The sequence below is a fragment of the Gluconacetobacter azotocaptans genome, from assembly GCF_014174355.1.
In the GTDB taxonomy this organism is placed as follows: Bacteria; Pseudomonadota; Alphaproteobacteria; order Acetobacterales; family Acetobacteraceae; genus Gluconacetobacter; species Gluconacetobacter azotocaptans.
In genome coordinates this window covers 1-57,671 of the sequence record NZ_JABEQF010000009.1, presented here as the reverse complement: position 1 = coordinate 57,671, position 57,671 = coordinate 1, and the positions used below count along the sequence as shown (strand labels likewise).

Annotated in this window: 47 protein-coding genes and 2 pseudogenes (1 of these 49 running past the window's edge); 21 read left to right on the top strand and 28 right to left on the bottom strand. The window is 61.2% G+C overall.

The genetic code is table 11. From position 1 onward, the window contains the following. The 4 genes from HLH34_RS12630 to HLH34_RS12615 form a co-directional block, all read left to right on the top strand. Window positions 1–533, top strand: partial view of a haloacid dehalogenase type II gene (locus HLH34_RS12630; protein ID WP_183119942.1) — the 3' portion only. It extends 196 nt beyond the left edge of the window; the window shows 533 of its 729 coding nt (coding positions 197–729); its start codon lies off the left edge, out of view; it ends in the stop codon at window positions 531–533. Between the two features lie 153 nt (window positions 534–686). Continuing rightward, window positions 687–2,072 (top strand): MFS transporter, encoded by a 1,386-nt coding sequence (locus tag HLH34_RS12625; protein ID WP_183119941.1) that lies wholly within the window; start codon window positions 687–689, stop codon window positions 2,070–2,072. A gap of 46 nt (window positions 2,073–2,118) precedes the next feature. Continuing rightward, window positions 2,119–3,681, top strand: a complete 1,563-nt coding sequence (locus HLH34_RS12620; RefSeq protein WP_183119940.1) for an amidohydrolase family protein — start codon at window positions 2,119–2,121, stop codon at window positions 3,679–3,681. Between the two features lie 8 nt (window positions 3,682–3,689). Continuing rightward, window positions 3,690–4,670 carry a CobW family GTP-binding protein gene (locus tag HLH34_RS12615; protein WP_183119939.1) on the top strand — a complete coding sequence of 327 codons (981 nt, stop codon included), beginning with the start codon at window positions 3,690–3,692 and terminating at the stop codon, window positions 4,668–4,670. Between the two features lie 112 nt (window positions 4,671–4,782). On the opposite strand, the gene HLH34_RS12610 is transcribed toward HLH34_RS12615, so the two are convergent. Genes HLH34_RS12610 through HLH34_RS12600 form a run of 3 tightly spaced genes read right to left on the bottom strand, consistent with a single transcriptional unit; the run spans window position 4,783 to window position 8,370 of the window. Beyond that, window positions 4,783–5,493 (bottom strand): SDR family NAD(P)-dependent oxidoreductase, encoded by a 711-nt coding sequence (locus HLH34_RS12610; protein WP_183119938.1) that lies wholly within the window; start codon window positions 5,491–5,493, stop codon window positions 4,783–4,785. A 3-nt stretch (window positions 5,494–5,496) separates the two neighbouring features. Continuing rightward, window positions 5,497–7,050, bottom strand: coding sequence for a hydantoinase B/oxoprolinase family protein (locus HLH34_RS12605; RefSeq protein ID WP_183119937.1), 1,554 nt, complete (start codon window positions 7,048–7,050; stop codon window positions 5,497–5,499). A 27-nt stretch (window positions 7,051–7,077) separates the two neighbouring features. Continuing rightward, on the bottom strand, window positions 7,078–8,370 hold the full coding sequence (locus HLH34_RS12600; protein WP_183119936.1) for an NAD(P)/FAD-dependent oxidoreductase: 1,293 nt from the start codon (window positions 8,368–8,370) through the stop codon (window positions 7,078–7,080). 176 nt (window positions 8,371–8,546) lie between these two features. Between HLH34_RS12600 and HLH34_RS12595 the strand changes: the two genes are divergently transcribed. The 8 genes from HLH34_RS12595 (at window position 8,547) to glnT (ending at window position 18,649) form a co-directional block, all read left to right on the top strand. Then, window positions 8,547–10,607, top strand: coding sequence for a hydantoinase/oxoprolinase family protein (locus HLH34_RS12595; RefSeq protein WP_183119935.1), 2,061 nt, complete (start codon window positions 8,547–8,549; stop codon window positions 10,605–10,607). Between the two features lie 275 nt (window positions 10,608–10,882). Further along, window positions 10,883–11,869: a LysR family transcriptional regulator gene (locus HLH34_RS12590; RefSeq protein WP_183119934.1), complete on the top strand. Its 987-nt coding sequence runs from the start codon at window positions 10,883–10,885 to the stop codon at window positions 11,867–11,869. A gap of 196 nt (window positions 11,870–12,065) precedes the next feature. Then, entirely contained in the window at window positions 12,066–13,295 is a 1,230-nt protein-coding gene (locus HLH34_RS12585) for an MFS transporter (RefSeq protein ID WP_183119933.1), read from the top strand. An 8-nt stretch (window positions 13,296–13,303) separates the two neighbouring features. Beyond that, complete coding sequence (locus HLH34_RS12580; protein WP_183119932.1) at window positions 13,304–14,077, top strand: IclR family transcriptional regulator; 774 nt, start codon at window positions 13,304–13,306, stop codon at window positions 14,075–14,077. A 261-nt stretch (window positions 14,078–14,338) separates the two neighbouring features. Beyond that, the gene (locus tag HLH34_RS12575) at window positions 14,339–15,238 is read left to right on the top strand and encodes a class II glutamine amidotransferase (RefSeq protein WP_183119931.1); all 900 of its coding nucleotides are present in this window, start codon (window positions 14,339–14,341) and stop codon (window positions 15,236–15,238) included. Then, on the top strand, window positions 15,235–15,909 hold the full coding sequence (locus HLH34_RS12570) for a GltB/FmdC/FwdC-like GXGXG domain-containing protein (protein ID WP_183119930.1): 675 nt from the start codon (window positions 15,235–15,237) through the stop codon (window positions 15,907–15,909). The genes HLH34_RS12575 and HLH34_RS12570 overlap by 4 nt, the downstream gene beginning before the upstream one ends. 7 nt (window positions 15,910–15,916) lie before the next feature. Then, the gene (locus tag HLH34_RS12565) at window positions 15,917–17,254 is read left to right on the top strand and encodes an FMN-binding glutamate synthase family protein (RefSeq protein WP_183119929.1); all 1,338 of its coding nucleotides are present in this window, start codon (window positions 15,917–15,919) and stop codon (window positions 17,252–17,254) included. Window positions 17,255–17,350: 96 nt separating this feature from the next. Continuing rightward, the gene (glnT, locus tag HLH34_RS12560; RefSeq protein WP_183119928.1) at window positions 17,351–18,649 is read left to right on the top strand and encodes a type III glutamate--ammonia ligase; all 1,299 of its coding nucleotides are present in this window, start codon (window positions 17,351–17,353) and stop codon (window positions 18,647–18,649) included. Window positions 18,650–18,753: 104 nt separating this feature from the next. On the opposite strand, the pseudogene HLH34_RS12555 reads toward glnT, so the two are convergent. From HLH34_RS12555 to HLH34_RS12535, 6 genes and pseudogenes are all read right to left on the bottom strand, one after another. Next, window positions 18,754–19,850, bottom strand: a pseudogene (locus HLH34_RS12555) (IS3 family transposase). Between the two features lie 294 nt (window positions 19,851–20,144). Further along, on the bottom strand, window positions 20,145–20,615 hold the full coding sequence (locus HLH34_RS19875) for a chromate transporter (RefSeq protein ID WP_264784347.1): 471 nt from the start codon (window positions 20,613–20,615) through the stop codon (window positions 20,145–20,147). Further along, on the bottom strand, window positions 20,582–21,370 hold the full coding sequence (gene chrA / locus HLH34_RS19870) for a chromate efflux transporter (protein WP_240161402.1): 789 nt from the start codon (window positions 21,368–21,370) through the stop codon (window positions 20,582–20,584). Before chrA ends, HLH34_RS19875 begins: the two co-directional genes overlap by 34 nt. A 46-nt stretch (window positions 21,371–21,416) precedes the next feature. Beyond that, window positions 21,417–22,868, bottom strand: coding sequence for a multicopper oxidase family protein (locus HLH34_RS12545; RefSeq protein WP_183119927.1), 1,452 nt, complete (start codon window positions 22,866–22,868; stop codon window positions 21,417–21,419). A 56-nt stretch (window positions 22,869–22,924) separates the two neighbouring features. Further along, entirely contained in the window at window positions 22,925–23,806 is an 882-nt protein-coding gene (locus HLH34_RS12540; RefSeq protein WP_183119926.1) for an iron-containing redox enzyme family protein, read from the bottom strand. Window positions 23,807–23,818: 12 nt separating this feature from the next. Further along, the gene (locus tag HLH34_RS12535; RefSeq protein ID WP_244959920.1) at window positions 23,819–24,874 is read right to left on the bottom strand and encodes a methyltransferase; all 1,056 of its coding nucleotides are present in this window, start codon (window positions 24,872–24,874) and stop codon (window positions 23,819–23,821) included. 10 nt (window positions 24,875–24,884) lie between these two features. On the opposite strand from HLH34_RS12535, the gene HLH34_RS12530 reads away from it, so the two are divergent. Both HLH34_RS12530 and HLH34_RS19450 read left to right on the top strand, forming a co-directional pair. Continuing rightward, window positions 24,885–25,856 carry an ATP-grasp domain-containing protein gene (locus HLH34_RS12530; RefSeq protein ID WP_240161404.1) on the top strand — a complete coding sequence of 324 codons (972 nt, stop codon included), beginning with the start codon at window positions 24,885–24,887 and terminating at the stop codon, window positions 25,854–25,856. Window positions 25,857–26,281: 425 nt separating this feature from the next. Next, a pseudogene (locus HLH34_RS19450) lies at window positions 26,282–26,461 on the top strand (VIT1/CCC1 transporter family protein); the annotation flags it as partial. A 195-nt stretch (window positions 26,462–26,656) separates the two neighbouring features. Here the strand turns inward: HLH34_RS19450 and HLH34_RS12520 are convergent. From HLH34_RS12520 to HLH34_RS12510, 3 genes are read right to left on the bottom strand one after another with little or no spacing between them, the layout of a single operon-like run. Further along, the gene (locus tag HLH34_RS12520; protein WP_275690667.1) at window positions 26,657–27,946 is read right to left on the bottom strand and encodes an arsenic transporter; all 1,290 of its coding nucleotides are present in this window, start codon (window positions 27,944–27,946) and stop codon (window positions 26,657–26,659) included. Continuing rightward, a complete protein-coding gene (gene arsC / locus HLH34_RS12515) occupies window positions 27,946–28,368 on the bottom strand; it encodes an arsenate reductase (glutaredoxin) (RefSeq protein ID WP_183119924.1) in 423 nt (140 codons plus the stop codon). The genes HLH34_RS12520 and arsC overlap by 1 nt, the downstream gene beginning before the upstream one ends. Further along, a complete protein-coding gene (locus HLH34_RS12510) occupies window positions 28,365–28,718 on the bottom strand; it encodes an ArsR/SmtB family transcription factor (RefSeq protein ID WP_183119923.1) in 354 nt (117 codons plus the stop codon). Before HLH34_RS12510 ends, arsC begins: the two co-directional genes overlap by 4 nt. A gap of 669 nt (window positions 28,719–29,387) precedes the next feature. Between HLH34_RS12510 and avs3a the strand changes: the two genes are divergently transcribed. After that, the gene (gene avs3a, locus HLH34_RS12505; RefSeq protein ID WP_183119922.1) at window positions 29,388–35,714 is read left to right on the top strand and encodes an AVAST type 3 anti-phage nuclease/ATPase Avs3a; all 6,327 of its coding nucleotides are present in this window, start codon (window positions 29,388–29,390) and stop codon (window positions 35,712–35,714) included. 19 nt (window positions 35,715–35,733) lie between these two features. Further along, window positions 35,734–36,318 (top strand): hypothetical protein, encoded by a 585-nt coding sequence (locus tag HLH34_RS12500; RefSeq protein WP_183119921.1) that lies wholly within the window; start codon window positions 35,734–35,736, stop codon window positions 36,316–36,318. 841 nt (window positions 36,319–37,159) lie between these two features. Here HLH34_RS12500 and HLH34_RS12495 read toward each other — a convergent pair. Together HLH34_RS12495 and HLH34_RS12490 are read right to left on the bottom strand one after the other, a co-directional pair. Then, window positions 37,160–38,086, bottom strand: coding sequence for an NADP-dependent oxidoreductase (locus HLH34_RS12495; protein ID WP_183119920.1), 927 nt, complete (start codon window positions 38,084–38,086; stop codon window positions 37,160–37,162). Window positions 38,087–38,096: 10 nt separating this feature from the next. After that, on the bottom strand, window positions 38,097–38,570 hold the full coding sequence (locus tag HLH34_RS12490) for a nuclear transport factor 2 family protein (protein WP_183119919.1): 474 nt from the start codon (window positions 38,568–38,570) through the stop codon (window positions 38,097–38,099). A gap of 78 nt (window positions 38,571–38,648) precedes the next feature. Here HLH34_RS12490 and HLH34_RS12485 point away from each other — a divergent pair, with 78 nt between their 5' ends. Then, window positions 38,649–39,113 carry an RrF2 family transcriptional regulator gene (locus tag HLH34_RS12485; protein ID WP_220792162.1) on the top strand — a complete coding sequence of 155 codons (465 nt, stop codon included), beginning with the start codon at window positions 38,649–38,651 and terminating at the stop codon, window positions 39,111–39,113. A gap of 9 nt (window positions 39,114–39,122) precedes the next feature. Here the strand turns inward: HLH34_RS12485 and HLH34_RS12480 are convergent, their stop codons facing one another. Next, on the bottom strand, window positions 39,123–40,043 hold the full coding sequence (locus HLH34_RS12480) for a LysR family transcriptional regulator (RefSeq protein WP_264784344.1): 921 nt from the start codon (window positions 40,041–40,043) through the stop codon (window positions 39,123–39,125). A gap of 119 nt (window positions 40,044–40,162) precedes the next feature. On the opposite strand from HLH34_RS12480, the gene HLH34_RS12475 reads away from it, so the two are divergent. The 4 genes from HLH34_RS12475 to HLH34_RS12460 all read left to right on the top strand — a co-directional run bounded on the left by HLH34_RS12475 (window position 40,163) and on the right by HLH34_RS12460 (window position 44,043). Further along, window positions 40,163–41,587, top strand: coding sequence for an aldehyde dehydrogenase family protein (locus tag HLH34_RS12475; protein ID WP_183119917.1), 1,425 nt, complete (start codon window positions 40,163–40,165; stop codon window positions 41,585–41,587). Beyond that, window positions 41,584–41,985: a carboxymuconolactone decarboxylase family protein gene (locus HLH34_RS12470; protein WP_183119916.1), complete on the top strand. Its 402-nt coding sequence runs from the start codon at window positions 41,584–41,586 to the stop codon at window positions 41,983–41,985. The genes HLH34_RS12475 and HLH34_RS12470 overlap by 4 nt, the downstream gene beginning before the upstream one ends. A gap of 275 nt (window positions 41,986–42,260) precedes the next feature. Further along, a complete protein-coding gene (locus HLH34_RS12465; protein WP_183119915.1) occupies window positions 42,261–43,175 on the top strand; it encodes a LysR family transcriptional regulator in 915 nt (304 codons plus the stop codon). 101 nt (window positions 43,176–43,276) lie between these two features. Next, a protein-coding gene (locus HLH34_RS12460) for an IS5 family transposase (RefSeq protein WP_244959917.1) occupies window positions 43,277–44,043 on the top strand; the annotation gives its coding sequence in 2 pieces (ribosomal slippage) (window positions 43,277–43,622 and window positions 43,622–44,043; 768 coding nt in all). 35 nt (window positions 44,044–44,078) lie between these two features. On the opposite strand, the gene HLH34_RS12455 is transcribed toward HLH34_RS12460, so the two are convergent. From HLH34_RS12455 to HLH34_RS12395, 13 genes are all read right to left on the bottom strand, one after another. Continuing rightward, window positions 44,079–44,294, bottom strand: a complete 216-nt coding sequence (locus HLH34_RS12455) for a DUF2274 domain-containing protein (protein ID WP_183119914.1) — start codon at window positions 44,292–44,294, stop codon at window positions 44,079–44,081. Between the two features lie 2 nt (window positions 44,295–44,296). Continuing rightward, the gene (locus HLH34_RS19655) at window positions 44,297–45,478 is read right to left on the bottom strand and encodes a TrbI/VirB10 family protein (protein WP_264784342.1); all 1,182 of its coding nucleotides are present in this window, start codon (window positions 45,476–45,478) and stop codon (window positions 44,297–44,299) included. Then, complete coding sequence (gene trbG / locus HLH34_RS12445; protein WP_183119912.1) at window positions 45,471–46,454, bottom strand: P-type conjugative transfer protein TrbG; 984 nt, start codon at window positions 46,452–46,454, stop codon at window positions 45,471–45,473. Before trbG ends, HLH34_RS19655 begins: the two co-directional genes overlap by 8 nt. Then, the gene (gene trbF, locus HLH34_RS12440; protein WP_183119911.1) at window positions 46,451–47,149 is read right to left on the bottom strand and encodes a conjugal transfer protein TrbF; all 699 of its coding nucleotides are present in this window, start codon (window positions 47,147–47,149) and stop codon (window positions 46,451–46,453) included. Before trbF ends, trbG begins: the two co-directional genes overlap by 4 nt. Beyond that, window positions 47,146–48,495: a P-type conjugative transfer protein TrbL gene (gene trbL, locus HLH34_RS12435; protein ID WP_183119910.1), complete on the bottom strand. Its 1,350-nt coding sequence runs from the start codon at window positions 48,493–48,495 to the stop codon at window positions 47,146–47,148. Before trbL ends, trbF begins: the two co-directional genes overlap by 4 nt. Continuing rightward, complete coding sequence (gene trbJ, locus HLH34_RS12430) at window positions 48,492–49,241, bottom strand: P-type conjugative transfer protein TrbJ (RefSeq protein ID WP_183119909.1); 750 nt, start codon at window positions 49,239–49,241, stop codon at window positions 48,492–48,494. The genes trbL and trbJ overlap by 4 nt, the downstream gene beginning before the upstream one ends. Then, window positions 49,238–51,688, bottom strand: coding sequence for a conjugal transfer protein TrbE (trbE, locus tag HLH34_RS12425; protein ID WP_183119908.1), 2,451 nt, complete (start codon window positions 51,686–51,688; stop codon window positions 49,238–49,240). The genes trbJ and trbE overlap by 4 nt, the downstream gene beginning before the upstream one ends. 2 nt (window positions 51,689–51,690) lie before the next feature. Beyond that, a complete protein-coding gene (locus tag HLH34_RS12420; RefSeq protein ID WP_183119907.1) occupies window positions 51,691–51,963 on the bottom strand; it encodes a VirB3 family type IV secretion system protein in 273 nt (90 codons plus the stop codon). Further along, window positions 51,960–52,295: a TrbC/VirB2 family protein gene (locus HLH34_RS12415; RefSeq protein WP_183119906.1), complete on the bottom strand. Its 336-nt coding sequence runs from the start codon at window positions 52,293–52,295 to the stop codon at window positions 51,960–51,962. Before HLH34_RS12415 ends, HLH34_RS12420 begins: the two co-directional genes overlap by 4 nt. Beyond that, window positions 52,292–53,311, bottom strand: coding sequence for a P-type conjugative transfer ATPase TrbB (trbB, locus tag HLH34_RS12410; RefSeq protein WP_183119905.1), 1,020 nt, complete (start codon window positions 53,309–53,311; stop codon window positions 52,292–52,294). Before trbB ends, HLH34_RS12415 begins: the two co-directional genes overlap by 4 nt. After that, window positions 53,308–53,796 carry a ribbon-helix-helix domain-containing protein gene (locus tag HLH34_RS12405; RefSeq protein ID WP_183119904.1) on the bottom strand — a complete coding sequence of 163 codons (489 nt, stop codon included), beginning with the start codon at window positions 53,794–53,796 and terminating at the stop codon, window positions 53,308–53,310. The genes trbB and HLH34_RS12405 overlap by 4 nt, the downstream gene beginning before the upstream one ends. Beyond that, window positions 53,793–55,781, bottom strand: a complete 1,989-nt coding sequence (locus HLH34_RS12400; RefSeq protein ID WP_183119903.1) for a conjugal transfer protein TraG — start codon at window positions 55,779–55,781, stop codon at window positions 53,793–53,795. The genes HLH34_RS12405 and HLH34_RS12400 overlap by 4 nt, the downstream gene beginning before the upstream one ends. Window positions 55,782–56,108: 327 nt before the next feature. After that, a complete protein-coding gene (locus tag HLH34_RS12395; RefSeq protein ID WP_183119902.1) occupies window positions 56,109–57,275 on the bottom strand; it encodes an HNH endonuclease signature motif containing protein in 1,167 nt (388 codons plus the stop codon). Between the last annotated feature and the right edge of the window lie 396 nt (window positions 57,276–57,671).

Below are 57,671 nucleotides of genomic sequence, written 5' to 3'. Positions count from 1 at the left end.
ACCTTCTCGGCGTGGTCTATCGCCGCCTGGCCGCGGAATGGAATGTCGCGGTGACCGAGGCGGAAGCCCTTACCTTTGGCGGATCGGTGGCCGACTGGCCGGCTTTTCCGGACTCGGTCGAGGCCCTGGATTACCTGAAACGATATTACAAGCTCGTGATTCTCTCGAATGTGGACCGCGAGAGTTTCCGGGCGAGCAACCGCCGGCTCCAGGTGGAATTCGATGCCATCTACACGGCGCAGGATATCGGTTCTTATAAACCTTCACCGCGTAATTTCGCGTTTCTTGTCAGCCATGTCGGGGCCATGGGCTTCGCCAAGCCGGACATCCTGATGACGGCGCAGAGCCTGTTCCACGACCATGTGCAGGCGAACCGGATCGGCATCGCATCGGCATGGATCGACCGTCGCCACGCCACCGAGGGATGGGGCGCGACCATGGAGCCGGAAACGCTCCCGCATCTCGACTTCCATTTTCGCAGCATGGGCGAACTGGTCGAGGCGCATAAGAGGGAATGCGCGGCGCAGTCATGAAGTAATTGCCATCTGGTGGAATCGGATGAAATGCGCCAGCCTTTGGTGTAATGGCCGGATGCGTTCGCGCTGATCCATGGACATGGCGCGAGCCTGCCGTTTCGCCGAACGTTATCCGATCAGATCATTTCTCTCGCGGATCGGAGAAGGCGCATGTCCTCCATCACCGACCGGCTTGAACGCCTGCCGTTCTCGCGCTTTCACCGGCGCCTGCTGCTTCTTGGCGGCCTGGGCTATGCGTTCGACGCCATGGACCAGGCCAGTATCGCATTCGTGCTGCCCGTTGTCTCGCGCCTGTGGCATCTGACGTCCGTACAGACGGGCACGCTCGGAAGCGCCACATATATCGGCTTCTTCTTCGGCGCGCTCAACGCGGGGCTGGCGGCGGACCGCTGGGGCCGCAAATTCATCATGATGACGGCGCTTGCCATCTATGCCGCGGCTTCGGCCGCCAGCGCGATGGTGGAAAGCTGGCCGGCATTCTTCATGCTACGGATCGTGGCAGGATACGGCGTGGGGGCGGAAAGCGTCGTCATCGCGCCGTTCCTCGCGGAATTCGTGGCCAGCCGCTATCGGGGCCGCTTCACCGGGGCGCTGGCGGGGTTCTTCTCGTTCGGCTTCATCGGCGCGGCGCTGATCGGCGTCGCGATCGTTCCATCATGGCCGTCGGGCTGGCGTGTGGCGATCGGCCTGACGGCCCTGCCGGTCGTCATGTTGCTGGTCTGGCGACGGTCCCTGCCGGAATCCCCGAAATGGCTGGAAAGCCAGGGCCGCCACGCGGAAGCGGCCCATATTCTCGCCACGATGGAACACGAAATCCCAGGGCGGCGGGACACGCCCCCGCCACCCGAAAGGACAGCCGGCAGCGGGCGGACAGATGGCCTGCGCGACCTGTGGCGGGCACCGCAGCGACGCGCCACGATCCTGGCGTCGGCGCTGTGGTTCACGGTCAACTGGACCTATTATGCCTATTTCACCTGGCTGCCGTCGCTCCTGCTGGCAGGGGGTGCTTCGATGCAGACGGGCTACAACCGCTCGCTCCTTATCTACTCGGCGCAAATTCCCGGCTATTTCGTGGTCGCGGCGGTCATCGACCGGATCGGGCGCAAGCGCGCCCTCGGCCTCTGCCTGGGTTTCGGCGGCCTGAGCGCCCTGGCCTTCGGCCTGGCGCACGGCAGCGTCGAGACGAATCTATGCGGCCTGCTGCTGTCCTTCTTCCTGAATGGCTGCTTTGCCGGATTGTATGTCTATACGCCGGAACTCTTCCCCACCGTGGTCCGGACCACTGGGCAGGGCCTGGCCTCGGCGGTCGGCCGGCTGGGCGCGATCGCCTCGCCGATGCTGGTCGGTTTCATGTTGCCGCGAACCGGCTTCGCAGGGGTGTTCGCCATGCTGGGAAGTGTGCTGCTGCTGGGTGCCGCCGCTGTATGGTGGCTGGGCCTGGAAACCGCGGGACAGCGCCTGCACGACACACTGGCCGCGCCGGACGGCAACCCGGACGGACGCGTCCCCCTGCCGTCCCCCGCCGAGCCGGCCTGACGCCGGGAGTGCCCTCATCGCGAAACCAGCAAAGGACCCCCGCAGGATGCCGCATGAGATCCTTCCTACCCCGGCCGGCGATGAATTCGCGGCGGCCTTCATCCGCTCCGGCTTGCCCGTCGTCCAGCCGGCCACCGCCCGAACGGCGGGAGAAGGGCCGCACGACTGCATCGTCTTCCAGAACGGCCTGTTGATAGACGGCACGGGCGCGCCGATGTGGGGGCCGGTGACGATCGTCGTCCAGAAGGGGATGATCACCAGCCTGACGAAAAGCCACCACGCGCCACCGCCGCGGGAAGGCGCCAGGGTGATCGAATGCCATGGACAGGTGCTGACCCCCGGCTTCATCGACTGCCACGCACATATCGGCGCGCCGTTCCATGCGGCGAACGGCACGATGCCGCACGCGGACTATGTCTATGCGCTGTGGCTCGCTCATGGCGTGACGACGATCCGCGAGGCCGGTTGCTTCAATGGCCTGACCTGGACGAAAGACCAGCAGGCGGCGGCGGCGGCCGGACGCATCGCCGCCCCCCGGATCCATCCCTATGCCGCGTTTCCGGCAACCAACGATTATGTCAACATCCTGCACACGCCCGACGCGGCACGGGATTGGGTCGCGAGGGCGCGGGACAACGGCGCCGAAGGGGTGAAATTCTTCGGCGCGCCACCGCATGTCATGCAGGCAGCGCTGGCCGAGTGCCGGAGGCTGGGGCTACGCAGTTGCTGCCACCATTCCCAGCTTGCCGTCGGCCGCATGAACGCGCGCGACACGGCGCAGTGGGGACTGACCAGTACCGAACATTTCTACGGCATTCCCGAAGCCTTGCTGGAAAGGAACACGGTCCAGGATTTTCCCGTCGACTATAATTACAGCGACGAATATCGACGCTTCTCTACCGCCGGCACGACCTTCGACCAGGCGGCCCGGCCAGGCAGTCCGAAATGGGAAGCTGCGCTGGACGCGTTCATCGCCGCCGGCCACACATTCGTGCCGACTTTCAATGTCTACGACACGAACCGCGACCTCATGCGCATGCGCGGCGCCGACTGGCACGCGGTCTATACCGACCCGAACCTGTGGCGCTATTTCCAGCCCCAGCGCGGCGGCCATGGCGCCTATTGGCATCGCTGGTCCACCCGCGACGAAGTGGCGTGGCGGAACGCGTTCCGCGACTGGATGACGTTCGTCAACGCATTCAAGGCGCGCGGCGGCCGCGTCTGCGTCGGCAGCGATTCCGGCTTCATGTTCCAGCTCTACGGCTTCGGCTATGTGCGCGAGCTGGAATTGCTGCTGGAAGCGGGATTCACGCCGCTCGAAACCATCCGGGCCGCGACGGCGCAGGGGGCGGAACTGCTGGGAATCGACGCGGACGTCGGCACGCTGGAGGTGGGCAAGCGCGGCGACATCCTGGTTCATGATCACAACCCGATGGAGGATTTCAAGCTGCTGTACGGCACCGGCGCGCTCCGCCTGGCCGACCACACGGAGGATGCGGGCTTCGTCCGCGGCCTGAAGCTGGTGATCAAGGACGGCATCATCTACGACACCGATGCGTTGCTGGCCGATATCGCGCGGCAGGTCCGCGCGCGCCGCGCCCAGGCATGACGCGGCGCATGGGACTGTCGACCTGGCTGCTGTGCGGCAGCCTGGGCAGCGGCAAGACCACGCTGCTGAAACATTTCCTCGCCCTGCCGGAAGGACGCGACACAGCGGTCGTCGTCAACGAGGTCGGCGAGGTCGGCATCGATGCCCATCTTCTGCATGATGTCGCGCGCAACGCGCCCGTCACGCTCATCGGCAATGGCTGTGTGTGCTGCTCGGTACGCGGATCGCTGGGCGAGGCGGTCGAGCGGGTGCTCAGGACACGCCACGAACGCGGCCTGCCCCCGGCCCGGCGGCTCGTCATCGAACTCAGCGGCCTGGCACGCCCCGGTGAAGTGATCCGCGAATTATCGTCGTGGGACGGGATCATCGCCGGCTTCACGGTCGTAGCGACGGCCGATTGCGCCCTTCAGGCCGCATCCCCCGCCCCCTATCTGGCCGAGCCCGAGCCGGCGGCGATGGCACATGTCGTCGCCTTCACCAAGCCGGAAGGCAGGGACGCCGCGTTCCGTGAGATGATGCGCGCCCGGATCCATGCCGTGAACCCGCTGGCCAGGACGATCTGGGAAGACACCCTGCCGGCGCGGGCGGCACGCGCCTTTTCCAGCGCCCCCGCGATATCGCCGTCCGTCCCGCGCCTGGCCTGCCACGACGGCGCCCCCGCACATCCGGCGATCCGCGTCATGAAAGCCGAATGGCCGGAGGGCATGAGCTGGTCCGCTATCCAGGCGTGGCTCGACGCCACGGCGGCGTTCCTGGGTTCGCGGCTTCTGCGGATCAAGGGCTTCGTCGCCGTCGCCGAATGCGACGAGCCCATACTGGTTGAAGCGGTCGGCACGGTCTTTTCCACGCCAAGGCGGATGGCGACGGACCGGAGCCTGCCCCTGGGCCTTGTCCTGATCGCCGCGGACATCTCCGCCCATGACCTCGCGACCGCCGATTTCGGCACGACAACCCCACGCCCGGAGATCACGGCGACCTGGTCCGGATGAACCCGAAGGAACGCAGCCGGATCACGCATGGCACAAGCGGGGACACCGGAACCGGCGCCACGGAGCGCCGTCCGCGACGGCGGACGTCGCGACCCGGCCGCATGCGTCGCGTTCAGGCGAGGTCTTCATCCTGGCAGGTGAAGCACAATTCCGAGACACTGGCGGTATTGGGCAGGTCGAGCGCGTGGGAGATCATGGAGGCGATGTCGGCGGGCTGCGTCATGTCTTCGGGCTTCCAGCTCTTGTTATCCCGGGTCATGTCGGTCGAGACGAAGCTGGGGCAGACGACGATGGAACGGATTCCGTCCGCCCAGCCGGTGCGTCGGACCGCGGCAGCCAGGCCGGTCGCCGCGAACTTCGTCACGGCGTAGAGGCCGGAGCGGGGCGATTTCACCCGTTTCCCCGACATGGACGACAGGATGACGATACGGCCGTGTCCCGTGGCCCTGAGCGCGGGCCATGCAGCCTTGATCAGGCGCGCGGGCGCGCGGACGTTGACCTGGAACATCCGGTCCAGGTCGCTGTCCTCGAGTTCGAGCAGCGATCCCGGGATCATGATGCCGGCCGAGGCGATCACCGCGTCGATCCGGCCGAAACGCGCGAGGGTCGCCTCGGTCCATTGCCGTTCCGCGCCGGGATCGGTCGCGTCGTAAGCATGGACCAGATGCGGGGCGGAGAACGGCGGCCGGCCGGGATCCCTCAGGCCGGCGCTGATCAGCCAGCCGTCGGAGACCAGCCTCTCCGCGATCGCCGCGCCGATCCCGCGCGAGGCGCCGGAGATCATGGCGACACGCCGGGTTGCGGTGTCAGGCGGGGGCTGCATGTTTCAGGCCTCGTCGGGACGGCCGTAGCCGCCGGCCCCGGGGGTCACGATTTCCACCACGTCCGCAGGCGCCAGGGATGCCCTGCCGCGCGCAATGGGGGCCGTGCACCGGACCGTCGCCATGCCGCCTTCCCCGCCGCCATCGAGGCCCCAGGGCGCTGTCGACATCCGCGACATGCTGATATCGACATCGCAGTTTTCCTCGGCGCGATAGACGCGCCGCAGCCCCATCCCGCCGCGGAACCGGCCCGCGCCGCCCGAACCATCCACCAGTTCATAACGCAAGAGGGTCAGCGGATATTCGATCTCCAGCGCCTCGACAGGCAGGTTGGAGGTGTTGGTCAGATAGACCTGCACGCCGTCGAGTCCATCCTTGTTGTAGCGGGCGCCGGAACCGCCGCCGATCGTTTCAAGATAGATCCAGAAGCGGTTGCTGCCTTCGCGTGTTCCGCTGAAGGTCGCCGCGACGACCGAGCCGTTGGATGCCGCGGTGATGCTTTTGGGACAGACGGGGGCAAGGGCGGCATTGATGACATCGACGACACGCTGGCAGGTCGAGATGCGCCCCATCACGGCGGCCGGCGGGGCGCAGCACAGAATGGTGCCCTCTTCCGCCTCGACATGCAGGGGGCGGGTAAGGCCGGCATTGGGCGGGATGGTAGGGTCGACGATGGATTTGATGGCGTAATAGACCGTGGCCAGCAGGGCCGAGCGGGTCATGTTGAAATTCGCGCGGACCTGCTTGGGGCATTCGAATTTCAGCGTCATTTCCTGCCCGCTGACCGTAATCGCGCAGGAGATGAGCATCGGTTCGGGATAGTCGATCGTCTCGAACATGTCTTCGGCGGTATAGGTCCCGTCGGGGATCGCGGCGATGCCGGCGCGCATCTTTCGCTCGGCATAATCCTGCAGCGCGAGCCCGGCGCTGATGATGACGTCGACGCCGTATTTCCCGCACAGCGCGGCGAAACGGTTCACCCCGAGACGGTTGGCCGCCATCTGGGCCCGGAGGTCCGAAATCCGTTCCCCGGGGACCTGGCAGTTCAGGAGAATGAGATCCTGCACGTCCTGCTGCAGCACGCCGCGCCGGTACAGCTTGATGGGGGGAATGCGGATGCCTTCCTGGAAGATATGGGCGTCCCCGCGATCGGCGAAATCCGAATGATGGGCGGTGTTGATGGCCCAGGCGACGATGCCGCCCCCGACGAAGATCGGCTCCGCGAGCACAATGTCCGGCAGATGGGTGCCACCGCCCAGATAGGCGTCATTGCCGATGAAGACATCTCCCGGTTCGATCTCTTCGGGCTGGTACCGCGCGGTGATGAGCGGAATGAACTCGATGAACGAACCGAGATGCATCGGGATATGTTCGGCCTGGCAAAGCGTGTGCCCGAACTGATCGAAAAGAGCGGTCGAGCAGTCGCGCCGTTCCTTGATATTGGTGGAATAGCTTGTGCGGATCAGCGCTTCCCCCATTTCGTCCACGATGGACGACAGGGCGCTGCCGATGATCTCGATGGTCACGGGATCGAGGGACACGCGATTGACGGTGTTCATGACTTCAGTTCTCCCTGCTGTAACACGCTAGAAGCGATCATAACGGAAGGGCGCGAGATCGACGGAGGGCCGGGCACCGGTAACGATTTCCGACAGCAGCTTGCCCGCTCCGGGCCCGATGCCGAACCCGTGGCCCGAAAAGCCCGTGCCGAGCACCAGGCCAGGCAGGGAACCGACCTCGCCGATGATGGGCACCGCATCGGGCGTCACATCGATCATGCCGCCCCAGCGTTCGACCTCGCGCATGGTGCGAAAAGGGGGGAAATCGCGCTTGAGAACGCGCGCGGCCTCCTCGAGCAGGTCGTGCGTGGGTTCCGGGTCGAGAATGCGGATCTGCTCGAATGGGGTCACGCTATCGGCGGACCAGCGGCGGCGCATCCGCAGTTCGTCGAGGAAACGCCGGCCGAGACGCAGGCGCAGCTCCTTTCTGCCTCGCATGTACGATCCGATAAATTTATGGAACTGCCTGAACGTGTCGGGTGTGATCTCGGACACGCTGGCATTGCGGCGGCTGATATTGTAGCCGCCCTGGAGGTTGCGGCGAAAGGCGAAATCGCTGCCCCCGACACTCTCCTCGGGCGCGCCCTCGACATTGTCCACGCGCATGACGCTGCCGAGCACATTCAGCGCGGGAAGGTCGATTCCCTCATTGCCGGCGAACAGGCGCGACCAGGCCCCCCCGGCGAGCACGACGGTATCGCACCTGATGGTGCCGCGCTCGGTTACGACGCCGGACACTCTACCGCCCTGGCGGTCGAGCGTGCGAACGGCGCAGTGCGTCAGGATGGCCGCGCCTTCTCCGCGCGCCGCCTCGGCGATGGCCGGCACGGCCATGGTGGGTTCCGCGCGGCCGTCCGTCGGGCAATACAGCCCGCCTTTGAAGGGGCGCTGCGCGCCACCCGCCATCTCGGCGGTTCGAGCTCCGTCAAGGATGGAGGTTCTGATCTGATAGCGATCGGCGATGCCTTTCCAGGCGAGGAACTCGTCGAGCTGCTTCTGGTCGTCGCAGGCGTAAAGAATACCGCACTGGCGAAAGCCGGTCTCGCGGCCCGTCAGGCCGCTCAGGTTCCGCCAGAGTTCGAGACTGAGCTGGCCAAGGGGGAGCTCGCGCTCGTCCCGCCCCATGACGCGCGTCCAGCCCCAGTTCCGGCTCGATTGTTCCGCGGCGATCTCGCCCTTCTCGCACAGCACGACGCTTACACCGGCGCGCGCCAGGAAAAAGGCGGTCGTCACACCGATCACGCCGCCGCCAATGATCACGACGTGGGCAGAGTCCGGCATGTGTTCGTCCGAGCGAACACGGTCGACCTTCGGTGCCATTATCATCCCGTCCCTGCAGAAGAGTGCCATCGTACTGGCCGGCGAGTCGATCGGTGGCACAAATGATCCGCCATGTCCCGATATAGCTGTTATTTCGAAACACGCTCTTATTTTGCGGGATGCGGGACCTCTAGTCTCTGCCCATACACCGACGCATGAATGGCGGAGAGAGAGACATGGCCTGGAGGCTTGGCGTGGATTCCGGCGGCACGTTCTGCGACGTCTGCCTCTACGACACGGATACGAAACAGTTCGCCATCTGGAAGGTTTCTTCCACGCCGGACGACCCGTCACGGGGCATTCTATCCGGCATTACCGAAGGGCTGGGCACGGTATCGGCCGGCCCGCGCGATGTGCGGTTTCTCGGGCACGGCACCACGGTCGGCACGAATGCCGTGATCCAGCATAAGGGCGCGCTGACGGGATTCATCACGACGGACGGGTTTCGCGACCTGCTGGAGATCGGCCGGCAGAAGCGCCCCAGCCTCTATGATACGCAGGTCGACAAGCCCCTGACCCTTGTCGCCAGACATCTCCGCTTCGAAGTCCCAGAACGAATCCGCCATGACGGGACGATCGAGACGGCGCTGGACGAGCAGGTCGTCCGCGAGGCGGCCAGAGCCCTGGGCAACGCCGGGGTGAAGGCGGTCGCGATCGGCTTCCTCTACGCGTTCGTCCGGCCCGAACATGAACGCAGGGCGCTGGAGATCGTGCGGGAGGAACTGCCCGACCTGTTCGTCTGCGCAAGCCATGAGGTGGCGCCCGAATTCCGCGAGTACGAACGGTTCTCGACCGCGGTCGTGAATGCCTACCTCGGACCGGTCATGGAGGCGTATATCGCGCGTCTGGGGGCGCGGCTGGAGCAACTGGGCCTGCCCGTCGCGCCACGGATCACGCAGTCCAACGGCGGGGTCATCAGCTTCGACCTGGCAAGGGCGTTGCCGGTGCGCACCGTTCTGTCCGGTCCTTCGACGGGTGTCGTGGCCGCGCAGGCCATCGGGCAGGCCATTGCCATGCCCAACATCATCACCTTCGACATGGGCGGCACCAGCACCGATGTCGCCTTGCTCAAGGACGGGGCATGCCGGCTGACGGGAGAGGCCGAGGTCCACGGCTATCCCGTCAAGGCGCCCATGCTCGACATTCACACAGTCGGCGCCGGCGGCGGATCGCTGGCCCATCGGGACAATGGCGGCCTGCTCAAGGTCGGGCCCCAGAGCTGCGGCGCCCATCCCGGCCCCGTCTGCTACGACAGGGGAAACCTGACGCCGTCCACGACCGATGCCAACGTCGTTCTGCAGACGCTCAACCCCGAATTCCTGCTGGGCGGACGCATGCCGATCCGGCGCGACCTGGCCCTCGCGCGGATCCAGGCGCTTGCCGACGAACTGGGCATGGACGTGATGGAAACGGCCCAGGGCATCATTTCGGTCGTCACGGCCAACATGGCGCGGGCCGTGCGGGTCATCAGCGTCCAGAAAGGGCACGATCCGCGCGACTATGCGCTGATGGCGCTGGGGGGAGCGGGCCCGCTTCATGCGGTGCGCCTGGCGCAGGAACTCGACATGAAAAAGGTGATCGTCCCCCTGACGCCGGGGGTGATGTGCGCGCTGGGCCTGTTGCTGACGGATCTTCGGGCCGATTTCTCGACCACGCAGATCATGCTGGCCGACGCGGACGCTGCTGGGCGCCTCGGTGTCCTGTTCGCCGGGCTGCTCGATCAGGCGGAACGCTGGTTTACCGAGGAAGACGTGGCACCAGAGGACAGGAGCCTGCGCCTGAGCGCGGACATGCGCTACGCGGGACAGAATTATGAGCTCTCGATCGAGATGCCCGGCGCGACGGCGGCGGTCACCGCCGGGATCATCACGACGATGGTGGAGAATTTCATGACTCTCCATGAAGCGCAGTACGGCTTCGCCTCGCGGACCGATCCGGTTCAGTTCGTGACCTTGCGGGCCGAAGCGGTCGGCAGGGTGGAGAAAGCGTCGTTCGTGGCCCATGAGACGGCAGGGCCCGACGCGTCGGCGGCGATCACGGGCTCTCGTGAGGTCTGGTTCCGGGAAACTAAAGGCTTCATGCCTTGCCCGATTTACGAGCGGGACCGTCTCAGGTCCGGCAACCGCATCACGGGTCCCGCGATCATCGAGCAGATGGACGCGACCACGGTGCTTCCGCCGGGTACGGTGGCGGAAGTCGAACCACATCTCAATTTGATCATCGACACGGGTCTCTAGGAGACTGACCGGAAATGCGCACCGGGGGGGCGGATCTTGAGGCCAATCTCCATAACATTTCTTTAATTTCAATATGTTATTTCGGATGAAGAACAGGTTTGCCATTCCATTTCGTTCTGATAATCAGAACGAAATGGAATGCAGTTCTTCATTGTGAAATTCTGTTGACTCTCATTTCTGATATTTTGCTTTATAAGGCTCGGAGCGCGGAAGGAGCGCCGCTCCCGCCACGATGGCGGCGCAGGCTGATTCGCCACATAAAGCAGGATCACGAAATGAATATCAGGGATCTTGAACATTTCATTGCCGTTTCGGAATGTGGTTCCTTCTCGAAGGCTTCGGCCCAGCTTGGCCGCCCCCAGCCGGCACTGAGCCGTCATATCCGCGATCTGGAGACGGACCTGCGCGTTCAATTACTGTATCGAAACGGACGTGGCGTGGTATTGACCGAGGCCGGAAAACAATTAAGGCTGCTGGGCACAAAGATTATCCGCCAGATCCGCGAGACGCAGGAACAGATTCGTCATTATTCCTCCGACCGACTAGGTTCCGCGGCCATCGGCATGCCGGCGAGCGTCAGTACCATTCTGCTCTCACCGCTTGCGCGTTCGTTGCGCGAGGCCTACCGGCATGCCGACCTGCGATTCATCGATGGATGCAATGGCGATCTTTTCCAGGCGCTCAATAATGGTGCCTTGGATGTGGCGCTCGTCTATGATGCCCAGGTATGCGCCAACCCGAACATGGAGACGGTGCTCTCGCAACCGCTGTACCTGATAGAACTGGCAAACCCGGCCGACGGGCCCGCCGACATTCATGGCACGATTGACGCGTCCGGCCTGGCGGAACGTCCGCTGGTCCTGCCAGGCCGCCGGCACGGGTTGCGGCAGATTGTCGAAAGCTGGGCAGGACGGAACGGGATCAATCTGAACGTGCAATTCAATTGCGACACCTACGCGTCGATGCTGCAAATCGTCTCAAGCGGGATGGCGGCGACCGTCCTGCCGGCATCCGCGGTGAAGCGGGAGATCATGTCCGCGCATTACAGGGCTCGGCTCATCACCCGGCCGACCTTGTGTCGCAGCATCGCCCTGGTGACATCGCCGAACAGACCAGTAAACGTAACGATCATCGACCATATCAAAAAAAATATCGATTCTCTGGCGGATGATTTTTCCTGGCCCCATGTCCGTGAGACCGCGCCCCTCCGGCCGTTTCTCCCGAAGCGGGTGACCATGCCGGTCGCGGCGATGCATGTTTGAACATGCCGGATGCACCGGCCGGTCCATATCTGATATGTGGGGAAACACATGTTTCCATACAAAAAATTGGCTATCTTTCCACGAAGCGCCTGATCCGATATCCGTGCGTTCATGACGTGAAGCGTCCGCGTCCAGGCGCCCTGACATGGGGTATGGATAGTATGCCCGGATAAACAGCCCTTTCAGAAAGCTCGACATGCCCTGGATCGTCCTGTTTGCCCTGATCGCGCCGATCAATCTGTTAATGTCCCTTGACCGGCAGGCGATGACGCTGTCCGCCCCCGTCATCCAGCACGAGTTCGGCTTTTCGACGATCCAGATGTCGGCCATCATCGCCTGCGTGTTGTGGACATACGCTTTTTTCCAGATTCCGTCGGGCACCATCGTCAATACGCTCGGGCCGCGACGAACCTTGTTCGGCGCATGTTTCTTCTGGTCCTTCATGACGATCATCACGCCCGGAGCGGGCGGATTTCTGTCGTTCCTCGCCTTGCGCATGGCAATGGGCGTGGGACAGGCCCCCGACTGGTCGTCGAGCATCGTCAGTATCCGCAACTGGTTTTCACCGGAAAAACGCGGGCGGGCAAACTCGGTCCTGCTTGGATTTCTCTATATGGGCTCGGTCATCGGCGGCCCTCTCACGACGCATATTACGAAGCAATGGAACTGGCGGTCGAATTTCTACATCTACGGTGTCATCGGCCTCGTCCTGAGCATTCTGTGGCTGGTTTTCTTTCGCGATACTCCTCCGCGCGGCGATGGGGGCGGCATCGATACGGCACGGGACGACGCGACGGCGAAGGTGGAGACAGCGCATCTCAGGCGCGCATTGCGGTCGTGGCAATTCTGGTCCCTCGGGCTGCATTATATGTGCCTTCTGACGGTCCAGTCCTTCTTTCTGGTCAACATGCCATTCTACCTCATGGGGGCACGGCACGTGTCCTATCTGTCGATGGGATGGCTATACGGGATGCCCTGGCTCGTCCTGTATCTCGCAGTCGTCGCCGGCGGCATGATATCCGACACCATTCAACGGAAAACACGATCCGTCTGGCTGGCCCGCACCCCCATGGGTGTCTTCGGTACCGGGCTCTGCGGCCTGCTTGTCGAGATCGGCTGTCTGGCACCGAGCACGAATATCTCGATTTTTCTATTCTGCCTGGCGCTTGGCCTTACCGGTCTCAGCCAGATCTCGATCTGGTCGTCGGTTCAGGAACTGACACGGCGCCATACCGGTCTTGTCGCGGGTTGGACGACGTTTCTGGGGAATACCGCAAGCGGCCTTGCTCCGATTGCCATGACCTACATACAGGGCAGGACAGGGAGTTGGCCGCTTGCGGCGCTTGTGCTCACATTTGCCGGCATCGTGGGCGCCCTGTGCTGCCTGGGCACGCATTCGGAACGCCCGCTGCATCTGGAGGAGTAGGACAGTCGATGGGGCAGACCAGCGGTAGCCAGCACTCGCAAAACTCGGAACGTGCCGCCCTTATCCTCATAAGTCTTGGCCAGGCCACATGGCGCGGCCTCAGTCTCAAGGAAATCGCCGAACGAGTGGGGGCGGAAAAACCCGCGACCCACCGGACCCTTCTGGCGCTGAAGCGTCATGGCATGGTGGTGCAGAACGAGTTGCGGGGACGATATCGCCTCGGTCCGGCGGCGCTGGCACTCGGCCAACGCCGGACGACGCCCATCGAGCGGATCGAGCAGTGGAAGCCCGCGATCGCCGAACTGGCAAAAACCTATCAGGCCTCCGCGTTTCTGCTCGAACGGTCGGGTCTCGATGCGATCATCACGGATATGTATATGACGGACCCGTCCCTGAAAGTGTTGGGCGGCGGCGGGATCGGGGGGCGTCTACCGCTGGGCTACGGCCTCGGCAGCACGGCGATTCTGGCCGAACAGGACGAGGATGACCAGTGCGCCATCCTGCAGGCCAATCTGGAACGCTATACTACATTAGACGTCGATGTCGGCGCGCTTCGCGCCTATCTGCCGACCGTACGAACGCTTGGATACGACTACAGGCGCGACACGTTCATTGAGGGAATATCGGGCATATCGGTGCCGCTGCATGAGGACAATGGACGCTGTCGCGCGGCTTTGACAATCGCCAAGCCATCGGAATTCCTGCCGGACAGCGAAGTCCCCGCCCTGATCGCTCACATGAAGACGCTTACCGATGGGTCATACCGGCCCCCAGGCCCATGACCGCCGGCCTGCAGCCGTCCGCTGATAGGACTGCCCCCTGCACTGGCGGCCCTGGACCCAGCCGCGCTGATGTCTGGCAGTCACTCCGCCCCGTCCCGAGCCGTACATTGAAAGACAACACTCCCCGTCGATCCCCAGTCAGCGGCAGACCGAACAGGATCAACCTTTCCTGTCAGGAAATTTTTATTCTTTCAAGTTGACGCGCGTCGATCAGCCTGATTAGCATGCCCTCACTGCCAAATGCTCTGCGGGGGTTGCACGATGTGCGGCATCGTTGGTCTCTTTCTGAAAAACCGGGCGCTTCAGCCCGAATTGGGACGCCTCACGTCTCTCATGCTGGAAACCATGACCGAACGTGGTCCGGACAGCGCGGGTTTTGCTGTCTATGATGGCGCCGCCGCAGGCCACCGCAAGATGACGGTTCGTGGAATTTCCTCCTCCAATGCCGGTGACCTTGAATCCGGGTTTCTGCAAATTACTGGGAATAACGGCAATGTTCATCAGCGCTGCGACCATCTTGTTCTGACGTATGCCGAAGAACATGAAACCCCGTTGCGCGCCTATATGAATGAATTCGGAAGGGGCGTGCACATCGCGTCCTGCGGCGATAGTATCGAGCTCTATAAAGGCGTCGGACTGCCCGAACATGTCGCCACTCGTTTCGAACTGAAAACCATGCGCGGCACCCATGCGATCGGCCACACACGCATGGCGACGGAATCGGCGGTCACCATCGCCGGCGCGCATCCGTTTTCGACGGGCCCGGACCAGTGCCTCGTCCACAACGGTTCGCTCTCCAACCATAACAGCCTGCGTCGCATGCTGGTAAGGGAGGGCCTCGCCTTCGATACCGAGAACGACTCAGAGGTCGCCGCGGGTTACCTTTCCTGGCGTCTTTCACGGGGCGACAAGCTCGACCAGGCACTTGAATCATCCATCGACGTTCTCGACGGGTTTTATACTTTCGTCGTCGGTACCCGCGATGGCTTCGCCGTCCTGCGTGATCCGGTGGCGTGCAAGCCGGCCGTGATCGCGGAGACGGATGATTACGTCGCGTTCGCGTCCGAATATCGCGCGCTTGCGGAACTTCCGGCCATTCAGAACGCAAAAGTGCTCGAGCCGGAGCCCCAGAAAGTGTATCACTGGGAGCACGCGGCATGAAAACTCTGGATCTCAGAACCGCCCCGCTACGTGAAATCAACCGAATACTTCAGAATGAGCATGAAGGTTTCTACGAAATCCGCAATTCGAGCGGACAGCACGCCCTGGCCGTCGGGTTGACGGCGCCGCTTAGCGTCACGATTGACGGTCACGCCGGATATTATGCTGCCGGCATGAACCAGAACGCCAGGATCATCATCAATGGCAATGTCGGGCAGGGCGTCGCCGAAAATATGATGAGCGGCAGCGTGCATGTGAAAGGCTGCGCCAGTTCCAGCGCAGGAGCGACCGCTCAGGGCGGTCTTCTGGTCATCGATGGCGACGCCGGCGCACGCTGCGGCATTTCCCTCAAGGGCGCGAATATCGTCGTGCGAGGCTCCGTTGGCCATATGAGCGCGTTCATGGCGCAAAGCGGCAACCTTGTCATCTGCGGCGACGCCGGGGACGCGCTGGGTGATTCCTTGTACGAGACGCGCATCTTCGTGAAAGGAAAGGTCAGGAGCCTCGGGGCGGACTGTGAAGAAAAAGAAATGACGCCCCAGGATCTGGAAATCCTGTCATCTCTGCTGAATGATGCCGGCATTCACGATATTTCGGCCAGCGGGTTCCATGTCTACGGTTCCGCCCGGACTCTCTATCATTTTCACGTCGACAATGCATCCGCATACTGAGGCCGTGATGACCAAGAACCACCACGACGTGACGAAGACTTTCCCCCGTTATTCAGCGACGTTCGATGAATTTACGATCTCGCAGATTCAGCGCGCGGCGGCGACGGGTATCTATGATATCCGGGGTGGCGGCACGAAGCGGAAGCTTCCTCACTTTGATGATCTTCTGTTCCTCGGCGCGTCGATGTCGCGTTATCCGCTTGAAGGCTATCGCGAACGCTGCGGCACGGATGTCGTCCTGGGGACTCGCTTCGCCAAGAAACCCATCTACCTGAAAACGCCCGTCACCATTGCGGGGATGTCCTTCGGCGCGCTGTCGGCCCAGGCAAAGGAAGCGCTTGGCCGTGGCGCCACGGCCGCCGGCACATCCACCACCACAGGCGACGGGGGCATGACGCCGGAGGAACGGCGCCATTCCGCCACGCTCGTCTACCAGTATCTTCCGTCGCGCTACGGCATGAATCCGGACGATCTGCGCAAGGCCGACGCGATTGAAATCGTGATCGGACAAGGGGCCAAGCCCGGTGGTGGCGGGATGCTGCTGGGCCAGAAAATTTCCGAACGCGTGGCAAAAATGCGCGACCTCCCCGTGGGTATCGATCAGCGCTCCGCCTGCCGCCATCCGGACTGGACGGGCCCGGATGATCTTGAAATCAAGATCGAAGAACTTCGTGAAATCACGAACCATGAAAAGCCGATCTACATAAAGGTTGGCGCCAGTCGTCCGTATTACGACATTTCCCTTGCCGTGAAGGCAGGCGCCGACGTCGTAGTGCTTGACGGCATGCAAGGAGGGACGGCCGCGACGCAGGAAGTATTCATCGAACATGTCGGTATCCCTATTCTCGCGGCGATCCGCCCCGCCGTGCAGGCGCTTCAGGATCTCGGCATGCATCGCAAGGTTCAACTCGTGGTCTCGGGCGGTATTCGCACGGGCGCGGACGTGGCCAAGGCACTGGCCCTCGGCGCCGACGCCGTCGCCATCGGCACGGCCGCACTGATCGCACTTGGAGACCAGAGCCCGGATCTCGCCTCCGAATATGCGAATCTGGGCGCGAAGCCAGGCACGTACGACGACTGGCAGGATGGTCACGATCCGGCAGGCATCACCACGCAGGATCCGGAACTGGCCCAACGCCTTGATCCGATCCTCGGCGGCCGCCGGTTGGCAAACTATCTTTCCGTGCTGACGATGGAAGCACAAACCCTTGCCCGCGCCTGCGGTAAAAGTCACGTCCATAATCTGGAACCCGAAGACCTTGTCGCCCTCACCCTCGAAGCCGCCGCCATGACACAATTGCCGCTTGCCGGGACCAACTGGTATCCGGGCAAGCCCGGATACTGACGGCGTCACCCTCAACAGGTTCCGGCGTCTGTTTCTGCAAGCAGCCGGCTTACGACACGAAATGGACACGGATTTATGGTCAGCATCCGACACAGCATGGGCGATCTTGCGGAAATCGCCCGCGAAAAGAATATCCGTTACTTCATGATTTCTTTTGTCGATCTTGCCGGCACGCAGCGCGCCAAGCTTGTTCCCGCCTCGGCCATAACCGGTGTCCAGAAAAATGGCGCAGGCTTCGCGGGTTTCGCGGCGTCCTTCATCATGTCGCCCGCCGATCCCGATCTGCTGGCCATTCCCGACCCGAATTCTCTGATTCAACTTCCGTGGAAACCCGAGGTCGGCTGGCTGGCCTCCGATCTTGTAATGCATGGCAAGCCCGTTTCACAGGGGCCACGCAATGCGCTCAAACGCCTGATCGCCCGCGCAATGGAACACGGGATCGATGTCAAAACCGGCGTGGAATGCGAATTCTTCCTTATTACTCCAGACGGTCAGGCTGTGTCTGACCCGTTCGACGCCTCGAACAAACCCTGTTATGATGCGTCCGCCCTTATGCGTCGCTACGATATTATCGCCGAACTGTCGGACGCCATGCAGACACTCGGTTGGGAGCCCTATCAGAGCGATCACGAGGACGCCAACGGCCAGTTCGAAATGAACTGGAAATATGCCGATATACTCCTCACTGCCGACCGCCATGTCTTCTTCAAGTTCATGGCGCGTTCGATCGCCGAACGGCATGGGCTGCGGGCAACGTTCATGCCTAAACCCTTCATGCATCTGACCGGTAGCGGTTGCCACGCCCACATCTCGCTGTGGAAAGACAACGAGAACGTCTGTGGTGATCCCGGCGACCGACTGGAACTTTCACCCACGGGCTACCATTTTGTGGGCGGCCTGATCCACAACGCGGATGCGCTGTGTGCCATGCTGAATCCTGTTGTCAATTCATACAAGCGAATCAATGCGCCCCGCACCGTATCCGGCGCGACCTGGTCCCCGAACACCGTGACTTATTCCGACGACAATCGCACCCATATGATCCGCGTACCGGGGGGGGGTCGTTTCGAGATCCGCCTGCCGGACGGTGCCGCCAACCCCTATCTGATGCAGGCCGCCATTCTTGCTGCCGGACTGGATGGCGTTGAACAGAAACGCGATCCCGGCGCCCCGCTCTTCGTCAATATGTATACCGACGGTCACAAGGTGACGGACGCCAAGCGTCTTCCATTGAATCTTCTGGACGCCCTGCGCGCTTTGGATAAATCGGACGCTCTGCGTGGCATGCTCGGCGACGGGTTGATTGATCCGTATCTGGCCCTCAAGACAGCCGAATGGAATACCCATTGTGGATATCTGTCAGAATGGGAACGCACCGTTACCCTCGATTGCTAGTGACCTGCCTCCGGAACTTTCCTTCCTTCTGAGTTAGAGTCTGGCCTTATTGAAGTGCTCCCCTTCTTTGGATCGCCCTGGGCTGGGACTTCCGGGGTTTCGGCTCAGGTGGCGGAAGGCGCCGATGAGCCTTTCATGAGCGATATCGGCGGCTTGTTGCCGATGGCGCTGTGGGGACGGACGGTATTGCAGTCCTTGCGCCATTCCTCCATTTTCAAGCGGGCGTCTTCAAGCGTCAGGAACCAGTGGGCGTCGAGGCATTCGCTGCGGAACTTGCCGTTGAAGGACTCGATGAAGGCGTTATCCGTTGGCTTGCCCGGCCGGGAGAAGTCCAGCTCAACACCGCGCTGATAGGCCCAAAGGTCAAGATCCCGGGAGATGAACTCCGATCCCTGGTCGACCCGGATCGTCTTCGGATAGCCGACTGATCGGCAGGCCCGCTCAAGTGCCGCCACGACGTCTTCTCCCCGGTAGCTGAACCTCGGATCGACCGCGGGCGAGAAGCGCGGGAAGGTGTCGATGACGGTCAGTATGCGGATCTTGCGGCCGGTCGCCAACTGGTCGTGAACAAAATCCATGGCCAAGATATCGTTGGAGTGCACGGCCTCTGTCCGGTCTTCGCGCAGCTTCGCCTTCACCCGCCGCTTCGGTGTCTTGTTGCGGATTCAGAGGTCCAACTCTTTGTAAAGGCGATAGATTCGCTTGGCATTCACGGACCATCCCTCCCGGCGCAGTAACACATGGACGCGCCGGTAGCCGTAGCGCACACGCGTCGCAGTGATCCCCTTGATCCTGGCCTTCAAGGCAGCCTGATCGCCGCGCTTCGACTTGTAGTGATAGAGCGAGGTATCGACCCGCAGGCAGGCACAGGCTCGCCTGATCGAGACTTTCCAATCCTCGCGGACCTCATCGACAAGACGGCGCCGGCGAGCAGGCTTCAGAGCTTTTTTGACAGGACATCCTGCATGGCCTTGTCGAGTGTCAGGTCGGCGACGATCTTCTTCAGCCGGTTGTTTTCGTCCTCGAACTGGCGCATGCGTTTGACCTCCGACGGCGTCATGCCGCCATAGCGATTGCGCCAGTTGTAAAAGGTCGCGTCGCTGATGCCTGCCTTGCAGCACACCTCCGCGACCGGCGTTCCTTCATCTGCCTGGCACAAAATGAACGCGATCTGCGCCTCGTAAAACTTCGACTTCTTCATGGAACTCTCCTTCTCCCGTCAACGGGATCATAATTGGAAAATTCCAGCTCAAAGTGATCCGAATATCGGGAAGCACGTCAGCTCGATAGTGCCTCCCAGAGCCGGTCGATTTCCGCCTGGTCGTCGCATTCGATCTCGCGGTCGACGCGGCCGTCGCTGGCGCGTGTTTGATCGGCCTAGTACGAGACGGCGCGCGGATGCGGTGTCAACGATAAGGACTGTGCCCTGATCGCGGGTGCCTTTGTCTATCAGGAGTTCAGAGCATGAGAAGGTAATATCGGCGACGATACAGCGCTATGCCGTTGGCTCCAGAACGATTCCTCCCAGCGCGCTGATACCGACCACCACCAGCGGGGGCGCCCGCCAGACTGTCAGTAGAACGAAACCGACGAGCACGATTCCGAAATCCCCCGCCGATTTGACCGCACTCGTCCAAACCGGCGTGTAAAGCGCGGCCCCCAACAGGCCGACGACCGCCGCGTTGACGCCACGCATGATCGCCTGAGCGATGGGTCGGCTGCGGAATGCGTCCCAGAAAGGCAACGCACCGATCAGGATCAGGACGCCCGGCAGAAAGATGCCGAGCAGACCCAGGGTAGCGCCGGGCACACCATGGAGCGATTGTTTGACGATCACGCCGAGATAAGCCGCAAACGTAAAGAGCGGCCCGGGAACCGCCTGTGCCGCGCCATAACCGGCGAGAAAGGAGCTGTCGCTCACCCAACCCGGGGTCACGAAGGCCTCGCGCAGCAATGGCAGTACCACATGGCCACCGCCGAACACGAGCGCACCCGACCGATAGAAGGCATCGAACAATGAAATTCCCTCTGGTGCTCCATGACGACGGAGAATGGAAGACCGACGAGCAATGCCAGAAAGAGGGCAAGCGCGATCACCCCTGCGCGGCGCGATACAGGCACTGTGACATGTCCGCTGGCCGACGGTGGAACAGCGCGACAAAACCACAGGCCGGCAACGCCCTCCACCGCAATGGCTGCGACCTGGGCAAACGGTGAGGTGGAAAACAGGACGATGAGCGCGGTCACCACCGCGATGGAAGCACGCGTCCGGTCCGGGCATAGCGTTCGTGCCATGCCCCACACGGCATGTGCTACGATTGCCACGGCGACGAGTTTCAATCCATGCAAAAGCCCGATGCCGCTTGGGCCGCCGAGCGCGCTCGCGCTATAGGCGAAGAGAACGAGTGCGAGCGCCGAGGGCAGAGTGAACCCGGTCCACGCGGCGAGGCCGCCGAGATAGCCCGCCCGCATGAGGCCAAGAGAAAATCCCACCTGGCTGCTCGCCGGCCCAGGCAAAAACTGGCATAGCGCGACGACATCCGCATAGGCATGCTCATCGAGCCATTGTCGCCGGACGACAAATTCGTCGCGAAAATACCCGATATGCGCAATCGGCCCACCGAAGCAGGTGACACCCAGTCTGAGGAAGATGAAAAGGACCTCGCGTAGCGAGCCTGTCCGCTGTCCATTTGGCTCCACGCCACGCGGCATGGTGGTCATCGGATCGTTTCCCTTGTCTTCCTGTTCGATATCTGGAAACCGCCCGTCACGCGTAGTCGAAGAGCGCCATGAACCCGAAATCCATGTGCAACTGCTGGTGACAATGAAAGAGCGTTGGCCCTGGATTGTCGGCGACGAAGTCGAATTCAAGTTCCTGAAATCCGCCCAGCATCACGACATCCTTGATCACGCCGCCAGTCGGCTTGCCGCCGATCCGGGTCAGTTCGAAGCTGTGTCGGTGCAGGTGCAGCGGGTGGATATCGTCGCTGGCGTTGCGGATTCTGAACCGGTAGCGTCGTCCCCGATGCAGCGTATAGCGCGGCCGCATCGTCTCCATCGAGAAAGCTTCTCCATTAAGAGTCCACTGGTTGAAGCCATTGAGGGCGGCGTTGTGCTTGACGATGGTCATCTCGATCGTCTCATCGGGCGCGATCGCAGACTGTGGCCTGCCGAACCGCGCATAATCCCAGCGCGCCGGTTTGGGCTCGATCCAGAGCGGCTTGCCGCTTTGCCGCTCATACGCAACGACGATACCCATTCCGCGCCGGCGGTCGTCGTCGGCCAGGTCTCCCATGACCCAGATGCCCGGGTGATCCATCCGGACGATAGCCGAGATCCGTTCTGCCGTGCCCAGCCACAGCACCGGTACTTCCGCCTGCATCGGCACCGGATTGCCATCGAGGGCCACGACCCTGAAAACATGGCCAGGTAGAGCAAGGCTTCGGATTTCACCGGCGCTGCCGTTCAGGACGTGGAACAGCACGCGCTCACCTTGCTTCACACGGATGGGTTCACCATGCCCCAGCATTTTTCCGTTGATCCCAAACGATTCGTAACCGACTTCGAAGCCCTTGGTCTTCTCCCTGGCCGCCGCGTCCGCGGCCTTGCCCATCTGCACAAGTTCGGCGACCGGATCGCCGGCCAGGGCGGCCATCGCCATGTCGCCGCCACGGCTGAAAGACGGTTCGAACTCCTTCAACACCAGGAATATCTCGCGATCATAGGCGCCGGGATTATCCTTTGGCTCGATATAGAGCGGCCCGACCTGACCGGTATATGTGCCGCGATTGAGATCGCCGCCCGCCGCGACATGCGTATGATAGAAGCGAAAGCCCGACGGCCTTGGCACAAAGGCGATCCGGCGCATGCCGTGCGGCGGTATAGTGGGTGTGCCTTCCTCCGCCGCGCCATCCACAGCACTCGGGATCATCTGCCCGTGCCAGTGCACCAGTTCCGGCGTATCGGTATCATTGAAGATATCGACGATGACCCGCGTGCCTTCGGTGAGGCGCAGCAGGGGGCCGGGAAACTGGCCGTTATAGAGCGTGGTTGAGATGATGCGATCGGGTGCAAGCTCCACGAGTCCCGTGGCGATACGCAGCGTATGATCGGAATTTTCGCCCGGGGCGGGACCCGCGCCCCAGGCCCAGCCTGGCACCGTGGCCGTCAGCGTGGTTGACCCAGCCAGCTTGAGAAGAGAGCGGCGACCCAGCGTCATGATGCTGCCAATCTTTCCATGGCGCCTTCCCAGCGTCGAACTCCGCCTTATGTCCACTACAAGCCGAAATGATCCCGATAGCGACGAAAACATGCGGCACCACATTCGAGCCGCATCAAGGCACCCTCGGCGATCGCCGTCGCGCGCCGCGGATCTTCCGCGACGAGTGGACCGATAATCTCCGTGTTCCACGTCGCGGAATGGCGCACATCCAGGACGGCGTGCAGGTCGAAATAATGCCGGTCATCCGGTCCCACGCCCAGTCGCTTCAGCCCGGCGGCGACCCTTGTCGCCCTGCCCGGCGCGGTCAACTCAATCACGCCCAGCGCGCCGATCGCGTGAAACGCCAGATGCCGGTGAGACGCCAGACCTGTCATGGTATTGGCGAGGGCTAGCGATTGCCACACCGTCGTCTCCGGCCGGGGCTGCAGGCCCAGAGCGTGGACCAGATGCTCCAGAATCAGCCCGTGCATGCCGGGTTCGCGGCCATGGCCCATCTCGTCCCAGTAATTCCGCGCCAGTTCAAGCTTGGGCCGCGTCGGCATACGCACCTGGACCAGGGCCGTCAGATCCTCGAAACCAGCCTCGCCCGCGGCTTCCTGTTCAAGGAACCAGCACATGGCCTCACGAGGCGCCTCATGTGCCAGCCAGGTGAAAAGCCTGTCCCCCTGACCGGGGCCGGTCCGCTCCAGTTCCTCGAACCATAACACGAATGCCACCGGGTCCGCCGGCGCACGCGCGGCGGCCGGCGCGACCCGTGCGCGCATCGCGTGCAGAAAGCGCGCCTCGTTCTCCAGCAGGGGGCCGAGGTCCGGTCCGACGCTATCATCGTCCTCGGGCAGGCACGGCGTCAGACGCACATGATTCAGCCTCGCAAGATCCAGATGGAGGCTCCGTTGCGTGTGCTCCACGGCACGTCCCGACAGGCTGTCGTTCATCGGCGCTCTCTCCTACCTTCGTCGTGTCACCGTCAGGCAGATCACCGCGATACGCTCGGCGACGGACAGGGGGCCGTCCTCCAGTTCCTCCCCGAACACATCCGGATCGAGTTCGATGGCCTTCCAGACGAAATCCGCATTCCTCAGCAGCGACGCTACCTCCTGCAGAAATGGATTGTCTCCACCGATGATCGCGGTCCCCGTGTAAAGGAGTAACGTCCCCCCGGGCGCGAGCCGCTCCATGGCAGTCCTGACGATCGCCAATGACAGCCCCTCTCCCAGCCGGCCGCCACCGTTTCGGTAGAGCCGGCGTCGAGGATCGGGCAGATAGGGCGGGTTGGACACGATCAGATCGACTGCCCCCGAAACATCCGAAAGAAGATCGCTCTGCCGCGCCAGAATGCCGTCGACGCCGGCCAGTTCGGCATTGACGCGCGCCAGCCGCAGCGCAGCCTCGTTGATGTCGACCATCACGGTTTCGGTTGTCGGGTCATGCTGCGCGATCAGGATCGCGCCCAGTCCCGTGCCACAACCGATATCGACCGCCCGCGCGGTCGGTGGAACATCACGAAGAAAGGCCGTCAGCACGGCCGCAAACCGATAGCTGTCGGGACCGAAGAACACGGCGTCCGCCGCCTCGGTCGGAAAGGATGAGTGAAAGAAGCTGTTGTGCCCCAGCGTCGAGAACCGGAAACAACTGCGCCAGGCCCCACTGTCCGCGACCAGCATGCCCGCCGCCATCGCCTGTTCGAAGAGCGGTGCGGGCAGCACATCCCGCCGGAACGGCCGGCTCCAGCCAAAGATATCGACAAGATTTCCAGCCCACTCGTTGCCCGGCCGTGCGTTCACACGGCGCTGGGTTTCGGGCGTTGGACAAACAAACCTGTATCCCGCCCGCAACAGCGTGATCCCCACCTGTCGCATTGCCTGATCCGGGTTCGAGGTGCAGGAGATACGCTGTTCCATGATGAGGTCACAACGCAGCATAATGGGCGCTTGTTCCTGCCGTCCCGCCGGTCCGCCCAGCTTCGGTGCCATAGAACGGCTGCCGAAGCCGATATTATGCATACCCCTCATCATGCAGTGGCTGTGGCTGGGACTTCGTTACCGCAGCCTGACGCTACCATCGGTCGTCAATCCGGCGATCGAGACCGGAGGACTGGCGGGGGAATCCAAACATGCCTGTCTGGCCCGGATCAGCCCGGAATATTCGCCATGGGTCGCTCGGACCCTTCTCATCTCCCCCGATGACGTCCGTGGGGTGGGCTCCATCGCGGGCACATTGGGCTTCCCGCTGATCGCCAAACCCGACATTGGCTGGTGCGGCTATGGCGTCAGGCGGATCAACACTGCTGGTAAGCTGGCACAATACATCGCCGCCTTTCCATCCCGCGCCGGTTTCCTGTTGCAGGAATTTGTTCCCGGACCCTACGAAGCCGGCCTCTTCTACATGCGCAGGCCCACCGAAGCCCACGGCCGCCTTATCGGACTTGCGGTTCGTCATTCGCCGCAGGTCATCGGCGACGGCGTTCGCTCCATTGCCGAGTTGATCATCGCAAATCCACGGCTCTTTCCCTTGATGACGCACTACAGGACGGCTCTACCCGTCGGCCGCCTGGAACAAACCCCGGCATGCGGTGAAAGTGTCATCCTCGGCACGGTCGCTTCCCTGCGGGTCGGGGGGCGCTATGAAAACGCCATGAGGCTGAACACCCCCAACCTTGAGGACGCCGTCGACGCCATTGCCCGGTCGATGAACGGCTTTTATTTCGGTCGCCTTGACGTGCGGTTCAGCAGCGAAGACGCCCTGCGACGGGGACAATTCCAGATCATCGAGGTCAACGGTGCCGGATCGGAAGCCATTCAGTTCTGGGACCCGACACTGAGCCTGCCGGAGGCATATCGCGGCGTCTTCGCCAAGCAGAAGACATTGTTCGCGCTGGCCGCCGAGATGCGGGCCACCGGCCGGATCCCGATCGGCGCGGCGGCTCTTTTCCGCGCGTGGTGGCGACAGTTGCGATTGATGCGGCGCTATCCCCCGTCGAATTAGACCCCACATCTACCTGGTTCAAGTGTGTGAAGGGACAGCTTGGCAGAGTAGACTGGGCCAAAGCCGGTCACCCCAAGCGACCCGGTTACCCTACGCTGCAAGCGCCAAGCCAATAGGCTGCTAGACAGCCTTTCAGCGGCTGCTTCGGCAACGCCTTCTTTTATCTGCTGCATATCTGCTGCCCCTGACCCACTCAGGTTCGGGCCGCCCGCCCAAGGGCCATCCGGTTGAGCACATTGTCACGAAGGATGAAACGGTGAACCAGCGCTGTACTCGCATGACCGGCAGCGAGGCCGATAACGAGAGCCGGGCACTCCAGTCGTGAAGTCGCTCAAGAGTGGCGACTGCACCGTGCGAAAAAGCCTGAAACGGCGACGGGATCAGGAGGCCCAAAAGACTCATTTCCTGACCAGCCCCCGAAGGTGGCACTGGCACCGTGGGCCGTTTCGCTGACCTCCCTGATCTGTCTCGCTGTCCTTGGCGTTGTGGGCGCCCGTGCGGGAGGTGCCCGGCCTCTGCGCGCGGCGATCCGTGTCACATTCTGGGGCGTTGTCGCCATGATAGTGACGGTAATAATCGGGAAACTATTCGGCGCTCAGGTGTAGCCGATCACCGTCCGATATGACCGGAAATGCGATACTGAAGAAACGACAACGACCAGCGACGCTCTGGACTGCACCACACCTGCCCCTCGGACCACAGGGACAGGTCACGTCGGATCGGGCAACTTCAGAAATTCCAGGTGCATCGCGGGCATCGGCGTGTCAAGCGACATCGGAACTCCCTTCGCATTGCGGAGATCAACTGATTGCGGGCAACCAGAAGGCGAGCGCCAACAGCACGACCAGAAGCACCGGTGGGGTGATGACCAGTCCGACCTTCATGTATTGGCCCCAGGTGATGCGGTAGTTCTTGCCGGCCAGCACGTGCAGCCACAGCAGGGTCGCCAAGCTGCCGATCGGCGTGAATTTCGGCCCCAGATCGCAGCCGATGACGTTGGCATAGACCATCAGGTCGCGCGTGAGCGGCGCGATGTCCTGCGCCTGCTGGATCGACAGCGCGCCGACAAGCACGCTGGGCATGTTGTTCAGCACCGACGACAGCAGGGCCGCCAGGAAGCCCGTCCCCACCGTGGCGACAATCGTGCCCCGATGGCCAAGCCAGACCAGCGCGTCCGCCACATGATTGGTCAGGCCGGCGTTTTTGAGCCCGTAGACCACCAGATACATGCCCAGGCTGAAGATGACGATCTGCCACGGTGCGCCATGCAGCACCTTGCGCACCCGAATGACCGGACTTTTCACCGCGAGAGCGAACAGAATCGAGGCGGCGATGCCGGCGACGGTTGCGACCGGGAGATGGAACGGCGCGGTCAGGAAATAGGCGAGCAGCAGCGCCACCAGCAGCGGGAACGCCGCCCGGAACACCAGCGGGTCACGGATGGCGCTCGCGGGCTCGGGCAAAGTTGCGACGGGATACGAGGCCGGCACGTCGCGCCGGTAATACAGCCCCAGCACGCCCAATGTCGCGGCCAGCGAGACCAGATCCACCGGCACCATCACGACGGCATAGCGGTCGAACGGCACCGCGAAGAAATTCGCGCTGACGATGTTCACCAGGTTGGAAATCACCAGCGGAAGACTGGTGGTATCGGCGACGAATCCCGTCGCGATCACGAATGCCAGCGCCGCCGTATGGGACAAACGCAGTTGCGCCAGGATCGCGATCACGATCGGCGTCAGCAGCAGAGCCGCCCCATCATTGGCAAAGATCGCGGCGATTGCCGCCCCCAGCACGACGATCAGCGGGAATAATACATGCGCTTTCCCCCGCCCCCAACGGGCGACATACAGTGCAGCCCAGTGGAAAAACCCCGCCTCATCCAACAGGAGCGAGATGATGATCAGGGCGATGAAGGTGAAGGTGGCGTCCCAGACGATGTGCCAGACGACCGGGATATCGTGCCAGTGGATGACACCGGTTGCCAGGGCAACGGCAGCACCGGCCAAGGCACTCCAGCCGATCCCTAATCCCTTGGGCTGCCATATGACGAAGACGAGGGTGACGACGAAAATGACAAGAGCGAGCATCAGACGACCTGCTTGCCGCTCTGGTCGATAACCTGTTCGCCGTCCTCCTTCGCGAAAGCGCCTTTCTGCTGTTTCGGAAGGATGTCGAGGACGGTTTCAGACGGACGGCAGAGTTTGACACCCAACGGGGTCACGACGATCGGACGGTTGATCAGAATCGGGTGCGCCATCATGGCGTCGATCAACTGGTCGTCGGTCAGGGCCGGATTATCGAGACCCAGTTCCTCATAGGGTGTACCCTTGCTCCGCAGCAGGTCGCGCGCCGGCCTCCCCATGCGCGCGATCAGGCTGACCAGTTCGTCGCGCGACGGTGGGGTCTTCAGATATTCGATGATCGTGGGTTCGATCCCGGCGTTTCGAATCATCGCGAGTGTGTTGCGTGACGTGCCGCAGGCGGGATTGTGGTAGATCGTGACGGTCATGACGACACCTTTTCTACCGGGCAGCAGGGAACGAGTTCAGCGATGAGCGGCGCGCACAGATCGATGCGCCCTTCGCAGCAATCCTTGACCAGAAAGAGAACCAGCGCGCGAAGCGCTGAGAGATCGGCGCGATAGATGATCAAACGGCTCTGCCGGGTCGCGTGGACCAGACCGGAGCGCGCGAGGATCGCCAGATGTGTGGACAGCGTGTTCTGTGGCACGCCCACCCGGCGCGCGACCTCGCCGGCCGGTAGCCCTTCCGGCTCATGACGCACCAGCAGCCGAAAGGCATCGAGGCGGCTAGAATGAGCCAGAGCGCTCAGCGCCTGGAGGGCTGCTTCGTTTTCCATATATCCACATATTCCGATATGTGGACTAGAATCAAGGGAGATCTCGAATTCATCAATGTGGATTGAAATTTGCCTGAGGATGCGTCTCGCCGGGATCTCGGGAAAATTTACCTTGCTCCGACACATCACGCAGAAGTGAGAACCGACAATTTTACGCCTGAATACCTTTCCGTGTGTTTCCTATGTGTTTCCTGAGCGGAATTTTGGGCAACAAAAAACCCGCCGGTGAGGGCGGGTTTTAATGTGTGATATCAATCACTTGAACCATGGTTGCGGGGGCACGCAAGCACCGATGCCCACATTCACTTCAGACAGCAATATAATTACGGCATATCAGCAGTTTAGGGCGTGTCGTCAGTTAAGTCCGATGATAGCGGAGATAAGTTGCACAGCCGCGAGGAAGGTAGGCACGAGGAAAGCTGACTGATTGCCGACAGACATCTTCGGGTCTGTTTTGCCAAGAGAGCAGATATTACGGCCTTAGCTCCCAGCGATATCGCTCAATCCTAGCCAATTGCCACGGCGGCGTTTCGCATTAAATCTTTGGTTGCGTCAGACTATCTCGTGATGGCATGCAAGCTGCTTAATCGAGCGCGTTGAGGTCCCAATCACGCCACTGAAAATGGCTAGTTGCGCGAAGGTTTTTACGTATAAGGTCTGAAATATCGCATGATTTCGTCAGTCAAAAATATATCACAAGCGGATTTGGTGCGAACTAGTAGAGATGGTGACCAATTTCATTATCTCCGCGCAGCACGTTTATGCCTTGAGATTTTACGGTTCGGAACCTCTCTCGTAGCAATTACTATAGAGGGAACATCGCCTGACGAGGAAATCACCGATGGACTCAATGTTATTGATCTCGCGCTTTATCATGGAAGCACGGCCCCAGGCTCAGCATCCCAAATCGCCTATCGCCAGTTCAAACATTCGACGCTGCATGCTGCTGAGGAATGGACAGATAGCGGGTTTAAGAAGACTCTCAAAGGTTTTGCGGCACGCTACGAAAAGTTAGTAGAATCCTATGGAGCTGAGGATGTTGGCAAGCGCTTTAGTTTCGAATTCGAGACAAATCGGCCGATAGCTGCGACGGTATTTGAGGCCCTTTCCGATCTAGCGGAGGGTCAAGAAAGTAAGCGTTCAGCGTATTTTCGGCGGGAGTTGCCCCTAACGGGATCGGCCCTTCAGAACTTCGCAAAGCTTGTGCACCTCATGCCGAGCGTTCCCGATTATCTTACGCAGCGCTCGCTGCTGGAACAGGGCCTTGGAACATACCTCCCAGACAGCGACAAGGATGCGCCGCTCAAACTCAAAGACTTGGTGACTCGGAAGGCTACGACAGAATTTGAACGTAATCCGCAAATCAGACGCCAAGACGTTCTGGATGCCATAGACGCACGAGAACATAGCCTTTTCCCCGCCCCTTCGCTTATAGAGATCCCTCAGCAAATCGTAGCGCGAGAGCAACTGCCTTCGATCGCGGCAGCAATCATCGCTTCCGCTGATCCGATAATCATCCAAGCCGAAGGAGGCGTAGGCAAGTCCGTCACGGCCACAACGCTCGCCAGACAACTACCGTCCGGCAGCTTCGGCTTCGTATATGACTGCTTTGGGAATGGCGGCTACAGGAGCGCTAGTGAGTATCGCCACAGGCCCCAAGATGGCCTAGTACAGCTAGTCAACGAGATGGCGTCCGCAGGGCTGTGTGACCCGCTCCTACCGTCCAATAAGGCTGATGATAGCGCTTATGTGCGTGCGTTCTTAAGCCGCGTTCGCCAAGCCGCTGACCAACTGACCAAGAGCGGCGACGGATTGCTCCTCATCGTCATTGATGCTGCTGATAACGCGGAAACTGCTTCTCAGGAGGCTTCTGACGGGCCGAGCTTTCCGCGCCTGCTATTACGCGAAAAATTGCCTGCCAACGTCCGCTTGGTGCTCACTGCGCGTCCCTATAGGGTGGGAAGCCTCGCGCCGCCCCCCGAGGTGAAGCTGACAACCTTGCAGCCGTTTTCAGAGTCAGAAACCGCAGCAAAATTACGTGCCCATTTTTCTGATGTAGCGCCTGCTGATGTGCGGGAATTCCATCGCCTAACCTCCCACAACCCTCGAGTACAAAGCGCCGCGCTAGCCGTAGGAGATACAGTCCAAGAGGTTCTAGCCCAGCTCGGGCCAACCCCTCGTACGGTAGAAGACACCATCAAGGAATTGCTTGAGAAGGCAATAGCAAAAGCGCGGGACGTTTCTGCATATGAGCAGCAGCAAATCGACCTTGTCTGTACCGCACTAGCGACATTGCGACCATTTGTACCGCTCGAAATCGTTGCAGCCACGGCAGGCGTCGGCGTTGAGCTTGTCCGCAGCATTGCGAACGATTTGCAACGACCTTTGATCGTTCGTGAAGATGCGGTTCAGTTTAGGGATGAGCCAACTGAAACTTGGTTCAGGCAGCGCTTCCGACCATCTGGAACTGAACTGAATGCCTTCATTTCCAGACTAAAGCCCCTCGCGGTTGAGAGTGCTTACGTAGCCGCTGTCCTTCCTGCTTTGATGTTGGAAGCGGGTCTGTTTGACGAACTCGTCGCGCTGGCGCTTACCAGTGAGGCACTTCCTCAGGGAAGCGCAATCGCGAAACGAGATGTCGAACTTCAACGATTGCAATTTGCTCTCAAGGCAGCCCTAAGAAGCAAGCGCTATTTCGAAGCCATCAAGTTGGCGATGAAAGCTGGTGGCGAAGCAGCGACGGACGAACGTCAGCAAAACCTGTTAAACCAGAATACCGATCTCGCGGCCCGCTTCCTCGAGCCCAATCAAATCCTTGAACAGGTCTCGCGACGGCTGATCACTGGCGGCTCATGGACGGGGTCCGAGCATGCCTACGAAGCCGCCTTGCTGTCGAGTAGCCCGCAACTCGTTGGAGATGCTCGCTCCCGCCTTAGGTTCGCTTACGAGTGGGTGGGGCATTGGAGCCGCTCGCGAAAGAGCCAAGAGGAAGATCATTTCGACCGGACCTCGATAGACGACGAAGACATCGCGGCATTGCAGCTTGCCGAGCTAAACCTTCACGGCGCTGCCATATGCGCCCAGCAGTTGAGACGATGGACGCCGAGAGAGGTATCCTTTCGCGTTGGGCGGCTTCTAGCTCGTAGGCTGGTCGATGCAGGCAGGTTCACGGAACTTGACGAACTAGCGCATGAAGCCGGCAATGATTTGGGCCTCATCCTAGCAATAACCATGGAGCTTGGTGGGATTGGTCGCGTCCCGCCCCGAGAAGCAGTTCAACGAGCAGCGGCCTTACTCGCGAGCAAACACGTAAAAATAGATGCCCCGAACGATTGGCGTGGAGAGGACACGCGCTTGATTGCGGTTTCTGAGTTGGTCGCTGCGGCTACCAAGCTTCGCATCGCCCCTAGACGAGACCTAGCAAGGGTTCTTGATCGGTATATACCAAAGGAAGCCCCCAGAGGATTAGCTACGCGCTTTCCACACGAACATGATCGGCGCCTTGCTTATCTCCGGGCTTACTCGCTGAGGGCGAAACTGCGTGGAAGGTCGGTGCACCTCACCGAACCCGCAGAGCCGGAAATTAAGAAGGCGCTAAAGAGCAAGCATGGTGGTTACGGCTCTGACGCTGAAAGATATAAGCGTGATATTGGCGTATTATTGCCATGGCATGATCTGTGGGCAGGGGGGCTACTTAAAAAGATTATTCCCATCGACCTTTCTGCGGCCATAGATCAGGCCCGTGATCGAGCCAATCAGGCTGAGGCTCGATCTTACGAAGAGTATTCGGCAACCGGAGACGAGATTGCGCACATCTGGAGCCAAATTCTCGTTGCTGTAGCTGCCCCAGAAGCAGAATGGCTGAAACTCGACGCCTGGCGCAAAGAGCTCAAGCACCCGCTCTTCACCCCTACGCTCACCGCAATTGCGAGGCGCGCGGCTTTTTTAGGCCAACATGGCTTTGCTCTGGACATCGCTGCAGAGGCCCACAAGCTCAGCGCGGGCGAGCGAGACGAAGCAGATAGCAAGGCCGATGGCCTAATTTCGGTCTGCCGCGCCGTGCTGACATCAAGCGAAGCAGAAGCCGGACAATATTTCAATGAGGCTATCGTTGTGGCGAGCCGCATTGGCTCCGAAAACCTCCATCGCTGGGAGGCCATTCTCCATCTCGCAAGTGCCAGCGCGGCGGCACCGATGGATGATCCAGAAACAGCTTACCGGTTCGCGCGAGCCGCTGAACTCACATATGAATACGTTGCACGGGATAGACACTTTCCTTGGGACCACACCGTCGAGGCCCTAACAGGGCTTTCCCACCGATCCGGTCCAGCGATTATAAGTCGTTGGCTGGATAGACATTTTGGAAATGAATTTCGCATTCTTCCAGAGCTTGTCGAAGCCTTGCGAGATGGTGGACACCTAGACCCGATTGCCTCGCTTTGTTTGCTGCCGATGAGAGGTTGGTGGAACTTACTTACAGTTCTCAAAGCCGCACTCAATGGCGCGGACGGTAAAACCGAGCGAACTTCGATAGCTACAGCGTTTCTCCGCTATGCACGCTTTAAAGGAGGAAGCGCCTCAGATTGGCGGGAAATAGGAAAAATTCTGGACGCATTGGAATTTCCTTCGGCCATCGCGCATGAAATGATCGAGGCGGCCTCTCGCTCTGAAGAACGGGAGCAACGAAGCAAGACAACCTACTATTCAACAGAAACGGAGGCAATCGACTGGGACACGGTCTTCAATGAAACCGATCTACTCGATCCCGTGAGCATGAATGACGCCCTCGCTCGATACAAGAAGTTGGAGGGAGGGTTTTATCCAAGTCGGTTTTATGAAGCCGCAATCGATAGGCTGAAGGCAGGCTCAGAAGCCAATTTCCTTGAGTCACTAGCTCGCTCCGGGACAGTCGAGCGCTATGAGCTTAGGGGCCTTCTGGATGCAATTCCAACGACCTGGGAGTCCCGTGTCTCTGTTGCCCCAGCTATTCAGGCACTTGTTAAGCAGGTATATCGCTTGGAGTGTTTCAGCATCACTGCGAGCCGCTACTACCAGTCTCTTCCGCATAAACTTGCTAGCGAAGCAAGCGGCCTCACCGTGCGGGAGCTTTTAGCAGAAGCCGTCGATGCGATTGGTCAGACAACGGTGCCTTCGGGAGCAGACGACCTATTCCAACTTGTAGGGGTACTCGCAACATTCCTGTCAGTTGAACAGGCAAGAGAAGCTCTTAGCTACGCACTCAACCTGTTAGAGCCACTACATGAAGCATCGGATGGGGACGGTCCTTGGTCGATTGACCTCGTCCCTCCATCAACCGTCGAGGCTTCGATAGCTGGCTACCTTTGGGCGGCGCTTGGGTCGCCGGCAGCAGAAAGAAGATGGAACGCAGCTCACTCTATACGAATGCTGGCGTCGCTCGACCGCACTGTCGTCATTGACCATCTAATGAAGTTTGCAAGCCAGAGATCGGCCGGGCCATTTGCCGACGTAGAACTCCGCTTCTATGATCTTCATGCCGTACAGTGGTTTGCGATCAGCCTTGCAAGAGCAGCTCAGGAAAGTCCGGCGACCATCGCTCGCTGCAAGACTTACCTTCTGAACCAAACGTCCCCAAACAATCAGCACGTACTAACCCGCTCGTTTGCCGCCGAGGCACTGTTGACCCTGCATCAAAGCGAAGCAATCTTGCTAGAGCAGGAACAAGTCGATGCGCTGTCAGCAATCAACAAATCCAAGCTTCCTGTTGTCGACTCCAAGAGCTTTGGCAGAGCGCGCAAGGGGCGCCCAACAGAAAGAAAATGGGATGACTCTCGCTTTCATTTTGGTCTCGATTTTCCGAAATATTTCCTGAGCCCGTTGGGCAATGCCTTTGCAATCTCTGATGCAGAGATGGAAATTGAAGCAGAAAAAATAATCAGAGACGATTGGGGACTCGCGGACAACGGTCGTTACGATAAGGATGTCCGCGCCACGCGAAAATATTTCAGAGACAATGATAGGCGTATGCGAGGAGAGGCTAGCGCCGTCGATGACCTTCAATTTTATCTATCTTATCACGCGACAATGACGTTGGCAGGGAAGCTTCTCGACGAGCATCCGTTACATGAAAACCTCCAAGAGCCAGACGATGATTGGCGCACGTTCCGGCGCTGGTTGCGCTCGCAAGGCCTTACCCGAAGCGATGGACTTTGGTTGGCGGATCGTCGCGATGTTTCTCCCAAAGAATGCGTTTCCTTATCGGCGACGAAGGACGAAGATTGGCCATCGTCGTTGGACGATGAGCGAGTGGATAGGTTTTCCCTTCTCCCTGATGCGAGAGTTGTCGCGTCAGGGCGATGGACGGCCTACGCAAGCAGGCGGCGGCAGGAGATATCGGTCAGAAGTGCTTTCGTCTCAAAGGAAACTGCTCCAGCCCTGGTCCGCGCGTTGCAGAACAGTGAAGACCGATATTTCCACCGACTTCCCTATTCCGATGAGGAAGACGGCGAGCTTTCGAAAGGAAACTACCTTCTCAAAGGATGGGTTTCTGAGTTTGGTCGTGACGAAGAGGGGCTCGATAAATTCGACGCTTGGGCGGCCAACGTCGGGCATCGCACACTTGCTCCATCTCAAAACATTGTCGCTCAGATGGGCTTGGAACCCGACGCAACAGACAGAACTTGGCAGATGAATGGCACGGCAGCTTTCTCTTCCGAAATTTGGAGCGAGGGATCGCCTGATGAAGATGGACAACACAGTCACGGGCGACGATTGCTAATTCACCCTCCTCTCATTGATGGCCTTCTCAAAAAGACCGGCATGAGCCTCATTGTTGAGGTAAGAGCAGAACGGCAGATGGCCTATTCGCGATATGACCGTTGGAAAGAAAGAGAAGGGCGCGATGCCAGATCAACCACGCAAATCATCCTCTTCGAAGAAGACAAAGAACCCGTCAGCGTGCGATCCGATCCTAAACCTAGGCCGCAAGCTCGTCGCCGCTCTAAAGGCCGACGATGACGATCTCCTATCAAACTGGATGGCGCACCACATCGCGGAGCTAATAACTGACTGCGAAACGGTAGATGCTGCCGCAAGCAACGCTGCAAAAGAAAGATGCACCACTGCCATTCTTGACCTCTGGGCGCATCGGGCTTCGCTGACAAGCACCTCGAAGCCATTTCAGGAGCTTGCTCCGATCCTTGAAACGTTACGAACACTCAACCCTGAGGGTGAAAATCTCTTCTACCGCCGCATGATCCCGAACACCGTAGGGAAAGCGAATGAGGAAACGAAGAGGTGGTTGAACTTCGCAGAAAATTGCGATGTCATCGCGCGGATGTTGATAAATATAGGGATCGACAAAGCCTCTGAGCATGCTGGTGACGATGCTTTAGAGTGGGCAGATGCGGCCTCCAAAGCCGGATTAGGGTTAGATTTCGATGTTCAGATCAGCGATTTTCTGGACAGCCGATTGAATGAAAGCATGCAGGGTAAGGAACGGCAAGTTCGAGACTTGAAGCGACGTGTCGAAAAGCTGGAGGCTTTTTTAGACTTGGCCTCTGCGCTCCGCACAGATTTGCAGAAGGAGATAGAAGGCCTGGAGAGCACGGATGATACGTGAACACGCTGAAACTCCGCAACTCGGACATCGTGGCCATCCGCTACATATCGTGAACGGATGACGGGTTCCGGGGTATACGCTTCAAACGAGATGCGGCCGAGATCGGGCGCGAGGCAGGTTGTCCGCTCGGCGCGACCCGAATGACTGCTGTCGTAAGCGGCCATTTAAAGTTTGATGCGCGAATGTCCGGATGTGGTCGAAAGTTGCCGCACTGCCGGCTCGGGGGCGCAAGTGTCTGGCAATAGCGTGGAGACGGCGGCCTTCTATACCGCACGATGGCATGCGGTGATCGGCGGCAATATCGGGCTATGGAGGGCAATCGGCGGATCGGAAGGGATTCGAACTTTTACATTGAGACCGCTTCGCTGCCGTAGCGCTCTTCGTGCTGACAAGCGCCGGTTCTATGGTCTCAACGTATCTGGTTGCGGGTGTTTAGACCCCGATTTGAACCTGTTTATGTCAACCGGTTGAAACCATGAGATTTCTTCAGCGGTTCTGGGATATGCCCTTGAGAGGACGCCCGCAACAAACTGATTTAATTGATAATTTTTTATCTGATATGGTTGCGGGGGCACGCAGTCATCATGACTTTCTATTCCGAACGATAGCATAAACAACAATATTTTCGGCCTGAGCATGTTCGGGTATCGATGCCGGGTATCGAACATGAACGCGTTATGGCACGTCGATCTGGGCACTTGCAGCGCGCAAAGCTTCTTCCGCCACACGGATATCCGGCCACTGGTCGATCAACCGGAGAGGCAAGGAAGACCCCCATCATCGCTCCGGCTGTGAATGTGGACTCTTTCCCGCGAGTGATATCCGATAAGAATCGATGCCACTAGGCAACGTCGGGAACGAGGACGATCTTTCCAGGCCCGTAGGACCTTGCCTTCAGCGCGTCTTGAGCTATCGCGGCGTCCGCCAAAGCAAACAACGCAGCAACTGTGACCCTGAGTGACCCGGATTCAGCCAGATCAACGAGCCGGGCGAGAATTCGGGAATCTGGTCGGGCAAACACGGTTGTTACCCCAGGGCCGCCATCCGCTATCGAACAGACTCTCGTGCCTGGGATTGCTACAGCCATAGCTGTCGCCAACGAGCCATGGCCCGCGCAATCCACGATAGCCGTCACGCCAGCGGGGGCGTGCTTTCTAACCTGTTCAGCGACGTCGTCGCCGTACTGGATGGGTAGCGCTCCGATCGACGTCACATAGTTTTGGTGTGAGACAGAGGCACTTCCAATTACGGTGGCGCCTGACCCCACCGCCAACTGTGTCGCCAACGAGCCGACGGCTCCTGACGCACCGAGTATGAGAACGACATCCGCGTCGGATACACGCAGGGTGTCAACAACCGCACGATAGGCCGTTAACCCGGCGAGTGGGAGCCCAGCCGCTTCGCCCCATGAAGCATTCCTTGGCTTTCGCCATAAGCGCTCTACAGGCACACTCACCAGTTCCGCATAAGTACCACTGTGCAGGATTTCCTGATGCGTATAAGCAATGACTTCATCGCCCGGCTGGAATTCGACGACGCCGGCTCCTACGCGTTCGACGATTCCGGCGAGGTCCCATCCGGGCACGACGGGAAACCATGTCTCCATAAAATTCTCACCAAAGCCGGCCTGCAATGCGACATCGGCCGGATTGATTGCTGCGGCCATCATGCGGACAATCACGGCATTCTGCGACAGCTTCGGCTCTGGCAATTCGCCGTATTCGAGGACTTCAGATCCGCCGAATCTCTTATAAGAAACGCCCTTCATGTCGCTTCTCCTAGAAGGCCATCGGAAGGTCGAGATAGATACGATGGTGCGTTATCATCCAATGTCCATCGATTTTTTTTAGAATCGGACGATAATAACCGGTCTCTATCGGGGTGACCGTTCCTTGCGCACCATAGGCTCCTTCCGGCCAACCCCCTTCAGGCTTTTCCGCACCAACGACGTTGAACACTACGAACTGGGCGTCAAGCATCCCGGTGTCACCATTCACTTCGATGATCGGGTCATGGGTGGTGTGATGGCTCCATCCACGCGGCGGATGTGGCTTCATCATCGTGGCCACGGCCGCGCCAACGGCTTCCGACCCGATCAACTCGCCAAGCGGCTCGGGCGTCCCTGCATTGTTATAAAATATCTCCACCTTGCCTTCTGGCACGAAGAGTTCGGCCATTGCCGCTCCGTCTCGGTGATCGGCTGCCCGAACATATCGAGCCATCAACTGCTGAATTTCACGTTCATCGGACATGGTAAGTTTCCTTGAAGAAAAGTGATCCTATCATAGGTTCATATTTCGCGCTTGATATGCAATGATAAAAGATACATATTGATCGGCAAGGAGCAGATGATGATCGATGTCCGTTTCCCAACGGCCTTGCAGATGATGCTTAGCCTCGCGCTAGCCCAGACCGCAGGCGTCGAACGATTGAGCTCCGCCCAGTTGGCTGAGGGGATTGACTCCAACCCGACCTTTGTCAGGCGATTGCTGGTCCCCCTGATCCAGGCAGGTCTTGTTCATTCCACCATGGGACGAGATGGGGGTGTAAGTCTAAGCACCGACGCGGCCATGATTACGCTTGGCGACATCTATAAGGTCACTATGGGGAACAAGAAGCTGTGGACCGGACGTAGCGACATCCCCCATCGTTGCCTTGTCAGCTGCAATGTCGAACGCTTCTTTGGAAACTTGGCCGACGAGGTCGATGAGTCGGTATTAGACCTGTTGAGCAAGCGTACGTTAGCCGATGCCCTCTCGGAACTTCGCACCCTCGACGCCGCGCGCGCTCAATGAAGATAATCGCTACCGGCTGCGCCGACGGATGGAAGCCACATGGTCAGATGTCCTCTTGCGACGCGCTTCTTCGATAAACGAGATCAAGGCGCGCAATCCGGCGGATTGAAATCGGCGGCTTGGATAATAGAGACACAGCCCGGCTGATGTGGGAACAAAGCCATCTAGAACCCGGCGGAGTTTTCCGTCACGAACGCTCTCACCGATCCACCATTCGGCCAAATAGGCTAGGCCCGCCCCAGCCAGCGCAGCCTCCAGCGTCAAGCTTGCGTCATCAAGGGTAAGCCTTCCCGGCACATCGAGCGTGATAATCCGGCCATCCTGCTCGAACTCCCAGCGATACATGCTCCCGCTGGGCATCCTCGCACGAATGCAGGTATGGCGCAGCAGGTCCTGAGGCGTCTCAGGCGCTGCCTTACCCTCGAAATAAGCTGGCGACCCAACCACGGCGGATCCCTGTATTGGCTCCAGATGGACGGCAATCATATCGCCAGGCACCGCGTCACCCGGTCTCACGCCCGCATCGAAACCCTCAGCCACTATGTCGATCGGGCGGTCTTCCGTCACGAGATCCACCTGCATCTCGGGATAAAGACGCACAAACTCCAAAATAATGGGGGACAGAATACGTCGTGCTGCTCCAACGGAACTATTGATTCGCAATATGCCGGCAGGTCTATCCCGATGGTTATTGACAGTCTCCATCGCATGATTGATCACACCCACAGCCGGTTCGATTTCCGCGAGGAATTGCTCTCCGGCATGTGTCGGAGAGACGCTACGCGTCGTCCGGTTGAACAGGCGAACGCCCAACCTTGCTTCGAGCCCCGCGATCGTCTGGCTAAGTGCCGTTGGGGAAACGCCAAGGTCAGAGGACGCCGCGCGGAAACTTCGTCGCCTGGCGACTGCCATTGCCGCCTCAAGCTCCACGATTCCGATTTTCCGCATTATCCAGATTCCTGCATCACTTCATGAACGATAATACGGATTATAATGAACATTCGTAAGCCCTATATCTTGCGTAGTCGCTCCCGTCAGGAAAAATTGAGATGCAAGAGATTACTCACGTCTACATTGATGGCCAGTTCATCGAGCCACATGGAACCGAGCTATTCGATTTGCACAACCCAACAACCGGAGAAGTATTCGGCCACGTCAGGCTGGGAGATGTGCATGACACGAGAGCCGCCATTGCAGCAGCGAAGCGCGCGTTTCCGGAATGGTCGCGAACTACGAAGGCGGAACGGATTTCCCTTCTGCATCGTCTTCACGACGCGATGGAGGCCAAGAAGGACGCTCTGCTGGATGCGATTATTCTTGAGTATGGCGCACCGATCTCTCGATCGACCTGGATGGCCGCTTACGCGTCAAGCAGCTTCCTGGATGCAGCGCGCACCCTGGAAGGTTTCGATCTGACTCAACGGATTGGTACCGCCGAACTCATAATGGAGCCCGTCGGCGTGAGCGGGCTGATCACGCCTTGGAACAGCAATGCCGGCTTCATTTGCAACAAGCTTGCCTATGCGCTGGCTGCTGGATGCACTGCCGTCATTAAGCCTAGCGAGATGAGCGCTGCTCAAACGCAGGTCGTGCTTGAGGCATTGCATGAGGCAGGCGCGCCTGCCGGCCTGTTCAATATCGTCAATGGACGAGGCGACGTGGTGGGCGCTGAAATCTCCGCAAATCCTGACATATCAAAAATCTCATTCACTGGCTCCACCGCGGTTGGGAAGTCGATCTTGTGTGCCGCCGCCGACACCCTGAAGCGCGTGACCTTGGAACTCGGCGGCAAATCGCCCACGGTGATCCTTGACGACGCCGACTTCGCCAAGGCAATTCCGCTGGCGCTTGAGGCAGGCTTCGCGAACAGTGGCCAGGCCTGCATTGCCGGCAGCCGTATCCTCGTCCCTGCCTCGCGGCTTGATGAAGCGCTCGCGGAGACGCAGATCGCCCTTGAAAAAATAAAAGCAGGCAACCCGCGCGACGCCGGTACGACCATTGGGCCAATGGTAAGTCAGACTCAGTACGAGCGGGTCCAGCACTACATTCGGCTCGGCATCGAGGAAGGCGCCACCATCGTCGCCGGTGGCGAAGGGCACCCCGACGGCCTCGGCGGCTACTTCGTGAGGCCGACAATCTTCGCCAACGTCACCAATGACATGACAATCGCCAGGGAGGAAATTTTCGGACCGGTGCTGTGCATCCTGACCTATAAGAATGAGGCAGAAGCAATCTCAATCGCCAACGACACGCGCTATGGGTTACAGGCCTATGTCATCTCCTCCGACCTAGATCGGGCGACGGCAGTAGCCGGCCAGATCCAGGCAGGGCGTATTGTTATCAACGGCGCACCACACGATCCCACCGTACCGTTCGGCGGGTTCAAACAGTCGGGCATCGGCCGCGAGTACGGCGTCTTTGGACTCCAAGCCTATTTGGAGCCGAAGGCCCTCCTGGGCGCGGCTTCGGCATGAGAGTGGAGCATGCGGAAGGCGCCCGCGTCTACGCCGAGTTGAGGGGGAAGGCCAGAGCGGCAGAAATGCAGGAACTGGCTCACGGAATCGGCGCAGAGGCTGTCATCGCCGGCCTGTCGCTGGAGTTCATCTTCGGCAAAGTGTGGAGTCGTGGTGGGCTGGATCGCAAGCAACGAAGCCTTGTGACGATCGCCGTTCTGGTCGCTCTTCGCCAGACAGCTGAATTGCAAAACCATTTTCGCATCGGCCTCACGAACGGCCTGACTCAGGCCGAGATCGAAGAAGCCATCGTGCAGACAGCACCCTATGCCGGTTTCCCCGCTGCCTGGACTGCGGCGCGTGCCCTGATAGACGTAACGTGCAATAGTAAAGAGGCGCCAGACCAAGAGATGTCATAAATTACTTAGAAATACTTGAACATACGAAGCCTCGCACCAGAAAATTGCGGACCAAAGTCACCTCGCCACCTTGAACAGGTGACCATCCACAATAGTCCTTACGATCCGGCATAATTCCGCTGACCGACGCAATTTATGCCGATCGGCAAACTAGCCACTTTGGACCAGTTTGCGCTCAACCGATCGAATGACGCGAATGCGCCATTGGGTTCATTCGGGGCTCTAGGCAGAGGATAGCAAACATCAAACCTCGAAGAAAAAATTACGCCAACAACATGAAACTGGCAAAGCATCTCCACGATTTGCTTCGCTTCGCCTCTTTAGGTCAAAATCTGAATCTTCATCAAGCGGCGCAACAAGTTGGGCTTAGCCAACCCAGTCTGACACGCTTAGTACAGCGACTTGAAGAACAATTTAGAATCCACCTGATCGAACGCGGGACACATGGAATCCGATTGACCGGAGCCGGAGAACTTATAATTCGGCAAGCCGATTTTATAAGACGAAACATCGATCAGCTTCACCACGATATAAATGCAAGAAGAATCGGGAAAAGAGGACGACTCGATATAGGTTTTTTTACCCCCCCAACCTCAGATCCGATAGATGGGGCGATCACACGAATTGCTGATTCCACCGAATTAGAATTGAATTTCCATGAGGGATCCGTTCCCCAATTATTAATTTGGCTACGCCGTCATATGCTTGACGTTGCACTTGCCATGGGATCGGTCGATGATTTGACATTTAATACCGAGCATATCTGGAAAGAAAATCTCGCCGTGATCCTACCTCACGCACATCCGCTCCTGCTTCGAGAACGTGTCTCATGGCCAGAAATTTCAAAAGAAAAAATCCTCGTGCGACGTTCTTTTGGCGATAACTGGATCAGTGATTCTCTTCGAGAACGAGCCGCCCAGGCCGCCTGCGCGTTGACAATGGTCGAAATGCGCGTATCCCGAGAGACCTTACCATTCCTTGTAAAAAAAGGTTTTGGTATTACGATCATGATGGAATCAAGTGCCATTAATCTTCAATCGGACGGAGTATCGTATCGTCTGCTAGAAGGAAAAGGTGCATCCGTAGACATCACCGCCGTCTGGCTTCCAGAAAACGCCAATCCCGCCCTACGTCGTTTTCTCGAAGAGGTTAGCAACGATACGAAGAATAAAATATCAGAATTTTTATAAGAACGCGTGATTCACTAGGTCGTAGTGACGATTTCTGCGGATGAGGGATTCTCACCGTGGCGTTGGATGTGATTCAAGACTGATTTTTAGGATCAGGCTTGATGGCACAGGATATTGACGCTCTTCGTGACGATCAGTGGGACCGGCTACGCGATATGATCCCTGGTGGCCGAGCTGGGCAGCGCGGCCCTCGTTGCGACAATCGCCGTTTTGTGGACGCCCTGCTCTGGATGGCGCGTTCCGGCGGACGCTGGCGCGATCTTCCTGAGCGGTTTGGCAGCTACGACACTGTAAAGAGGCGCTATTACCGTTGGATCGAGCGTGGCGCGCTGGATGGCTTTCTTGAAGCCCTGACGAAAGAAGCCGATCTGGAATGGCTGATGATCGACAGCACGATCGTTCGCGCGCATCAGCACGCTGCCGGGGCGCGCGTCGCAAAAGGGGGGTGGATGCCCAAGGTCTGGGCCGATCTCGGGGCGGGTTGAGCACCAAAATCCACGTTGCCACCGACGCGCTGGGCAATCCGGTGCGTGTGCTGTTCAGCCCCGGACAACGTAATGACATCACCCAGGCACATGCCCTGATCGAAGGGTTCGAGCCGGACGCGGTGATGGCCGACAAGGGATATGACGCCGATCACCTGCGCGCCGCGATCGACCAGATCGAAGCCGAACCCGTCATCCCGCCGAAATCGAACCGCAAGATGCCAAGAGATTACGACCGGGCGCTCTACAAAGAACGTAATCTCGTCGAACGCTTCTTCAACAAGATCAAACATTTCCGGCGCATCGCAACCCGATACGACAAATTACTCGCAAACTATCGAGGCTTCGTCATCCTCGCAGCCGTTGCCATCATACTCCGATAAAATCGTTACTACGACCTAGCCAGTCATCTCCCCTTCTACTTGTTCTTTTTTACCTCCGACCGAAACCCGCGATCTGCCCAGATGAACCGCTCCAGCATCGCCGGGATCAGCCGCTCGACGCTCACCACCCCGAACTGCGCGGCATGGATCTCCGCGTAGGCACGCAGCTCCGCATCCAGCGCTGAGGGCAGACGGACCGTCCGGGTCACCGGCTTCTCGTCGGGCAGCGGCCCAAGACGCAGCTTCGCCATGCTCATCTCCTGTACGGCTTGAGAATCAAATCCCTGGTCACGATCACCCGCACCGGAAAGCCCGGCCGCACGGTCAGGGTCGGCTGGACGCTCAGATCGCGTGACACGATCTGCGATCCGGCCTGCTCGGCCGCATTGTCGCCGGACTGGCGCATGGCGACGACGACATTGCCACTACCCGACACCGCGCCGGCGGTGCCCATGCTACCGCTGGCGTTGAGCAGCGTTGCCAGCGCGACGCCGCGCAGCAGCCGCCAGGTGTGAAAATCGACCCCGTCCTTCAGCCCGGCATAACCCTGCGGGTCCGCCGCCGGCTGGTTGTCGAGCACGATCGAACTGCCGTCGGGCATGATCAGCCGGGTCCAGACCAGCAGGATCCGCTGCTGGCCATAGACGACGGCGCTGTCATATTTGCCCAGCAGCCGCGCCCCCTGCGGGATCAGCAGGGTGTTGCCGGTGACGCTGTCACGCACATCCTCTGTGACTTGCGCGATCACCTGGCCCGGCAGATCGGAATCCAGGCCCGTCACCATGGCAGCGGCGATCACACTGCCGGCCAGCACTTCATAGGGCGAGCGCGGCGTCTGCAGCGTCTGGCTGGCATAGACCGCGGTATTGGGCCGCCCCGCAAGAAACGCCTCCTTGCAATCCTGGTTACCGGGCGCGGGCTCGACGCTCTCCCCGTCATGCGGTTCTCCATTTCCGGGAATGCCGGCTGGCGAAGCTGCACCGTCCCGCCGCGCCGCCACGCTGAAGAACACCCCGGCCCCCGCCGCCTGCGCCTTCAGCCGCGCCTGTTCCTGTGCCGCCGCGTCGGGCTGGACCGGCACGCCCGGCAGCGGCGGGGGAGTTATCGATGTCGGCAGGACCGGTTGCGACGCGGGCTTCGGCGGCGGTCGGGTCAGCCCGGCATAGCCCGCCGGCAGGCCGGTCACCGCGTCTCCCGGCTTGGTGTCGGTGTTGTAGAGTTCCGGACCGGCGACCTGGATCCCGTGCATGGTCAGCGCCCACCATATCGCGCCCGTGGTGGTGATCGCCAATGCCGCCACGCCAAGCACCAGCACTCGGCGCGACAGGCGCGTCACCCGTCGCGGCATCGCGCGCAGGGCGAATTGCGCCGGATCGGCCTTCGGCGGCGGCGGAGGCACATTGTGCCGGCCGTCGGGATTTTCGCCCTCAGCCACGGACGCCATCCGTGCGAAGGATCGTCACCATCTGCTGCGCCCCCTGCCCCAGCCGCAGCTCCGCCATCGCGAACAGCCGATCGACGATCATGGTGGTGCCGCGCACGCGGTAATTGACCAGTTCGCCCCGCTGCCCGGACGTGCCCACCACGAACAGCGGGGGCATTTCGCCCTCGGCGATCCCGGCCGGGAACTGGATATAGACCTTGGCGCCGTCATCGAAGACCTGTGCCGGCCGCCAGGGTGGGTTATCCCCCGCGATCCGGTAACGAAAGCGCAGCGCCGCCAGATCGACGCCCTCGGCGGCGACGCTGTCGGCTTGCGCACTCGCCTGTTCGTTGCGAACCTGCAATGCTAACAACTGGTCCTGCGGATAGCGCCAGGCCACTGCGGCCATATAGGTCGCGACGGTGGGATGCACCTCCAGATGATAGGTGCGTCGGTCGGTGAGGATGACGAGATTGTTCATCGGCAGATCGGCCGAGACCGGCTTGATCAGCACATGTGCCTGCTGCGACGCCCCTGCCCCGCTTCTGGTGTCGCCGATCTTCCACTGCACAGTGTCGCCAGCGGCGACCGAACGCAACGCTTCGCCCGGCTCCAGCGCGATGTCAGTGACATGCACCGGTGCGGCATAGATCTGATACAGCGCCCCCTCGTCATAGGGAAAGACCTGCATGGCATTGATGTAGCCCGCCCGGGTCGGATTGACCGCGGCGGCGGCGTTGGCCACCCGCACCCGTTCGGCCGGGTCCCGGGCGTCGCGTCCGCTGGCCACGCGTCCGCGCGGCGGCAGCGGTTTCAACTGCCCCGGCAAGGGCAGCAGCTCCGGCACGGTCACCACCTGCACCGGCCTCGGCGGGTCGGACAGCAGGTGCGCCGGGCGCGGATCGTCATAGGTGATGCGCGGCGGCCGTTCGGCGCAGGCGGACAGGGTCAGGGCGCCAAGGGCGGACAGAAAGATTGCACGGATCATGGGGTTTCTCCGGTGCTGAGTTCGCGCGCCCAGGAAATCGCATCGACATAGATGCCGAGCGGGTTGGCCCGCAGCGTCGCCTCGGTATGCGGCGTCTGGATGACGATGGTCAGGATGGCGGACCAGCGCTGCGTCGGCAGCGGCGCGCCGTCCTGAAACGGATGCTCGATCCATTCCACCCGGAAGGAGCGGTCGGAAGCCCGCACCACGCTGGTCACCTCGACGGTGACCGCCCGCTTGCCAATCGAGCCGAACGGATCGGAGGATTGCGCAAACGCATCCAGCGCCGGCTTGGCGTGGCTGGTGATCTGGGCGTACGCGGCCAGCCACGCCTGACGCACCACCACGGGGTCGATCGACAGCGACCGCAGCTCGGTGATGAAACGCCCCAACGCAGCGGCGATCTGCCGGTCGCCCGGCGTGACCTCGGCGGCAGCGGGTGCCACCGCCTGCACCGCACCGAGCCGGTCCACTTCCACCACGAACGGCGTGACGCTGGAGCGCGAGCGGGCACGGATGTCGTCGCCCAGTGCGATCGCCGCCAGCGCCAGGCAGCCGAAGGCCATCAGGCGCCAGTTAGCGGCCTGGACGCGGGCCGTGCCGACGCGTTCGTCCCAGAGCTGGGCGGCACGTTGATAAGGGGTGACCGGCACCGGCGTGTCGCCATAGCGCGCAGCGCTGCGTCGCCATCTCATGGCTTATCTCCCTTGAGGTTCGGCTTCATGCCGGCACCACCGCCCTCGCCTTCGCGAACGACGCGGCCGGCGGCATTGCGCACGGTGCGGCCACGCAGCCGCTCGGCCCAGGCGGGCGGCGATTTGCCCGGCGGCGCATCGGACGATTGGGACGATGGAGAGGATGCCGACGAGCCCAACCCCTCGCCGGCCGCGTCCTCACCCATGCCGGACGTCGGTTCCCCGCCGGTTGCGGTCCAGGCGCCGCGTTGACCGGCAGCGTAGCGTTCCTTCAGCGCGGAGACGGCTTCCTCGGCCATGCCGCGCAGACCGCCGCTCGCGGCACCGCCCGCCGCGCGGGCCATTCCGGCGACACCACCGGCGACTGATCCCCCTTCGGCGGCGCTGCCGAGCGTGTAGGCCATGCGGGCGCCGCCGGCGAGCGAGGCGGCCGCGCCGACACCGGAGACGGCCGCCCCTGCCACTGCGCCAGCCCCGGTCGCTGCCAGCATGACCGTCCCGGCCGCCACACCGGCTGGTGCGGCCGCAGCGCCCAGCCCAAGCTGTGGCGCACCGGAGACGATTCCGCTGGCGATGCGATTGGCGGAAAAGGCCAGCCCCGCGATGGTCATGGCGGCGAGCAGAATGGTGATGGCATCCTGCATCGACAATTCCGTTGCCGGATCGGTCGGCAGGATCTGGGTGAAGAGCTGCGTGCCGATGCCCGTCACCACGGCATAGGTCAGGATGCGCACGCCCGAGGTGACCACCTGCCCCAGCACCGGCTCCGCGATGAAGGCGGTGCCACGCCACAGCGCGAACGGCACCAGAATGAAGCCCTTCAGCGTGGTGAGCTTGAATTCGATGATGGCGAGAAACAGCATGATCGCCAGCACGAAGAACGCGATCAGCGTCACCACCCAGGACAGGGTCATGACGAGAATCTCGCCGATGTGCCAGAAGACGTTCGGAAATCCGGCCAGTCGCTGGATCTGCGCCAGCAGCACGTCGGCGCCCTGCACACCGGCATGAGCGAGAAGGCCGGGTTTCAGGAAATCCGCATAGCTCAGTGTCGAACCGGTGGCCTTGAGGCCGAGCGCCGCGAAACTGTTGAACACCAGACCAGCGAGGTGATTCCAGTTGTTCAGAAAGAACGCGAAGAGCCCGACATAGAGGATCTTCTTGGCGAAGGCCTGCAGCACGTCCTCCTCGCCGAGCGCCCAGACCAGCGCGGCCAATGTGCCATCGACGCCGATCAGCACGGCGACGATAAAATGTACGTCGCCCGCGATCAGGCCGAAGCCGCTGTCGATATAACGGCTGAACACGTCAAGGAAATGATCGATGACGGCCGTATCGGTGTTCATGGCGTCGTGCCCGTGAAAACGGTGACGCTATCAGGCGTGTAGCCGACACCATTGCCATAGAATCGTTTCCATTCGGCCTGGGCGGCATTTTCCACTTCCGCGCGGCGCATCGCATCCGCCTCACTGGCCCGGCCGGAGGCCGCCAGCAGATCCTGGGTCGCGGCCATCTGGCGCGCCTGCAAGGCGAGCAACTGGTTGCCGGACTGGATCGCCTGCAACGACCCCACCGCGCCCCGACTCTGGCCCATGAGGGCGGTGATCTGCGCCTGGTCGCCCGGCATGGCCTGTACGATCTGACTCTGCACCGCCATGCTGTGCTGATAGCTCGCAACCGAGGCGGTCCAGCGCGCCTGCGCGTCGGCCAGCAGCCCGGCCTGGGTGACGTTGCCGCCCGAATAGGTTGGATACAGGGTCTGGAATTGCTGCTGGAGCTGCGTCACGCTGTAGGACAGCACCTGCGCCTGCTGCATCAGGCCGGTGAGTTGGGTCATCGACGACTGCAACTGCGCCAGCGTCGAGAATGGCAGGCTGGTCAGATTGCGTGCCTGATTCTCCAGCATCTGCACGAATTGCTGGATCTGGGTGATCTGATTGTTCACCTCCTGCAACGAGCGCGCCGCCGTCAGGATGTTCTGCCCCAGATTGGCGCTGTCGATCACCGCCCATTGGGCATGGGCCGGCGGCGCAACCACTCCCGCGCCGACCGAGATTGCCATCACAACCGCGAGGGACCGCAACTTTCTCATGTCGCGTCTCCTTCACTCTTGAAATGAATCGATTGGGCCTCGATCAAGTCCGACGCCCACGGCAGACTACGCTCCCGCAGCCACGCCGCCGCGAAACGCTCGCGCCCCGCTTCGGCCAGCACCCGGTCGATTGCCATCAGATCCTCGGCGCGCGAGGCGCCGCACACGGCGAGCGCCACCGGCCCCAGCGCCAGCTCGAACAGCCGGCACCCGGCGACGGACTGGAACAAGTAATCGCGTTTCGGCACCGCGCGGGCGATCGTCTCGATCTGCCGTGCGTTCAGTCCCAGCCGCGCGTAGGCGGCGCGGCTCTCCGGCTCGATCACCCGCGCGTTGGGCAGGAAGATCCGCGACAGGCAGCTCTCGATCACTGCCGGCGCCACCGCCGAGTTGGTGATGTCGGCCAGGCTCTGGGTGGAGAACAGCACGCTGGCGTTCTTGCGGCGTAGGGTCTTGGGCCATTCGCGTAGTTTCGGCGCGAACACCGGATCGTCGAGCGCGAACCATGCCTCGTCGACGCCAATCAGGGTCGGCCGCCCGTCCAGCCCCTGCTCGATGCGATGGAACAGATAGAGCAGCACCGCCCGCGCCGCGTGTTTCGACCCCAGCAAATCCTCGGTCTCGAACGCCATCATGCTGGCGTCGCCCAGTTCCTCATGCTCGGCATCGAGCAGGCGCCCGAACGGACCGGCCAGCGTGTACGGTTCCAGCGCCGCCTTGAGCCAGTTGGATTGCAGCAGGGCGGAAAACCCGGTCAGCGTGCGCTCGACGCGTGGGGCGGTCGCCAGACTGCCCAGCGCCGACCACACCGCGCCGCGCACGTCCGGGGTCAGGTCGATCCCTTCCTGCGTCAGCAAGGTGGCGAGCCACTCCGCCGCCCAGGCGCGCTCGGACGGATCGTCGATCCGGGCCAGCGGCTGGAAGGCCACGGCATGGCGCGTGTCGTCGCCCAAGGCGAGATCGTGAAAGCTGCCGCCGGTCGCAAGCACCGCTACCTTCGACGACCGCCCCTTGTCGAACAGCACGATGCGCGCGCCGGAATAACGCCGAAATTGCAGTGCAATCAGCGCCAGTAATACCGACTTGCCCGCCCCGGTCGGCCCCACAATCAGCGTGTGCCCGACATCGCCCTGGTGCAGCACCAGCCGGAACGGCGTGGCGCCGTCGGTGCGCGCGACCAGCAGCGGCAGCCCGTCGAGATGGGTATTCCTATCCGGCCCCGCCCACACGGCGGAGAGCGGCAGCATATGCACGAGATTGAGCGAGGACACCGGCGGTTGGCGGACATTGGCGTAGCATTGACCCGGCAGGCTGCTCAGCCACGCCTCGACGGCGTTCAGGGTTTCCTCCACCGCGACGAAGCCCTTGCCGCGCACGACGCGGCCGATGTGCTTGACCTTCTCGGCCACCTGGGATTCCCGTTCGTCCCACACCGTGACGGTGGCGGTGAAATAACCAAAACTGACCGCGTCCGAGCCCAGTTCCTGCAGGGCCGCGTCGGCGTCCCTGGACTGGTTCTCCGCGTCACTGTCAACCAGCCGGGTTTCCTGCTGCCAGATCACCTCGCGTAGCAGGGCGGCGATGCCCTTGCGCTTGGCCCACCAGTGCCGGCGCTTCTTGCCCAGTTCCTTCTGCGCCTCGGCCTTGTCGAGCGGTAGCCAGCGCACCACCCAGCGGCTGGCCAGAGGCAAGCGGTTCAGCTCGTCGAGCAGCAGCGGCCAGGTGCTGTCCGGCAGGCCGCGCAGGGTCACGGTGCGCAAATGGCAGCGCCCGAGCATCGGCGCGATACCCGGCATCAGGTCGCAATCGGGCAGCAGGCCGTCGAGATAGAACGGCATTTCCGGCACCGCGACCGGATGATGATCATGGGTGGAGATGGTGCCATGCAGATAGGCCAGCGTGCCGGCGTCATCGAGCCAGACACAGTCCGGCATCAGGGTCGCCAGCAGATCGAGCACGCGATCGGTCTCGTCGCGGAAGGCTGCCAGCACCTCCGACCAGTCGACGCCGCTCTCGCCGTCGCGCTCATACAGCACCCGGCTGGCTTTGGCCGCGCGCTCGGGCGGGGCGAGATAGCAGAACGTGAGATATTGCGTGGTCTCGAACTGCGCGCCCTGCTGCTCGAAGCCGGCGCGGCGTTCCTCATCGACCAGCCAGGACAGCGGGTCGGGGAAATCGCCGTTCGGATAGCCGGGCGCCTCATGGCGCGCGGCTTCGACGAACAGTGCCCAGCCCGCCCCCAACCGGCGCAGCGCGTTGTTGACCCGCGCGGTGACCGCGATCAACTCGGCGGGCGTCGCGGCATCGAGGTCCGGTCCGCGGAAACGGGCGGTGCGTTGCAGGCTGCCGTCCTTGTTCAACACGATGCCGGGGCCGACCAGCCCGGCCCAAGGCAGATAGTCCGCCAGTTCCCGCCGCCTGGTGCGGTATTCGCGCAAATCCAGCATGGTCAGACGTCCAGATGGTGGCGGGCGACGCGCAGATGGCACGCGAACACCGCGCCGAACTGCGGATCCTGCCTGATCAGGAACAGGGCGGCGGCATGGCCGATCAGGTAGAGCGCGATGCCGGCCAGCCAGAGCTGCAGGCCAAGCCCGATGGCGGCGGCGAAGGTGCCGAGCGCGATGGCCGCCCCGCGCGGAATGCCGGCGAGCAGGATCGGCTCGGACAGCGAGCGATGCAGCGGCACCGACCAGCCGGGGATGTCGTCGAGTGCGCTCATGCCAGCGCACCGCCGGCGAAGTTGAAGAAGGTCAGGAAGAAACTGGCGGCGGCAAAGGCGATGGACAGACCGAACACGATCTGGATCAGTCGTCGCATGCCGCCGGAACTCTCGCCGAAGGCGAGCCCCAACCCGGTGCCGATGATGATCAGCACCGCGATGATCTTGGCCACCGGCCCCTGCACGGAATCCAGGATCTGCTGCAACGGCTGCTCCCACGGCATGTTCGACCCGGCGGCATAGGACGCCGAGGGGGCAAGCAGGGCGATGCCGACCAGCAGCGGCAGGATGCGCAGACGGGAAAGATGACGATAAACTCTCGAAGCGATCATGACGCCGGTCCTTGGAAGGATGTGGAGATGAAGGGGATGACGGTCTCGCCGGGCGCCTCGCCCAAGACGGTCAGGGTGTAGCTGCCGTCGGGCGCGAGCCCGTCGACGGCCCAGATGCCGGACAGGCGGCGGCCGCGGCCACGGCCGGTGAGCATGGCGATGACGTCGATGGTCTCGGCGATCAGGGCGCGCGGCACGGTGACCACCGCTTCCTGGATCAACTGCTCCAGCCGGTGCAGCGCGCCGCTGGCGGAGCCGGCATGGATGGTGCCGATGCCGCCGGGATGGCCGGTGCCCCACGCCTTGAGCAGATCGAGCGCCTCGCGGCCGCGCACCTCGCCGATCGGGATCCGATCCGGGCGCAGCCGCAGGGCCGAGCGCACCAGGTCGGACAGGGTGACCACGCCGTCCTTGGTGCGCATGGCGACGACGTTGGGCACGGTGCAGCGCAGTTCGCGGGTGTCCTCGATCACGATCACCCGGTCGCCGGAGCCGGCGATCTCGGCCAGCAGCGCGTTGGCGAGCGTGGTCTTACCGGTGGAGGTGCCGCCGGCGATCAGGATGTTGCGGCGCTCGTGAACGGCGGTGCGCAACAGTGCTGCCTGCGCGTCCGTCATAATGCCGTGCGCGACGTAATCGGCGAGGGTGAACACCGCGACCGCCGGCTTGCGGATGGCAAAGGCCGGCGCGGTGACCACCGGTGGCAGCAAGCCCTCGAACCGCTCGCCCAGTTCCGGCAGTTCGGCGGAAATGCGGGGGCTGGCCGCATGGACCTCGGCACCGACATGGGAGGCGACCAGGCGGATGATCCTCTCGCCATCGGCGGGGGACAGGCGATGGCCGGTATCGGCCAGGCCGGTGCCGAGACGGTCGACCCAGATCCTGCCGTCGGGATTGAGCATCACCTCGACGATGTCGGGATCGTCGAGATAGTCGCCCACGGCCGGGCCGATCGCGGTGCGCAGCATGCGGACGGTGCGAGAGGTCTGTGCGGAGAAACGGTCAGGTCCGGTCATGCCGTCTCCCCCTCATCGCCGGAAGGGTCCGGATCGTCCGGCGTGAAATCGGCTGTCGGCATGGCCGCCGCGTGGCGCCGCTCCGGCCAGATTTCCTCACTGATTTCCCGCACCAGACTGTCGCCGCGTTGCAGGCGGCGACCGAGCGTCTCGATATAGGATTGGTAGCGCTGCGCGCCCTGCGCCTTGGCGGCGGCCTGCTGACTGGGCGCCAGCGGGGCGGTGACCGACAGCCAGAAGCGCACGAACAGCGCCTGCGCTTCGATGGCAATGGTCAGATCGCGCTCGATCCGCTCCAACTGCCGCGATAGCCGGTCCAGCCGCCGCACATAGGCGGCCTCCTGGCGGTCCAGCGCGTCCGGCGACAGGAACGAGGCCACGGCGGCCTCGACGATCTGCGAGCGATGCACCCCCTGGCGCAGCGACAGCTCGGTGAGCCGGTCGGCGAGCTTCGGATCGAAATAGCAGTTGAAGCGGGATTTCATGGTGTCATCTCCATCCCGAGCCCGTCGTCACGATCCATCGCCGCCGTTCGCGTGGTCTGTCGCGCGAAGCGGGCGCGCTGGGCGTCGTCGTCGGGCTCGTCTTCGACGAAGGCGAATTCGTTGGCGGGCGCTGGCGCGGGAACAGATTCCTCATGCGCGGGCAGCTCCGGTTCCTGGCGCAGGCCGCCATTGCCGCCCGGCGCGGGCGCGGCGGGATCCGTTGCCCTATCTGCGGGTGCAGCAACCGGCGCCAGTCCGGTCCAATCGTCCCCCTGCCCCGGCGGGCGATCGGCGTAGCCCTGCGCCGACAGCACGGGTGGCGACAGCACCCGTCCGGCGAAGGCGCGATCGTCGTAGTAGCGCAGCTTGCGCGCCCGGATCGGCGGGAGGCCGGCGATCATGACGATCTCGTCGCTGGCCGGCAGTTGCATCACCTCGCCGGGGGTCAGCAGCGGGCGCGGCGTCTCCTGACGGCTGACCATCAGATGCGGCAGCCACGGGGCCAGCCGGTGGCCGGCATAGTTCTTCATGTTGCGCAATTCGGTGGCGGTGCCGAGTGCATCGGAGATCCGCCGCGCGGTGCGCTCGTCATTGGTCGCGAAGCAGATCCGCACATGGCAATTGTCGAGAATGGCGTCGTGCTCGCCATAGGCTTTCTGGATCTGGTTCAGGGACTGCGCGATCAGGAAGGCGCGGATGCCGTAGCCGGCCTGGAATGCCAGCGCGCTCTCGAAAAAGTCGAGACGCCCCAGGGCTGGGAACTCGTCGAGCATCATCAGCAGGCGGTGGCGGCGGGCGGAATTGTCGAGTTTTTCGGTCAGGCGGCGGCCGATCTGATTCAGCACCAGGCGGATCAAAGGCTTGGTGCGGCTGATGTCCGAGGGCGGTACCACCAGATAGAGCGACACCGGCCGCTCCGCCTCGACCAGATCGGCGATGCGCCAGTCGCAGCGGCTGGTGACGCCAGCAACGACCGGGTCGCGATACAGGCCGAGGAACGACATCGCGGTCGACAGCACGCCGGAGCGCTCGTTGTCGGACTTGTTCAGCAGCTCGCGCGCCGCCTGGGCGACCACCGGATGCACGCCCTGCGCGCCGCGATGCTGGGTGGTCATCATGATGCGCAGGGTGCTTTCGATCGCGCGCGACGGGTCGGACAGGAAGGTCGCAACGCCGGCCAGCGTCTTGTCCGGCTCGGCATAGAGGACGTGCAGGATCGCGCCGACCAGCAGCGCGTGGCTGGTCTTCTCCCAATGGTTGCGGCGCTCCAGCGCGCCCTCGGGATCGACCAGCACGTCGGCGATGTTCTGCACGTCGCGGACTTCCCAGATCCCGCGCCGCACCTCGAGCAGCGGGTTGTAGGCGGCCGAGCGCGGATCGGTGGGATCGAACAGCAGCGCGTGCGAGAACTGCGCCCGCCAGCCCGCGGTCAGGGTCCAGTTCTCGCCCTTGATGTCATGGACGATGACGCTGTCGCACCAGGACAGCAGCGTCGGCACCACCAGGCCGACGCCTTTGCCGGAGCGGGTGGGGGCGAACACCAGCACATGTTCCGGCCCCTCATGGCGCAGGATCTCCCGACCATCGCGACCGATCGGCACGCCGGCAGGTTCGAACAGGCCGGAATGGCGCAGATCGTCACGGACCGCCCAGCGCGCTGAACCGTAGGTGGTGACAATCGCCGCCTGGCGGGCGCGCAGCAGCGAACCCAGCAGGGCGATCAGCATGGCGCCGATGCCGCCGAATGTGGCGATCATGGCGCCGATCGCAAACACCCGCGGGGCGTAGCGATCGAAATGCAACCACCAGGGGAAGAAGGCATGCGGGGGATAGACCGGCAGCCCCTGCACCTGGAGCCAGGGCCGGCCCAGTGCCGGGGCGAAGCTCAGCCGCCAGGCGGTCCATTCGGTGGCACCCCACAGCCCGGCCAGCACCGCGAACAATGCCCCCAGCATCTGGCCCCAGAGAATCCGGCTTCCGGTCATCGATCCCGTCCGTCGTCGCAGAACGGGACAAATAAGAAAGGCCGGAATTCAGCCGCTGCAACAACAATCGACAGGCTTCGTAGGCATGCGCAGGATTAGCGGGAGATGGCGGGATCGATGATCCAATCAGGGCCATCAAATTTTTCGAATCACCGAGTTGAAGAGGCGAGGGTCCACATTCGGACGGTCAAGGGCGAAGAGCCAGCATTCACTCACTCGGCAGTTCACGGTTAACCAAGAGCAATCCGGGCGGCTTCGGTAGTCTTCCGAATAATGGATAGACGCGTCAAGCTACCACTCTCAACCGCGATGTCATGAGATTTGATCTCATAGTAATTCATTATCGTCATCCTTTTTTCGTGACTCTCTGTCCATCATGTGTCGTTCATATTCATTTGTCGGTATCCACGGAATATTGGAAAATCCGTTAAAGCCTGCAGGTGCAGCTATCAGCAGTGGGATGGCGGAGATTGTAGTCTTCGTCATGGCCGGCTCAGTATCGACAGAGCGGATCCAGAAATAGACCGCGTAACGATTTCGTTCCCTAATTCTGCTAATCGCCGTAGCCGATAGCAAATAAAGCGGATCAACAGCGAAATTTATTACTACATTATCCAGTTCCGCACTAACATTGATCGGATCGGAAGGCCACCGGATAGGTTCCGGGACACGCTCGCCTTGGCAAAAACCCGTGTAGAATGCAAATTGGCCGCTCAGACTATGGAGTGCTGTGACGCCGGCTGTGTCAGCGGCGTTGATATCATGAAAGGGTACGACGCTGCCTAACTGCTCGACAAGCTCGATCCAATACAGCGAAGACGCACTGCCTGGAAAATTAAACAGGAACCTCCCATTGGATAACCTTTCCAGGATATCGTCAATATTCATTGTGCCATCGGCATGAAATCGTACGCCGAAATTCCTCAAATTCTTGGCACCTGATAATGCGGGGATTTCACCGAGCAAGCCTCTACACGCCTGCTCAAGCCGCGTGATATTTGCGTAGTCTACGCCGAGGCTAGTAATTTTGAATTGAGCCGCGGCACGATGGCTGTTAGCGAGAGCAACCTCATTTTCCCAATCTGCTTTACGCTTACGTAAATTTTTAGCGCTGATGCCGAGAGTCAATCCGCTTGGATGGTGGGCTATATCGTGGCAAGACGGGCAAAGAACAATGAGATTTTCGTATTTATTATCCTGAGATGTCGCATAGGGCTTGATATGATGGATGATATAGGTTTGGCCCTTTTGCCCCTTACATACGCAACATGTGGAATTCGAGTTTCCCAGCAACAAATATACTGTTTCATCCGGAATTGGCACTCTGACCAGGCAGTCCTTCAGACATTTTACGTCCTCTTCAGACAAGCCCATCTGCATCAATTCAGGGCGCCTAAAAGCCTGGATTTTCGCTTTTGTTAGATTCAACCTTTTGGCCCTCTCAGCGAGTTCCAAAGGCACCCCGTAGTTCACAAAATCAATTATCTTTGCCATCTATATAACCGTTACGCAAGAAGGAGAAGAAGGCTGTTTGGGCCAGCGCTATTACCGACCCCACAGCACCAGAGAGTCACTTTTCTTCAACATAATATCAACATATGGACGAAGCTGGGACTGCTGCAAGACCGAATCCATACTACCCGTTTCCTGGCAACAGCCTTTGAGCCAGGAAGATCGTTCCACTTTAACCACGTTGCGCCGCATCGCCCGCGGCACTGACCGAAGGCGCACGAGAAAGCACGACATATGCGTTCGGGGTCGTAAAAGCCGGTCGCGGAGTGAGCAGCCCCCACCGGGTAGTCCGCTGTGACTGTTAGTGCATAAGCACCTCCGTCGCCAAGGTCGGTCGGAGGTGGAGCGAAGCGGAACTGGAGACCGGCCTTGGCGGTG

Coding starts and splice junctions, on each gene's coding strand:
- HLH34_RS12470 (WP_183119916.1), top strand. CDS start 41,584: ATGAGAGTGGAGCATGCGGAAGGCGCCCGCGTCTACGCCGAGTTGAGG.
- HLH34_RS12535 (WP_244959920.1), bottom strand. CDS start 24,874: ATGCATAATATCGGCTTCGGCAGCCGTTCTATGGCACCGAAGCTGGGC.
- trbG (WP_183119912.1), bottom strand. CDS start 46,454: ATGATCCGTGCAATCTTTCTGTCCGCCCTTGGCGCCCTGACCCTGTCC.
- HLH34_RS12490 (WP_183119919.1), bottom strand. CDS start 38,570: ATGTCCGATGAACGTGAAATTCAGCAGTTGATGGCTCGATATGTTCGG.
- HLH34_RS12500 (WP_183119921.1), top strand. CDS start 35,734: ATGGCGCACCACATCGCGGAGCTAATAACTGACTGCGAAACGGTAGAT.
- glnT (WP_183119928.1), top strand. CDS start 17,351: ATGGGCGATCTTGCGGAAATCGCCCGCGAAAAGAATATCCGTTACTTC.
- HLH34_RS12600 (WP_183119936.1), bottom strand. CDS start 8,370: ATGGCACCGAAGGTCGACCGTGTTCGCTCGGACGAACACATGCCGGAC.
- HLH34_RS12405 (WP_183119904.1), bottom strand. CDS start 53,796: ATGAAATCCCGCTTCAACTGCTATTTCGATCCGAAGCTCGCCGACCGG.
- HLH34_RS12575 (WP_183119931.1), top strand. CDS start 14,339: ATGTGCGGCATCGTTGGTCTCTTTCTGAAAAACCGGGCGCTTCAGCCC.
- chrA (WP_240161402.1), bottom strand. CDS start 21,370: ATGACCACCATGCCGCGTGGCGTGGAGCCAAATGGACAGCGGACAGGC.
- HLH34_RS12570 (WP_183119930.1), top strand. CDS start 15,235: ATGAAAACTCTGGATCTCAGAACCGCCCCGCTACGTGAAATCAACCGA.
- HLH34_RS12510 (WP_183119923.1), bottom strand. CDS start 28,718: ATGGAAAACGAAGCAGCCCTCCAGGCGCTGAGCGCTCTGGCTCATTCT.
- HLH34_RS12520 (WP_275690667.1), bottom strand. CDS start 27,946: ATGCTCGCTCTTGTCATTTTCGTCGTCACCCTCGTCTTCGTCATATGG.
- trbF (WP_183119911.1), bottom strand. CDS start 47,149: ATGAGATGGCGACGCAGCGCTGCGCGCTATGGCGACACGCCGGTGCCG.
- HLH34_RS12420 (WP_183119907.1), bottom strand. CDS start 51,963: ATGAGCGCACTCGACGACATCCCCGGCTGGTCGGTGCCGCTGCATCGC.
- HLH34_RS12465 (WP_183119915.1), top strand. CDS start 42,261: ATGAAACTGGCAAAGCATCTCCACGATTTGCTTCGCTTCGCCTCTTTA.
- HLH34_RS12530 (WP_240161404.1), top strand. CDS start 24,885: ATGCAGTGGCTGTGGCTGGGACTTCGTTACCGCAGCCTGACGCTACCA.
- trbJ (WP_183119909.1), bottom strand. CDS start 49,241: ATGAGAAAGTTGCGGTCCCTCGCGGTTGTGATGGCAATCTCGGTCGGC.
- HLH34_RS12415 (WP_183119906.1), bottom strand. CDS start 52,295: ATGATCGCTTCGAGAGTTTATCGTCATCTTTCCCGTCTGCGCATCCTG.
- HLH34_RS12400 (WP_183119903.1), bottom strand. CDS start 55,781: ATGACCGGAAGCCGGATTCTCTGGGGCCAGATGCTGGGGGCATTGTTC.
- trbL (WP_183119910.1), bottom strand. CDS start 48,495: ATGAACACCGATACGGCCGTCATCGATCATTTCCTTGACGTGTTCAGC.
- HLH34_RS12610 (WP_183119938.1), bottom strand. CDS start 5,493: ATGCAGCCCCCGCCTGACACCGCAACCCGGCGTGTCGCCATGATCTCC.
- HLH34_RS12540 (WP_183119926.1), bottom strand. CDS start 23,806: ATGAACGACAGCCTGTCGGGACGTGCCGTGGAGCACACGCAACGGAGC.
- HLH34_RS12605 (WP_183119937.1), bottom strand. CDS start 7,050: ATGAACACCGTCAATCGCGTGTCCCTCGATCCCGTGACCATCGAGATC.
- HLH34_RS12475 (WP_183119917.1), top strand. CDS start 40,163: ATGCAAGAGATTACTCACGTCTACATTGATGGCCAGTTCATCGAGCCA.
- HLH34_RS12625 (WP_183119941.1), top strand. CDS start 687: ATGTCCTCCATCACCGACCGGCTTGAACGCCTGCCGTTCTCGCGCTTT.
- HLH34_RS12585 (WP_183119933.1), top strand. CDS start 12,066: ATGCCCTGGATCGTCCTGTTTGCCCTGATCGCGCCGATCAATCTGTTA.
- arsC (WP_183119924.1), bottom strand. CDS start 28,368: ATGACCGTCACGATCTACCACAATCCCGCCTGCGGCACGTCACGCAAC.
- trbB (WP_183119905.1), bottom strand. CDS start 53,311: ATGACCGGACCTGACCGTTTCTCCGCACAGACCTCTCGCACCGTCCGC.
- HLH34_RS12545 (WP_183119927.1), bottom strand. CDS start 22,868: ATGACGCTGGGTCGCCGCTCTCTTCTCAAGCTGGCTGGGTCAACCACG.
- avs3a (WP_183119922.1), top strand. CDS start 29,388: ATGATTTCGTCAGTCAAAAATATATCACAAGCGGATTTGGTGCGAACT.
- HLH34_RS12495 (WP_183119920.1), bottom strand. CDS start 38,086: ATGAAGGGCGTTTCTTATAAGAGATTCGGCGGATCTGAAGTCCTCGAA.
- HLH34_RS12620 (WP_183119940.1), top strand. CDS start 2,119: ATGCCGCATGAGATCCTTCCTACCCCGGCCGGCGATGAATTCGCGGCG.
- HLH34_RS12595 (WP_183119935.1), top strand. CDS start 8,547: ATGGCCTGGAGGCTTGGCGTGGATTCCGGCGGCACGTTCTGCGACGTC.
- HLH34_RS12565 (WP_183119929.1), top strand. CDS start 15,917: ATGACCAAGAACCACCACGACGTGACGAAGACTTTCCCCCGTTATTCA.
- HLH34_RS12580 (WP_183119932.1), top strand. CDS start 13,304: ATGGGGCAGACCAGCGGTAGCCAGCACTCGCAAAACTCGGAACGTGCC.
- HLH34_RS12395 (WP_183119902.1), bottom strand. CDS start 57,275: ATGGCAAAGATAATTGATTTTGTGAACTACGGGGTGCCTTTGGAACTC.
- HLH34_RS12615 (WP_183119939.1), top strand. CDS start 3,690: ATGGGACTGTCGACCTGGCTGCTGTGCGGCAGCCTGGGCAGCGGCAAG.
- HLH34_RS12590 (WP_183119934.1), top strand. CDS start 10,883: ATGAATATCAGGGATCTTGAACATTTCATTGCCGTTTCGGAATGTGGT.
- HLH34_RS12455 (WP_183119914.1), bottom strand. CDS start 44,294: ATGGCGAAGCTGCGTCTTGGGCCGCTGCCCGACGAGAAGCCGGTGACC.
- trbE (WP_183119908.1), bottom strand. CDS start 51,688: ATGCTGGATTTGCGCGAATACCGCACCAGGCGGCGGGAACTGGCGGAC.